Below are 57,671 nucleotides of genomic sequence, written 5' to 3'. Positions count from 1 at the left end.
ACTTCCTGCTTACTACTGGCTGTCTCGCAGCAGACCGATTAGAATAAGCCCCGTTATTGCCAACATTTATCTTTTTTTGGCGATAACATTTTTGAATTTAAAGATATGTGTCGCTCTAGCGTTACATTGAGGGCGAGTGCATCGTAAATCATCGTCATCCGGGCTAAATAGAAAGTCATACTAGTGAATATAAACGTCGCAAATTTGTTAAACGGCAACTACATATTGCTGTTATTCGTAGTTTTAGCGCTGGGATTATGCCTAGGCAAACTGCGGCTGGGTCCTATTCAATTAGGCAACGCTATTGGTGTGTTGGTGGTATCACTGTTGCTTGGGCAACAGCATTTCACTATCAATACAGAAGCGCTCAATCTGGGCTTTATGCTGTTTATTTTTTGTGTCGGTGTCGAAGCTGGCCCAAACTTTTTCTCTATTTTCTTCCGCGATGGCAAAAACTACTTGATGCTCGCCTTGGTCATGGTGGGCAGTGCCATGATTCTGGCCCTCGGTCTTGGTAAGTTATTTGGCTGGGATATTGGTCTAACGGCCGGTATGCTCGCAGGTTCAATGACATCAACTCCCGTGCTGGTGGGTGCCGGCGACACATTGCGCCATACCATCGCCAATAATCCGGCGCTGCAACATGCCCAAGATAACCTGAGCCTCGGTTATGCCCTGACCTACCTGATTGGCTTGGTCAGCCTGATTTTAGGCGCGCGCTACCTCCCTAAATTGCAGCATCAAGACTTACCGACCAGTGCTCAGCAAATTGCGCGCGAGCGTGGCCTTGATACCGATAGCCAACGTAAAGTTTATTTACCCGTGATTCGTGCCTATCGTGTCGGCCCAGAACTGGTGGCGTGGGCTGATGGTAAAAATCTACGCGAACTGGGGATCTACCGCCAAACGGGCTGTTATATCGAGCGAATTCGCCGCAATGGTATTCTGGCAAACCCGGATGGCGATGCAGTGCTGCAAGTGGGTGATGAGATCTCGCTGGTGGGTTATCCCGATGCACATTCGCGGCTTGACCCCAGCTTCCGTAATGGGAAAGAAGTCTTTGACCGTGACCTGCTGGACATGCGCATTGTGACAGAAGAAATTGTGGTCAAAAACAGCAATGCGGTAGGCAAACGTCTAAGTCATTTAAAACTGACCGACCACGGCTGTTTCCTTAACCGGGTGATTCGCAGCCAAATCGAAATGCCGATTGATGACAATGTGGTCTTGAATAAAGGCGATGTATTGCAAGTCAGTGGTGATGCCCGCCGAGTGAAAAGCGTGGCTGAAAAGATTGGCTTTATCTCCATTCACAGCCAAGTTACCGACCTGCTGGCTTTCTGTGCCTTCTTTATTTTGGGATTAATGATTGGCCTGATTACCTTCCAATTTAGTAATTTCAGCTTCGGTATTGGTAATGCTGCCGGGTTATTAATGGCAGGCATCATGCTCGGGTTTTTACGTGCTAACCACCCTACTTTCGGCTATATCCCGCAAGGGGCGCTTAATATGGTGAAAGAGTTCGGGTTGATGGTCTTTATGGCTGGCGTCGGGTTAAGCGCCGGTGGGGGCATTAATAGCAGTCTGGGAGCCATTGGTGGGCAGATGCTAATATCTGGCCTGATAGTCAGTTTGGTGCCGGTCGTTATCTGCTTTATCTTTGGCGCTTATGTATTGCGCATGAACCGAGCTCTACTTTTCGGCGCGATAATGGGGGCTCGGACGTGCGCTCCGGCGATGGATATCATCAGCGACACCGCCCGCAGTAATATCCCAGCCCTAGGTTATGCAGGAACTTATGCCATCGCGAACGTATTATTGACGTTAGCAGGTTCATTAATCGTCATTGTCTGGCCGGGGGTATTAGGTTAGCGCGGAAAAAGTGCATTTAAGATAAAACTAAACATTATTTTATACTTTTTTCATTTGCCCAGAACTTTCTTACCGAGCTGGGGTCTGAATTAATGCCACTGCTTTTCTTTGATGTCCCCATATTGAGGAGCCCGATAGTCCCGCCTTCTTAGGTTCAAGACTAATCGGGTTTTTTCTTGCCTGAAATTTGAGTTCTGCTGTAATCCCCTTCGCTATCAGCCCTTAAGGCTTTCTTAAGACAAAATAAACACAATATCAACATCAAAACCTCTGCTTCAGGCCATTTCGTGAAGACCAACAAACTGCCCGCTCAATCAAACGCAACTATGTCTATATTAAATAATACCTCAACGGTACAGATAATTAGGACAAAGTCCCTTTACTCACTGCCGTTATCCTTTTATTTTTGGCAGGTTTTTGGGTTGTTGATCAGCGGATTGCTGTTTCTGTGGTTGTCCCGCAACGAGCAACTGGATTGGTTTATCAGTAATTACTGGTTTGACCCGGTTGGCCAGAATTTTCCGTGGGAGAATAATTACTGGCTGGATTTACTTAACCACCGGTTACTGAAACTGAGCATTATCAGTGCGGCGATCGTCACATTGTTATGGGGCATTTATCGTCGCAATGGGCGCTTGGTGACCACCATGTTGCTGCTGGGTATCGGCCCATTGGTGATCGGTATTCTAAAAGCCACCAGCGCGCACTCCTGCCCTTGGGATCTGGTGGAGTACGGCGGTAAATCCCTGAGCTACGTATTGATGGGGACGGCCCCAGTCGGTGCAGGCCCCGGCCACTGCTTCCCTGGTGGCCATGCATCCAGCGGCTTTGCAGTAATGGCGCTGTTTTTCTTGTTTTACCCAGAGCGCCCGCGATTGGCCACACTGTGTTGGTTCGTCGGTGCCAGCCTTGGCATGTTGATGGGGTTTGGTCAAATTATGCGTGGGGCACATTTTCTTACTCACAACCTGTGGGCAGGTTGGTGGGTATGGCTCAGCCAGTTGGCTGTGTTTTGGATGATTAGCGGTTTTTACCACCGCGATAAAGGTACAAAATGATGGAACAAATGAATTACTTTTTCTTTTCCATGATAAATGCGACTCCAGCATCACCATCGTGGATAATTTCTTTTGCGACTTTTATCGCACGCGATCTCATTATGATTATCCCTATTTTGCTCATAGGGCTGTGGCTATGGGGGCCGAAAAACACTATGGATATGCAGCGCACCATGGTCACTAAAGCTGCCATTGCCCTTGCATTCTCCATGCTATCAGCCACTTGTATTGGCATGCTTATTCCCCATGATCGACCTTTCGTGGTGGGTTTTGGCTATAACTTTTTACCGCACTCACCGGACAGTTCTTTCCCGAGCGATCACGGCACCGCTATTTTTACCGTGGCCTTAGCCTTTGTTTTCTGGCACAAACTCTGGTCGGCAGTCAGCATGATGATCGTGGCGGTCGCCATTGCATGGTCACGCATTTATCTGGGTGTTCACTGGCCATTAGATATGGTGGGAGCCTTCCTGCTAGGGATTGTCGGCTGCTTGTTCGCACAGCTAGTGTGGAATTTATTCGGGGAAGCTATTTCGAATGGTATGCAGCGTCTTTATCACGTAAGTTTTGCCTTGCCGATCAGTAGAGGATGGGTCAGAAGCTAATCCTCCGCACGTTACTTATCTCACATTGCCGGTAAGCGAAAAGACCGGCAATCTCTCTCGTCAAAAATACCACTCTATTTAAAACCAATAAAATTCAATCAGATACACTTCAATTAAGTGTATCTGTTGTCTATTTAATCGCCATCAATGTAATTAAAATAACAAAATAAAATCTAAAATAGCCATATTTGTGAGAATTATCTTTGTTTTTTCTTTTAAATGTTATTATTATAACAACAGAACTAACTTACAGATGAACAAAAGGATAATAATCATGACGATCAATTACGCTAGCTACATTGACCATACCCTACTGGCAATGGATGCCACTGAAGCACAAATCATTAAGTTGTGTGAAGAAGCTAAACAGCATCATTTCTATACTGTATGTGTTAACTCTGGCTATGTTCCCCTGGCGGCACAGCAACTGGCGGGTAGCCCAGTAAAAGTATGCTCAGTAATTGGGTTCCCTCTGGGGGCCGGTCTGACCGAAGCAAAAGCCTTTGAAGCTCAAGCGGCTATCAAGGCTGGCGCACAAGAGATTGATATGGTTATCAATGTTGGCTGGTTAAAAAGCGGCAAAATTGATGAAGTTAAAGCTGACATCAAGGCTGTGCGTGATAATTGCGGCGCAACACCGTTGAAAGTAATATTAGAGACTTGCCTGCTTAGCGATGCACAAATTGTACAAGTTTGTGATATCTGCCGTGAGCTTGACGTCGCTTTTGTTAAAACTTCAACCGGTTTCAGCACCGGTGGCGCGAAAGAAGAACATGTAAAATTGATGCGTGCCACAGTCGGCCCAGCCATGGGTGTTAAGGCATCCGGTGCAGTTCGAGACCAAGCAACAGCTGAAACCATGATTAAAGCTGGCGCGACACGCATTGGTACCAGTTCAGGAGTGGCCATCGTTTCAGGCCAGTCCGCCTCCGCATCAAGTTACTAAATTATTGTAAGCCCGGCGCTTGTCGGGCTTAATTATTGCTATCGACTGTTTTACGCTGTTTTTTGTTTTGTAATAGCTTGTTTTAGATTGCATTACAAAGAGTTGTGCGCAATATTTGGTTTTGAAAATAACTTGTCAGGAATAGCTTATGGAAACCCGCCGTGCTGAACGAATTAATAAACTTACTCAGGCCCTTAAGCGTTCCGACAAAATCCATCTAAAAGACGCCGCCAATCTGCTGCGCGTGTCTGAAATGACCATTCGCCGAGATCTTAGCGCTGAACCTACTGCCGTCATTTTGTTGGGCGGTTACGTGGTGATGGACCCAAAAAGCAATAACGCCAATAACTATTTTGTTTCGGACCAACAAGCCAAGCAGGTGGAAGAAAAACGCCGCATCGGTCAGTTGGCAGCACGTCTTATTGCCGAGAATGACACTGTTTTTTTTGATTGTGGCACCACAATTCCATCAATCATTGACGAAATAGAGGAAGAACTGTCATTTACCGCCATTTGCTACTCCCTCAACACTTTTCTTTCCTTACAAGATAAACCTAACTGTAAAGTGATCCTGTGTGGTGGCGAGTTCAAGCCTAACAACTACATTTTCACCCCTATCAGCCAGCACAATGAACTAGACAACGCCTGCCCGAATAAAGCTTTTATCTCCGCAGCCGGTGTTTCAATTGAGTACGGCGCAACGTGTTTCAACTTCGACGAGATCCTACTGAAGCACCGGGCGATTGCCAAATCCCAGCATAAAATTCTGGTCGCTGACCACAGTAAGTTCGGCAAAATAAAACCTGCCAGTATTGGCGCTCTGACCCTCTTTGATGCATTGGTGACTGATCGCCAACCTGATGATGAATTCAGCCAATTCTTTTTACAGCATAGTATTAAAACCTACTGTTAAGCCCGCACGCCCTGCCCCACTGATTATTTCCCTTGCTAGTGAGATGCGCGTCATCTCGTTGGCATGGGACTTTTTCCGCTCTAAATACTGATTTAGTCGCTCGCTGACAGATCGCCTTGATTACATAGCAAAAATCTTAATTGTGTAAATACTGGATGAATACGATAGAGGTGTATTATCTAAAAAACGTATTATATTTAAGCAAAATAAGCCAAGGGGTTATAACCCTATTTTATTTGTGCTTAATATGATTTTTAATCTATAAAAAATTTAAAACACAATTTCATTCCATAATTAAGTGCCAGTAATAACTGAGCTTAAGGTAAATTAATTTAACATTTGTCATTCTTTTTAATACATCTATGCCAAGAAATAGCGACAGTTATATTGTCAGACAAATAATCATCACAATATTTCATATGACAAATAAACCATGGAATGCAAATAGTCACTCACTGACTTATTTAATTCAGCAATAAACCTTTCATTTTTGTCTTATTTAACTGTTTATATTACCGCCAGGTATCAGCAGCCATACTGATAACATAAAAAAGATAAAGTCATTTAAAATCAATTAGTTAATGCAATATCATTATTTTACATTAATGATATTCATCAATAAATCAGTGAAAAACTTGATTTTAACTAGATTCATAAGCGTGGTTAAAATATATTTCCCACAAAGATAGAGAGGATGAAAATCTGATTGTTTATTTATTGAACAGTACAAAGAATGCTTATTTATTATCCTTAGTGATAAAAAATAAACATTAACACAACAATCAGATGTAAATTCGTAACAAGTGATCGTCGGCGAGTTTATTGAGCATTTGAGAGCAGGATCACGGTAGTTTTCACTACAAATCGCTATCTTGCCGCCAGCAAAAACTAGAGTTCTTATCAGAACAATAAAAATATCCGATAAAACGAATTCACACTCTTACAATCGGTTAATTTTTGCACTTTAACTTTTAGGTATAACACGCGACTACGGCACCAACGTAATAACCAGGGCACCATTTTAGACGAATCGTTTAGACTGAATTTTTCGCCTGATAATGTCGCTAAATAAAGCATTACAGGAGCCTAACTTTCGGTTCTTAATTTTAAATTAACGTGTTCACTATGGAGATTTTTCATGGACACTACTCAAGTAGGCACTATTGCCTCCACGGGAAAAGTTTCATCAAGCACATGGCGTAAAACCGACACCATGTGGATGTTGGGTCTGTACGGAACAGCAATCGGTGCTGGCGTACTGTTCCTGCCAATCAACGCGGGTATCGGCGGCCTTCTGCCTCTTATCGTTATGGCTATCATCGCTTTCCCGATGACGTTTTATGCTCACCGTGGCCTGTGCCGCTTTGTGCTGTCAGGTAAAAATCCGGGTGAAGACATTACTGAAGTGGTTGAAGAGCATTTTGGTAAAGGCGCGGGTAAGCTGATTACTCTGCTTTACTTCTTTGCTATCTACCCAATCTTGTTGGTCTACAGTGTGGCAATTACCAACACTGTTGATAGCTTCATCACACACCAGATGCATCTGCCATCACCACCACGTGCCATTCTGTCGCTGATTCTGATCATCGGCCTGATGACTATCGTGCGTTTTGGTGAGCATGCCATTGTGAAAGCAATGAGTATTCTGGTCTTCCCATTTGTCGCGGTATTGATGCTGTTGGCGGTCTATCTGATCCCTAACTGGTCAGGTGCGATATTTGAACATGTATCAATGGATGGCAATGGGACTGGCAGTGGCCTGTGGATGACCTTATGGCTGGTGATTCCGGTGATGGTATTCTCGTTCAACCACTCCCCGATCATTTCCGCCTTTGCGGTAGCAAAACGTGAAGAGTACGGTGTTGAGGCTGAGAAAAAATGCTCCCGCATTTTGGCTTTCGCTCACATCATGATGGTTGTTACGGTGATGTTCTTCGTATTCAGCTGCGTACTGAGCCTGTCTCCGGCTGATTTGGCTGAAGCAAAAAGCCAGAATATCTCTATTCTGTCTTACCTGGCTAACCACTTTAATACCCCAATGATTGCCTATATGGCTCCGGTCATTGCCTTTATCGCTATCACCAAATCTTTCCTGGGCCACTACTTAGGCGCACGTGAAGGCTTTAACGGGATGATGATCAAGTCTCTGCGTAGCAAAGGCAAAGCCATCAATCATGACAAACTGAACCGCATTACTGCACTGTTCATGCTGGTGACAACCTGGATCGTAGCAACCATGAACCCAAGCATCTTGGGCATGATTGAAACATTGGGTGGCCCAATCATCGCAATGCTGCTGTTCCTGATGCCAATGTATGCAATCCATAAAGTTCCTGCGATGCGCAAATACAGCGGTCACATCAGCAACGTATTCGTCGTCATCATGGGCCTGATTGCTATCTCTGCAATCTTGTTCAGCCTGTTTGGTAAATGATTTAGAGGCTGGCCAGTGCTCACGGCCAGCTCACAACCATCATCTGACGTTGTAAATTGTTTCAAAAGCCGGTGCGTCCGCGCCGGCTCTCTATTCCACGGTAATGTAAGCATTTTAATAATATTACCCAGCATGGGTATAACGCCTTTAACATGAAGGAGGCGAATATATGGTCAGCGTTTTTGACATTTTCAAGATTGGTATTGGTCCATCCAGCTCCCACACCGTCGGCCCAATGAAAGCCGGCAAGCTGTTTACCGATGATTTAATCACACTAGGACATCTTCCTGCCGTCACCCGAATCACTGTTGATGTTTACGGCTCTCTGTCTCTGACTGGTAAAGGTCACCATACTGATATCGCCATTATCATGGGGCTGGCAGGTAACTTGCCTGATACCGTTGATATTGATGCAATACAAGGGTTTATTCGTGATGTAGAGTCGCGGGAACGTCTGCTACTGGCTAATGGTAGCCATGAAGTTGATTTCCCGGCAGTGGGTGGCATGAACTTCCATGAAACCAATTTGCCACTGCATGAAAATGGCATGTCCATCAGTGCACATGCTGGTGATGACTGTATTTTTAGCAAAACCTATTACTCCATCGGCGGCGGGTTTATTGTCGATGAAACTCAGTTTGGTCAGCAAGATAGCCACGCAGTGACCGTGCCCTATCCCTTCAATTCTGCCCGCGATCTGCAAAAACACTGTAAAGATACCGGTTTATCTTTATCAGGTTTAGTGATGCAAAATGAGCTGGCTTTGCACAGTAAAGCCGAGATAAGCGCACACTTTGCGGCGATCTGGGAGGTGATGCAAGCGGGGATTGAGCGCGGTATTAATACTGAAGGCCTGTTACCCGGCCCGATGAAAGTGCCGCGCCGTGCCGCGGCATTGCGCCGGATGCTGGTCACCACGGATAAGCATAATGCTGACCCAATGATGGTGGTTGATTGGATCAATATGTATGCCTTAGCCGTTAACGAAGAAAATGCCGCGGGCGGGCGTGTGGTCACAGCACCGACTAACGGGGCTTGCGGTATTATTCCTGCGGTTTTGGCTTACTACGATAAATTCATTCGCCCAGTGAATGAAAACTCTTACAGCCGTTATTTCCTGGTTTCAGGGGTTATTGGTGCGCTGTATAAAATGAACGCATCTATTTCTGGCGCAGAAGTGGGCTGTCAGGGGGAAGTCGGGGTTGCCTGTTCAATGGCCGCAGCAGGTTTGGCTGAGTTAATGGGAGGTAGCCCTGCTCAGGTCTGTATCGCCGCTGAAATCGCCATGGAGCATAATCTGGGGCTAACCTGTGACCCTGTGGCCGGGCAAGTTCAGGTGCCTTGCATTGAGCGTAATGCCATTTCCGCCGTGCAAGCGGTTAATGCCGCTCGGATGGCGCTGCGTCGGACTAGTGAGCCAAGTGTCTGTCTGGATAAAGTCATCGAAACGATGTATGAAACCGGCAAAGATATGAACTCAAAATATCGTGAAACGTCTCGCGGTGGGCTGGCAATCAAGATAGTCGCCTGCAACTGATGCACTAAGGCTAAAGTCAGTGATTCGGATGAACTCTCGCCGCTAACCCCCTGTAGCTTCAAGTCCGAAGGGTTACCCAAAGAACGTGGAGTTGCAGGTAGGCAGCAAGAGAGCAAATCCCTATGAGCTGACTCAAGCCAGTGATTCGGATGAGTGAGCGCCGCTAACACCCCTGCGGCTTCAAGTCTGAAGAGGTTACCCAAAGAACGTGGAGTTGCAGGTAGGCAGCAAGAGAGCAAATCCCGATGAGCTAACTCAAGTCAGTGACTCGGGTGAGTGAGCGCTGCTAACACCCCTGCGGCTTCAAGTTCGAAGGGTAATAGGGCGATCGGATAGTCGCCCTATATAATCATCCTAAACTTAACCAAAAACCCCGCCAAACCACTGGTTAAGTTTCATCATGACAAAATCCCAGATACGGCTAAAGAAGCCGCCCTCTTTGACTTCGTTCAATACCACTAGCGGGCGCTGGTCGATAGTTTTGCCATCCAGTTGAAAATCTATCGTCCCCACCACCTGATGCTTCGCCAGTGGTGCTCGTAGCTCTGTTTGATCCAGCTTATAACTGGCTTTCAAGTTCTTCATCTGCCCTTTCGGGATGGTGATGGCGGCATCTTGCGCAACACCAAGTTCAGCTTGCCCGGTGTCACCAAACCATACTTTCTGCGTCACAAAAGGTTTGGTGGCTTTAATCGGCACCACGGTTTCATAGAAGCGGAATCCCCACGTCAGGAGTTTCTCACTTTCACTGAAACGCACTCTATCGCTGGGCGCACCTAGTACCACAGAAATCAGTCGCATTGGCCCGTCGGTCGCCGAAGCCACCAGATTATGCCCCGCCCCGGTGGTATAGCCGGTTTTCATACCATCGACATTGAGATTAGTGCTCCATAACAGGCGGTTACGGTTAATCTGGCGAATTTTATTAAAGGTAAATTCTTTCTCTTTGTGTAGTGCATACTCTTCGGGCACATCACGGATCAGTGCTTGCCCCAATAAGGCCATATCGTGTGCGGTACTATACTGCCCCGGCGCATCAAGGCCATGCACCGTCATAAAGTTGGTATTGTTCAGGCCCAATGCTTTGGCGTAATTATTCATCAAGCCAACAAAACTATCCTGGCTCCCAGCGATATAATCCGCCAATGCGATGCTGGCATCATTACCTGATTGAATAACAATGCCTTTATTCAAATCGGACAATTTCACCTGATCGCCCGGTTTCAAAAACATCAGTGAAGAGCCTCGCAAGGCCGGATTACCAGTGGCCCAAGCATCTTTCCCGACAGTCACCAGATCATCCGGATGAACTTTACCGGCTTTAATCGCCTGCCCAATCACATAGCTGGACATAATTTTCGTCAAACTGGCCGGGTCAAGGCGTTGGTCACTGTTCCCCTCAGCCAGCACTTTCCCACTGTCATAGTCCATCAATACATAGGCTTTAGCATCGATCACCGGAGCCGCTGGAGCATCAGCCGCATGGGCGGCGGGCAGTACCAAGAGCAATAATCCGGCACTGAAAGAGAACTTTTTTGTCTTAAACGGGAGGGTAAATTTCATCATGAGGTCGCCAGAGTATCCTTGCAAATAATCGGAAATAAGTGGTATTCCCAGAACAAACCACAGTCCAATTAGCGAAAAAGTAACGTCTTTTCACTGATACTGAAATATTAGCTTAGTCATACTTCAGCACCTTTTCTAAATTTATCCCATTGCCGAGTCAATTGGGCGTAGTTTTACGTTTTGTTTTGTAAAGATGCGCTTTTTCAATAAATATTGATGGCTACACGGCTAACCATCTTCCTATCTAAACGTCCTTACACCTAAGCAGCTAAACGTCTAAAAAACAATAATCATATTCCAAAAAGGAATATAAATGGGTTATTTGTTCTTTTTAGTGCCTAAGTCGCTAGCGCTATTATCCCGCCATAGGTTGTTAATCGAACTCACTCAGTTAACTCAAATTTTTGCTGGAGCAAATAATGGCAATCCCTCGCTCGGTGCTTGATCTTATCGGCCATACCCCCCTTTTGGAACTGACCCGCTTTGATACCGGCCCGTGCCAATTGTTTGTGAAGTTGGAAAATCAAAACCCCGGCGGTTCGATTAAAGATAGAGTCGCGCTGTCGATGATTGAACAGGCGGAACGAGATGGTCTGCTGTCACCCGGTGGCACTATTATTGAAGCCACTGCGGGCAATACTGGCCTGGGGCTGGCGCTGGTAGCGGCACTAAAAGGCTACAAATTGGTCTTGGTGGTGCCGGATAAAATGAGTCAGGAGAAAATTTTCCATCTACGGGCGTTAGGCGCACAAGTGTTGCTAACCCGTTCTGATGTGGGTAAAGGTCATCCGGCTTATTATCAGGATTATGCCCTGCGTCTGGCCCAGGAAATCCCCGGCGCTTTCTATATTGACCAGTTCAATAACCCTGCGAATCCGGCGGCACACCGGACATCAACCGGCCCAGAACTGTGGCAGCAGATGGACGAACACATCGACGCCATCGTGGTCGGTGTCGGCTCAAGTGGCACCTTGAGTGGGCTGAGCCAATATTTTGCTGAGGTTTCGCCGACCACCGAGTTTGTGCTGGCTGATCCCGCCGGTTCTATTTTGGCGGATTACGTCAACAGCTCACAGATTAATGATGCCGGCAGTTGGTTGGTCGAAGGTATTGGTGAGGATTTCATTCCGCCACTGAGTAATTTCTCTCAGGTAAAAAAATCCTACCAAATTGATGATGCCGAAGCATTCAGCACTGCCCGCACCCTATTACGCGAAGAAGGGATTCTGGCGGGTTCTTCAACCGGTACCTTGCTGGCTGCGGCATTGCGCTATTGCCGCGAGCAGACCACACCGAAACGGGTCGTGACCTTTGTCTGCGACAGTGGGAATAAATACCTGTCAAAAATGTTCAATGACTACTGGCTACTGGAGCAGGGTTTACTCAGCAAACCTCAACATGGCGATTTGCGCGATTACATCACTTATAGCCATCAGGATGGTGCGACTGTCTCGGTCACGCCACAAGACACACTGGCGGTCGCTCATGCCCGGATGCGCCTGTATGACATCTCACAGTTACCGGTGTTAGACGGCGAAAAAGTCGTTGGGCTGATTGATGAGTGGGATCTGCTGAATGCGGTCCAAGCCGATGCCAATCATTTTAAATTACCCGTCAGTACTGCCATGACACGTCAGGTCAACACGCTGCAAAAAGAGGCGGATTACCACGCGCTACTGACCACCTTTAATGATGGTCATGTCGCGGTAGTACTGGATGGCGAACACTTTCTTGGCCTGATTACCCGCACCGATGTTTTGAATACCTGGCGTCAAAAGCTGGCTTAACCTTCTCTTATTAAGGATTTTTATTATGGCAAAGTTCGATACGCTGACCGTCCACGCCGGTTATACCCCTGACAGCACCGGTGCCGTGATGCCCGCCATTTACGCGACATCCACGTTTGCACAACCGGCTCCCGGCGAACATACCGGATATGAATATTCCCGCAGTGGTAACCCCACTCGTACTGCACTGGAAAACGCTATTGCAGAACTGGAGGGTGGCCTTCGTGGTTACGCCTTCGCTTCCGGTTTGGCAGCTTGTTCAACTGTACTTGAACTGCTGGATCAAGGCAGCCATATCATTGCAGTTGATGATTTATATGGCGGAACTTACCGATTGTTGGAGAAAGTGCGCAGTCGCAGCGCCGGTTTGCGCGTGACTTATGTTTCTCCGGCAGATACCGCAGCACTGGAACAGGCCATTTTACCTGACACCAAAATGATCTGGGTGGAGACACCGACTAACCCACTGTTAAAACTGGCCGATCTGGCAGCTATTGCCGCTATTGCCAAGCAACATCGTCTGATCAGTGTGGCTGATAATACCTTTGCCTCGCCTTACATTCAGCGCCCACTGGAGCTGGGCTTTGATATTGTGGTGCATTCAGCCACCAAATATCTTAATGGTCATTCTGATGTGGTAGCCGGGGTGGCAGCGGTAGGGAATAACCCTGAGCTGGCTGAGCAATTGGGCTTTTTGCACAACGCCGTGGGGGGAATTTTAGACCCATTCAGTAGTTTCCTGACATTGCGCGGCTTACGCACGCTGGCTTTGCGGATGGCACGACATAATTACAGTGCTCAGCGCATTGCCGAATGGCTTGAACAGCAGCCACAAGTGGAAAATGTGTATTATCCGGGGCTGAAAAGTCATCCACAGCATGCGCTGGCTGCCCAACAGATGGCCGGTTTTGGTGGCATGATATCTGTCCGCTTGAAAGGGGATGATGCCTTTGCTCGTGCAGTGATTAAGCGCTCACACTTGTTTACGCTGGCCGAAAGTCTTGGCGGAGTCGAGAGCTTAATCAGCCAGCCTTACAGCATGACCCATGCTTCAATCCCCTTGGAAACCCGACTCAAACACGGCATTACGCCACAATTACTGCGTTTGTCCGTCGGTATTGAAGATACTGAAGATTTGATAGCCGATTTGGCGCAAGCGTTAAACGGTTAATTTTTAATAAAAAATACGGTAGGAGTGGAGGCTTTCCTACCGTGATACACACAGCGCTGAAAACTAAACGGCTCTTTGCCATCTATGCCCGCGCTCTTCAAAAATCAATTTTTCTATTGATTGCTGCACTTCAGAATCGGCCAGAATACGTAAAAAATGGCCCACACCACTGGCCTCATCAATAGATTCCACATACAGCGCCCGCAAAGAGACATCTGCTGTTCGTGGCAAGCTGGTTTGCCCTTTTTCCCAACGAGCTACCGTCTGTACATCCACACCGAGTAATGCCGCGAGTGCTTTTTGCGACATGTTCATTTCAATACGTATAAAGCGAATTTCATCGGCGACTAAAGGATTGCTGCGGTTAACTAATATTTTGCCAATGAGGCGATGCAAACCATCAACATCATCAATACTGGTAAACCGCTCACCATCAACAACATCACAGTGATAACCATTAGCCAACCATACCGTGGTTAAACCACTCTCCGTGTAGTGATACATGACTTTTCTCCATTACTTAATCATCACCGTGACAACAAATACCGTTGGGTCGTCCTCATGCCGCTTTAGCACCGTCACTATTTCAATCACATCACCTGCGGCAACACCTTGTAAGTTAAACTTCCAGTCACCGGCGGCAGTTTGGTGCGGTACTTCGATAAATCGGCTGTGCTTGCTGACAAAAACATGCAAAATTTGCCGCAGCGTAACACTCCGTTCAGACATCCTTTGCTTGGCATGCCGGCTGATACGAATACGTCCAGTATGATTCATTGCCAGATCGTTAACTATTTTTCGTGCTGAAACAGCACTGAGCGGAAACTCCCTGACCGTCATTCCCTGATAACGTAAAGGTGTATTAGATTCCATTCAATCACCTCTCAATTTTGTACCTATCATTTTGATAGGTACAAAAGAGAACGTCAAGAATAGACAGAGAAGAAAAGAAATGAAAGAAAATAGGTGTCGGGATGAACAAAAAATAAGCGGCAAAAACTTTTATGCGGTAAAAGTGTTAACGCCGATGAGCCAGTGACCTGACCCACTTGTCACCCAAGCTTTGTACACCCTGAACCAGAATCACCAATATAATTAGAGTCGCGACCATCACTTCATTATTAAATCGTTGATAACCATAACGAATAGCCAAATCACCCAGCCCGCCGCCACCGATAACCCCCGCCATTGATGAGAACCCCACCAGCATGACGACGGTTAAAGTTATCCCCGCCAATAAAGCGGGCAGTGCTTCCGGCAACAACACTTTTTGGATCACATGCCGCGCCGATCCCCCCATGGATAAAATGGCCTCAATTCGCCCTTTATCAACTTCATCTAATGCCGCTTCAACCACTCGAGCAAAAAACGGAATTGCCCCAAGAGTGATGGGCACAATAGCGGCAGTACTGCCCAGTGTCGTCCCGATAATCCACCGGGTAATGGGAATTAATGCAATGAGTAGCACCACAAAGGGCATTGAACGCCCTAAATTCACGATGGCCCCGATCAAGGTATTTAGCCGCGGCGCAGGTAGCACCCCATTAGGGCGTGAAACAAATAATAATACGCCCAAAGGCAAACCAATCAGCACGGTGAAAAAGGTGGCAATCACCACCATATATAGGGTCTCGCCGGTAGCATTAGCGACCAATGCCAGCAGGTCCTGCCAACTCATGCGGTTGTTCATAGCAACTCGGCCCTCACACCACGCTCATTAAGAAATTGTAAGACTTCAGCCAAATTCAACCCGCCATCTGGGTGGCTGAAATCAACCTGCAAACGGCCAACCCGTTGACCGCCAATCGATTCCACTCCGCCGCCGAGCAGAGTGACGCCCACCGCATGTCGGTGCGCCAATTCACTGAGTGCTGGCGAGGCCGCTAACGTATCAAAGAAAGTGAGCTCCGCCACCGGCGTACCGGATAAAGAAGCCGGGCCACGGGCTGGCAGTAATAAACGCCCTAAACGGGAGTGAGGAGAAGCCAGTAAATCCGCAATAGCGCCGGTTTCGGCCACTCGCCCACCTTCGAGTAACGCCGCGTTATCACAGATAGATTTCACCACATCCAACTCATGGGTAATCAGCACGATGGTTAACCCCAACTGGCGGTTAATATCACTGAGCAGTGCCAATATCGAGGCAGTAGTTTCTGGGTCCAGTGCACTGGTGGCCTCGTCAGATAACAGATATGAGGGCTTAGCCGCCAGCGCCCTGGCAATACCGACGCGCTGCTTTTGCCCACCGGATAACTGAGAGGGAAAAGCATGCGCTTTGTCACTCAACCCCACTAAATCTAATAATTCTGCGACACGTTTTTGCCGCTGCGATTTCGGCATACCAATAATTTCCAAACCCACAGCAATGTTGTCCCAGACATTACGTGAATGAAGTAAATGGAAATTCTGGAAAATCATGCCGATATTCTGCCGCTGTAATCGTAACTCACGGTCAGAAAGTGTGGTTAACTCGCGGCCATCGACCTGAATACGGCCCGAAGTGGGCCGCTCCAGTAAGTTAAGACAGCGGATTAAAGTACTTTTACCGGCCCCGCTGCGGCCAATAATCCCGAACACCGAGCCAGTCGGGATCTCAAGCGAGACCTCCTCCAGAGCCACCATCGGCAGCCCTCCTTGCGGATAGGTTTTACTCAGGCGTTCGATGCTGATCATGATTTAATACCTGCCACTGGGATAACCGAACCGGCATATTTTTCAGTGATAAACTTCGCCACTTCTGGCGATTGTAAATCTTGCGCCAGTTGTTTGATGCGCGGGTCGGCTGCCAATGCTGGCGTGGTGACCAAAATATTGGCGTAAGGGTTACCGGCCGCTTTCTCCAGCCCCAATGCATCTTTAGCCGGACTTAACCCAGCCTCCAAGGCATAGTTGCCATTAATCACAGCCAAATCAACATCATCCAATGAACGTGGGATCTGCGGTGATTCAATCTCCAAGATTTTTAGGTGCTTTGGATTGCTGGCAATATCTTTAGGTGTTGCCTGGTTTTTGGCTGGATCAGTAAAGCCCGGCTGCAAGGTAATCAGCCCCTGATCTTGCAATAAATAGAGTGCACGGCTGAGATTAGTGACGTTGTTTGGCACCGCCACCGTGCCATTCTCCGGCACATCTGCAAAGGTTTTGTGTTTATGGGAATAGACGCCGAGTGGCTCAATATGCACCGTGGCGGCAACAGCGAATTTCTGCCCCAGTGCCTGCTCTTGTGAGTGCAAATAAGGAACATGCTGGAAGTAGTTGGCGTCCACATCACCATGAGCTAACAACTCATTGGAGTTCACGCCATTTGGGATCTCAATGATTTTCAGATTTAACGACGGGTCCAGTTTCTGTACAAATTGCAGAATTTCCGCATGGGGAACCGGATCTGCGGCTACCCGCAGGGCTTCAGCGGCCTGCGCTGATAAGGTAAAAGTTGATGTCAGTGCTGTCAGTAATGCCGCACGAATCCAGCCAGAAACAGGTTTCTTAGTCATAATCATCATCCCAAAATAAGTTTTTATCATTAATAACACCCACGCCATTGAGTAAGTTTCAAGAGCCAAAGGTTTCTGGATAGTAACGCTCTGCAACATCCGGATGAGAACGCAAGCGCCCTTTGAGATAATTAAGCCCGACGTCACGAAACAGCGGATTATGCGGATCACTGGCTGGCCCCCGAGCCTCCAGCGCCAAAGATTCAGGCAGTTGATACAATGGCACCACTGCATCCAGGCGCGCGCCGAGGAAAAAGGCGATAGACAGACGGTCAGCCCCTGGCGGTGGGGTTTCCACACGATGTACTGTGGCGCGTAAATATCCATTACTGGCCAGTTCAAGCAATTCACCAATATTGACGACAAAGGTGCCGTCTTGTGGAACCGCATCAATCCAGCGCCCTTCTTCCACTTCTACCTGCAAACCACGTTGTTGATCTTGCAATAAGAAACTGAGGAAACCTGAATCCTTATGCGCCCCGACCCCCTGCCCACTTTGCGTGGTTTCTCGCCCCGGATAGCGAATAAGCTTGATATGCTCGTTAGGCTTATCGCCATATAACTCATCAAAGGCGTTTTCATCCAAGTTCAATGCCAGAGCAAAAGCGCGCAGCAAGCGCAATGCCATTCCCGTCATTTCCCGCTGCCATTGCAACAGTGCTGGTTTTAGCTCAGGTAGCCCCTCAGGCCACTGATTGGGGCCTTGCAGCCGCGCCCAACTTGGCGTGCCGGGGGTTTGAGGTAATGGCGTTCGCTCAGCACCGATATCAAACTGTTCGCGCCAGTCGGGCTGACCGCGAGTAAGCTCAGAAGCAGCACGGTTATAGCCGCGAAAATGCGGGGAGCGCACCATGGCGACCGCCAGTTTTTCTTCATCTGGCAGAGCAAAGAATTCACGTGACAAAGTTTGGATCTGTTTTAGTAGCGCGGGGTCAATTCCATGTCCGGTAAGATAGAAAAAACCGATATCTCGGGCGGCATGGCGTAAAGCGCTCAAGAATGTCTGACGTTCAGTGTCACTGCCATTAAGCAATGAAAGGTCCAATAAAGGTAATGTATTGGCAGATACTGTATTAACGGCAGATTGATTACTAAATGATTGATGGCTTAACTGTTGGTGGCTCATTTTTCACTCCAGAATGTTCAATTGGCTGCTTTTTTTGCTCATAACCAATGAAAACTGGACAACCATACAAACGAATAATCAGCATAATCAGCTCCTGAGCTGTAGAGGATGAAAACATTTTTAAGAGCGTTCTCGACTAGATATTTAACAATCTATATCCAAACGATATAAACAATTAACACCGAAATTTCTCAGCACACCAATATCAATCCGTTCTATGTTATTTCTTTCATTTTTATCAGAGTGGTCTGTAGCCAATAGATTTCGGGTTGGCGCGGCAGCTGAATGGTCAATATAGCGGGGGTTGATTTAAGCTGAGTTCGCACTAGCCCATAAAATAAGTCTTAACGAGTTGAGATAACTCAATGAGTTGACGACGTGATGGCGCGCCGAAAGCCTGTTTCTGGAGAAATGAAAAGGATTTCATTGTTCTGTCTTATTTGCCGACTAATCTGCTTAACTTCCCTATTTGGGTAGAAAGTATTAGGTTAGCTGTTGATAGCCGTTATTCCAGTGGGGAATATTCTGATGCTCAGCACCAGCACTGTTAAGTTTCACTTCATTCGATTTACCAACCAGGAGGTGGCTTAATGGATTTGGCCCTATTTGACCTTGATGAAACGCTAATAAGCGATGACAGTTCTGGCCTATGGCTGCGCTGGTTAGTTGATGAGGGACTGGCTCCCATCGAGCTGGCAGAACAAGAACAATATTTAATGAAGCAGTATTACCAAGGGAACCTGTCGATGTCCTGTTATATGGAGTCGACTTTGTCACCTCTGGTCGGTAAACATCAGTCTGAAGTGGCAGGTTGGGTGGCGCGTTTTATTGAGCGCGATATTTTGCCTCGCGTTTATCCACAAGCCAGAAAGCTACTAACCTGGCACCGAGAACGTGGCGATTATATCGTCATTATTTCAGCCACTGGCGAGCATTTGGTCACCCCGATTGCACAGTATTTCTCTGCCAATGCGGCGTTATCGATTGGCGTCGAGCTGGAAAACAATCGCTATACCGGCAAGACATACGGCACCCTGACTTATCGTGAAGGTAAAGTCGAGCGGTTGAAACAGTGGCTGGCGGAGTCACCCCAGTTAGATTTCCAGCGAACTTATGGTTACAGTGACTCCATCAATGACAAGCCGCTACTGGAATATGTCGACCGTGCCGCAGTCATCAATCCGGGCACCGAATTGGTAGATTTGGCAATTTTACATGACTGGGATATCCATCATTGGCAACGGCGTTAAATAAAGAGGATTTGATATGCTGACGGTCTGGGGTCGAAATAACTCGACCAATGTCAAAAAAGTGCTGTGGTGTCTGGAAGAGTTGAGTCTCCGCTATGAGCGAATTGATGTCGGTGGTCAGTATGGCAAGCTTAATGAGCCGCTTTATCGCACATTGAATCCAAATGGCCTGATCCCTTGCCTACAAGATGACGATTTTATTTTGTGGGAATCGAACACTATTGTGCGCTATTTGGCGGCGCAATATGGCGAAGAGACTCTTTATCTACCTGATGCGCGGCAACGAGCAAGTGCTGAAAAATGGATGGATTGGGCTTCGTCCAGTGTCGTGGAGCCCTTTAAAGCGGTATTTATTGGGCTCGTGCGCACCGCGCCAGAACAGCAAGACAAAGTGAAGATCGCTCAAGGTATTGAGCAACTGAATAAATTGATGACAATTGCGGATACGGCCCTCGACAAGCAAGCCTATCTTTCTGGTGATCAATTCGGTATCGGTGATATTCCCTTAGGCTGTCTGGCTTACGCCTGGTTTAACCTGCAGATTGAGCGCCCGGAATTACCGCACTTACAGCGTTGGTATCAACAGCTGGCGCAGAGACCGGCATTCCAGAAAGTGATAGATATTGGCCTGAGCTGATGAAGCCACAGGGGTCAGCAAATATCGCTAACCCCTGCGACAGCAAATCGCCGCAAATTGGCAGTCAGTGACTCGGGTGAGTGAGTGCCGCTAACACCCCTGCGACGCCAAGGACAAAGGGGAATTAGAAATCGTAGCTCGCCCCAACCATATAACGACGCCCATCCAGAACCTTATCGTTAACTTCAATATCCACACGTTTATCCAGCACGTTGTAGACGCCGCCCATGAGACGGAACTCTTTTGTCAGTTGGTAGTTGGCCCCGACATCAACAAACGTATAAGACGGGGTTTGAGTGCCCATGCTGGTACGGTCAAGATATTCCGAGGTTTTACCACGGTAGTTAGCCCGAATCCAGGTGGCTAATTCTTCACTCGCTTGCCAGTTCAGTGTGCCGTTCAGCATATGTTTTGGCATCTGATTCAGTGGCTGGCCAGAGAACTGCCCGCTCTTCTGCTCAGATTGAGTAAAGGTATAGTTGGACGTCAGTGACCACTCTTTATTGATATCCCAGCCGAAAGTAGCTTCCACACCGCGCGTCATGGCTTTATCCACGTTGGTACGGTCACTAATAAATTTATAGCTGGTGCCATTGATCATGCACTGACCGGACGCATTGCCTGAGGGCTTGCCGCTTGCATCAACGTCAGTACAGCGGCGCACCTCGGTAATTTTATCTTTAAAATCAGTATTAAACAGCGTGACTCCGGCATTCATACCTTCCTGATCATCCCAGAGAATACCAATTTCCTGGCTAAGGCTTCTTTCAGGTTTCAGGTTAGCATTACCAATAATGATCGCCGGATCACCACGGCCACCACCGGTGAGTTGCCCCCAGTTTTCGGTAGCCTGACGCAAATCAGGTGAACGATAACCGCCGGATACCCCGCCCTTTAATGTCCATTGTTCTGCCAGATGCCAGACCCCATATAAACGTGGTGTCCAGTGAGTACCATAGTTTTCATCCTGATCCATGCGGATACCGCCGGTCAGTGCGAAATCATTGGTCATCTGCCATTCATCTTCAGCAAACAGTGCCCAACTCCAGCGCGTCAATTTAGTCAAATCACTGGCTGACACTAATTGGTTGCCTTCATCATATAATTCTTCGTAGCGATATTGGCCGCCAAGAATTAATGTGTGGCTATCGAACAGGAATGAAGTTTGGCTATTAAAGATATTATCGACACTTTTCATTTCCCGCGATGGGTTGCGGGTTTCATCACGCTGAACATAGCTGGTTGAATTACCAAAATCATAATAACCGTGATGGGTAACCGCGTAATTATTGCGGTCATATTGTACATCGCTGCTTTTGCCATTTAATGCCACTGAACGCCCAGCGGTTGAATTTCTGTCTTGCACATAATGGCCAATATCAAAATCAAATTCGTTCTTGTCATCCGGGGTCAGAGTAAATGTCGCTGCACCATTTCTTAGGCGCTGCTCATTATAGCCATCGACAATTTTATCTTCACTACGATGAGAAAGCAGACCGCTGACTTTTAATCCCAGTAAACCGTCAATTAATGGGCCAGAAGCATAAGCGTTGGTTTGATAAATATCGCCAGATTTGGCATCTTCTTGCAAAGTCGCATCAGCACGCACGGTGCCGTGCCACTCTTTGCCCACTTTACGGGTAATGACGTTAATCACCCCGCCCATGGCGTCGGAGCCATAAAGTGAGGACATCGGGCCGCGAACTACTTCAATGCGCTCAATGGCGGCCAGTGGCGGCAGCCAGCCCTGCTCAATACCCGAGCCATCGCTGTTTGGCCGCGTGCCACGGGTATCCACTCGTTTGCCATCGACCAGAATCAGCGTGTATTTCGCGGCCATACCACGAATACTGATATCACTGTGGCTACCGCCGCCAGTCACCACCACGCCCGGGACATCTCTTAGCGCATCGGTAATATCACGATAAGCTTTATTTTCAATTTGCTCGCGGGTAACAACAGAAATAGACGCCGCTGAGTCTTGAATACGTTGTTGGAAGCCTGTTGCCGTTACCACCATAGTATCTGTTGTGGTGGTATTGGTTTCAGCGGCATACGCCTGAGATGAGATAATTGTCGCTATTACCAATGCCGCAGCATTAGATTTCCTAAAACTCTTATTGGCCTTCGCCATTATACGTTCTCCATGAGATATAAATTTACTCAGAGCCTTTCCATCAGGTTCTTTTTGCCTGTAGCGATACCGCCTGACGGGCAGGTGATAAATATTATTTTTATAAACATCGGCAATAGCTCACCAAAGCAGAAATAGCGCTTCCAACGACTCCTGCTTAATAGATAATTTTTATTTTATAAAATCGGTTACTTCTCAAATATATGCCTTACATCACAGTGCTGGTGCACCGCGTGAAATAAGGCATAAAAAAATGACTTATTTATATTGTGGGCTCTGTGACCAACCCATCAATTAATACTTGTGGTGTTCCTTGTGAACAGCGCTCAATACGCCCTTTCACACCATATACTCTGGCCAGACTTTGCGGCGTAATCACATCCTCGGGTAAACCATCAGCAATCAAGGTGCCGTTTTGCAGCATCAGCACATGGTCGCCATGACGTAAGGCAATATTGATGTCATGAACCACAACCACAGTAATAATATTGCGTTTACGGGTTTCTTTACCTACCAGATCCATCACATGGAACTGATAATTAAGATCCAGCGCGCTGAGTGGCTCATCAAGTAATAACAGTGACGGCTGGCGAATAAGAGATTGCGCCAACCCCACCAATTGCTTCTGACCGCCAGAAAGTTGATCCAGATAACTGAGTGCCAGGTGAGCAATACCTAGCTGTTCCAGTAAGGCCATCACTTCTGCTTCACTGCTGGCATTACTGCGCCCGCCAGAGGCACGTTGGGCCACGATAATCGACTCCAACACATGCAGATGCACACCTGCGGGCAGTGATTGCGGCAAATACACCACTTTTTCGGCCCGCTGGGCAAACGGCATCTGCATCAGGTCACTGCCATCCAGCCACAACTGACCTTGGGCGCGGTTTAACCCCGCCAAGGAGCGCAGTAAGGTTGACTTACCGCTGCCATTCGGCCCAAGCAATACAGTAATTTTGCCGCGTGGCAGCAAGGGTACCGTCAGGTCTTGAATCACCGGGCGTTTCGGGTAGCCCGCATTAAAACTCTCAATACGTAAGCCTGAAGTCATACATTCCCCCTATGGCGTAAAATAATGCTGAGGAAGAATGGTACGCCCACCAACGAGGTCACGATGCCAACCGGAATAATGACGCCAGGAATCAGGTTTTTCGAGGCAATGGACGCCATCGACAGGACCAGCGCGCCAATCAGGGCACTGGCGGGCAGATAGAAACGGTGGTCTTCACCAAAAATCATGCGCGCAATATGCGGCGCTACCAGACCGATGAAACCAATCGGGCCGACGAATGCCACTGCCAACGCCGATAATATGCTGATACGCAGCAATGTTCCCAAGCGTAAGCGGCGAACATCAATACCAAAACTGATGGCGCGGTCTTCGCCTAAGCGCAATGCGGTCAGTTTCCATGAACTCATCATCGACAATGGCAGCATCAGGGCAAACACCGCCAGCATGATGCCAAGTTTGCTCCATGAAGCACGCGCCAGACTGCCCATGGTCCAGAAGACTAAGCCTTGCAGGGTGTCTTCACTGGCAATGAACTGCATCATTGAAACCAGCGCATTGAAGGTAAAGACCAAGGCAATACCGAACAACACCACGCCGGAAGTCGCCACCCGCGTCCAGCGTGTAATTCCGTCGAGCATCAAGGCGGCGAACAGAGCAAAAATAAAGGCATTAACTGAGATAAACCACTGGTCAGGCACCCCAGGAATACCAATCCCCGAGACAATCGCCAACGCCGCACCAAATGCCGCCGCTGAGGAAACCCCCAAGGTAAAGGGGCTAGCCAGTGGGTTATTCAGGATGGTTTGCATTTCAGCCCCGGCCAGCCCGAGCGATAAACCAATCACCACCGCCATCAAGGCATAGGGTAAACGAATATCCCAAACAATAACCCGGGTACCCGCATTCGCGCTGGCCGGATCAATGAATGTCTGCCACAGCGACGACAATGTTAGGCCCGATGGCCCCATCGTGAAATCCAACAACAAGCAGCCGACAATCGCCAACACCAAAATACCCATAATTAACAGGCGGTGACGTACAATATTCTTATAACGCCCCATGACGCTGACATCAGTTTGCTGCTGCGTGTTGGTCATGGGTTCTGTAGATACACTCATTTATGTCTGTTACCTGCCACGGGCCATTATTGGTTTTAGGGGATGTCGCCAGAACGGTCTTCAGGCTCACCAACCCCAATGCCCTTTACACTTCCTTATCAGATGGTGCTAACAATAAAACAAACGATAATACTTATCAATAAGATTGCTATAACTGATTTAATCTAATTGTTTGTAAATGCTTATTTTATAATATTATTTAATCAATAGGGTTAATTTTACCCACGTTCTGATAGGGGGAATGAGGTGAAGTTAGCGAAAATATTTGCGGAAGATGGGGCAGATAACCTTCAAATTATGGATGTAAAAAAGGGCGATAATGTTATCGCCCTTCTCTTATTGCATCCTGAGGTTAGTCAGAGATCAGCACCGGTTTTTTCGGTTCCTGCTCATCATGACTATCATCGCGCCATTTAGGGAATTCCATATCTTTGTATTTGATTACCCGAGTACCACGGGTCAGCTTATAGCCAAACCAAATGATCAGGAACAATGGAATACCGATATAGGTGGCGGTGACGCCATACCAATCAATGCGATCTTGCAGGAATGCCTGATAGTTCTGACCCAAAGTAATGGTCAAACACAGCACAAAGGCAAAAATCGGCCCTAATGGGAAGAAGCCTGATTGATAAGGTAAGTCATTCAAATCACGGCCCTGCATCATATAACCGCGACGGAAACGGTAATGACTGATGGCAATCCCCAACCAGGCAATAAAGCCCGTCATCCCTGAGGTATTAAGCAACCACAGATAGACCGTTTGATTACCAAACATCGAGCTCAAGAAGCACAAACCAGCCACTACCGTCGTGGCATAGAGCGCATTACGCGGTACACCGCCGCTAGAAAGCTTGGCGAAAATACGTGGTGCTTTACCTTCTGAAGCCAGCGTAAACAGCATGCGGGTTGAAGCATACATGCCTGAATTACCGGCGGATAATACTGCCGTCAGGATAACTGCATTCATCACCGCAGCTGCCGACAGCAGACCCGCATTCTGGAACACCAAGGTGAACGGGCTGACACTGATATCTTTAACATCATTACGTAACAAACTTGGGTCAGTGTACGGAATGATCAAACTGATAATAAGGATCGCGAAGATATAGAACAGCAAAATACGCCAGAACACCTTGCGCACCGCGCGTGGAATGTTCTTGCCCGGATCTTTTGATTCGCCCGCAGCAATACCGATAAGCTCAGTCCCCTGGAAAGAGAAACCGACAATCATTGCCACACCAATCATCGCGGAGAAACCACCCGCAAAAGGTGCATCACCAATAGTCCAGTTGTGCCAGCCGGCACTTTCGCCGCCCTTCATGATGCCGCTGATCATCATTACGCCCACAATGATGAAGATAATCACTGTGGTCACTTTAATCAGTGAGAACCAGTATTCCGCTTCACCAAAGCCTTTTACTGATATCCAATTCAGTAAAAACATCAAGCCGAGGAACAGCGCACTCCAGATCCAGCCTGGGGTGTCCGGGAACCAGTAATTCATCACTAACTGTGCAGCAACCAAGTCAACGGCGATAGTGACCGCCCAGTTGTACCAGTAGTTCCAGCCGAGGGCGAAGCCGAAGCCTTCCTCAACATATTTTGAGCCGTAAGTCGAGAATGAACCGGATACCGGCATGAATGCCGCCAGTTCACCGAGGCTGGTCATCAAGAAATAAACCATCAGGCCAATCAATGCATAGGAGAGCAATGCTCCACCTGGGCCTGCCTGTGATACCGTCGCCCCTGAGGCCACAAATAGACCGGTACCAATTGAACCACCGATAGCGATCATGGCTAGATGCCGTGATTTAAGCTCTCGGCGTAAGCGCTGTGCACCCTGCTGCGCTGGGATTTTAGTATGTTGCTGAGTCATTCTTACCCTAATCCGCCCTTAAAAATGAGGCGGGATTGTAACAAATCCCACCGGCTCTGTTAGTAACAATGCGCTGATATAAGATACCTTCATGATCCCAGCCCAATTATTAGCAAAAGCTTAATTGTCAGAAGAAGCTCATGCCAACAGGGTATTCAAGCCAAAATCGCCCTTTTAGCTGGTGTAAAACACTTAAAACCCGCCGCACCATGCTGCTAATACACTGACATGAAAACCACCGCGTTCAAGTCTCTTCCTGACAGTAACTAAGAAAACGTTGTAAAGCATTGGAGATGTGTTTTTGCCGATGATGAATCAGGTATAGCGTGCGGAAAAGTGGCGGCAAAGGGATATTAAGCACGATCAATTCACCACTGGCGAGTTGATCGGCAATAACCTGACGCGATAAGCAACTGATTCCCATGCCGTAACGCACTGCCCGCTTAATGGCCTCTGAGTTGCCCAGTTCCATAACTAACTTAAAATGGGGCAATTTTGCCAACAATAAATGGTCGAGCACTTCGCGGGTACCTGAACCTCGCTCTCTGAGGATCCAAGCGGCGTCAGCTAGCTCATCCAGAGTCAGCATTTTATGACATAGTGGATTATCAGGGGCCGCAAACACCACCAGCTCATCGCGTTGCCAGGCCTGAGTCATTAGCTCCGGCATATGGCATGGCCCTTCAATCAACCCCAGGTCTCCGCGAAAATCAGCTACCGCCTCAATGACATCCTGGGTATTACCAATATTCAGTTCCAGCGGCGTGCCAGGAAAATCACGCCGATACTTGGCAATCATGCCCGGCAACATATAGTTGCCAATAGTGCTACTGGCCGCGATGCGTAATGCACCTAAATCCTGTAAGAAAAGTTGTTCTATTTCAATCGACTGATCGAGTAGCGCACGCGCTTTGGGGTAAAGCAGACGCCCATGCTCATTGGTCACTAAACGCTTACCGACCCTATCAAAAAGTTGCACCCCTAATTGCCCTTCCAAATCCGCCAAGGCAGCACTGACTGCCGATTGTGAAAGCGCCAGCACAACCGATGCCTGGGTGGTGGAGCCGCTCTTTAGCACCTCAGTAAAGACTTCAAGTTGACGTAAGGTTATGTGCATAACGGTCTCTGTAGTAAAAAATGGAGGACGCTATCATCACTCTGTTCGTCAGTTGCCAGATGAGAGGAGCTAATGTCTACCCAAAGTAATTGCTGACGAAAGGATTATATAGCCTCAATTACCGTATAAGACTAACACCTTTGAGTAAAATCGGGAGGTTATCAGGGATCAAATTAAGCAGCGAAAATACTATTTATTATCCTCTGGACGAAAGAATAACCGATAAACTATTGCCACAATAGTGCTGACAACTACGTTTAAAATCAACCACATAATCAGCAGATAGCTAAAAGTATGTGATAATGGGATGCCGCGCTCGGTCTTAAATGGATTAAAATGCGGCAGCGACGCTATATGGAAAGGATTCAAGTTATATAATTTGAAAAAATAAGCGACTAAATAAGGTGGAATCAATAAATAAATAAGTGGTGCAATCACCAATATCGCCCAAAGCGACTTTTCTGGTTTTATCTTCTTCATATTAAAACCTTATATCGCTGATTAAATATTGCAACTGTAACGTCGTTGCTTGCTCTCCCCACTACACCCGCCAGTCATCTGCAGGTTGTTCCGATGCTTTAGTCCTATTAATACGAGTATTAGTTCATTGAACTGCTCGCACTATCAGCATATTGTTTTCGTGGTGTGGTAACTCATTGTATATATTCAGTATAAATATTATTTATTAGCTTGGAAATTAGAATATCGTCAATGACCCCTCACATATTAAATAGATGGATTCATTTAACTTATTGAGGCGTACTTATGAATAATCCTATTAAATATCTACTGCTTTCCTTAACTATTTCAGCTATTTCTTGGTCGGCGAATGCTTGCTTACTTGCTGGATTAAGTGAAGACGAATGCATAACGGCCTGTCTGCAACCAGAAATAGAGGACTATAACGCTTGTATGCTAGGAACACCTAATCCACATGATCAGTCCTCCCCTACTGCCACAGGGCAAACTGACCAACCCACTTCGCCATAAATAAATTATCAGGCATGCTCTCCTGTGTATGCCTGCATTATCAATAACTGAAACCACTCATTTTGTGATGCCTCCAAGCACCTTTACCACTTATATCGATTGATTATAAATATATAATGAATTTATCTATTATGCTAAAAATCAGTAAACTGTGCGCAATCTTTACAGGACACAGGAGATAACATGGCGACTTCTCATACTAAAGGACTCTCCCAACCACAGCAGTTTACTCTGACCCGCTATATCCCGGGTTTAGTATTAACCGGTGTGCTTACTGGGGTAGCACTTAAAGTGGGTGATATGCCGTGGTTTATCGATATGGGGCTAGGGGCTCTGACTCTGGCTATTCTATTCGGCATTGTGGTGGGCAATACCTTGTACCCATGGGTGCAGCCAGTCTGTGCTGACGGGGTGGTGCTTGCTAAGCAACATTTGTTGCGATTAGGGATTATTTTATATGGTTTCCGGCTGACTTTTCAGCAAGTGGCTGATGTCGGGGCCACCGGGATGATTATCGACCTGTTAACCTTAAGTTCGACCTTCATACTGGCGTGCTGGCTGGGTAAACGGGTATTTGGTCTGGACCAGCAAACCGTGATGCTGATTGGTGCCGGTAGCAGTATTTGTGGCGCTGCGGCAATCATGGCGACAGAGCCGGTGCTGAAAGCCGATGCCAGCAAAGTTGCGGTAGCGGTGGCAACCGTGGTGATTTTTGGGACGTTAGCCATTTTTGTTTATCCATGGCTGTACCAGTTGAATCTGCATTATCAATGGCTGCCATTTAGTCAGGAAACCTTTGGTATTTTTGCCGGTTCAACCATTCATGAAGTGGCGCAGGTCGTGGCGGCGGGCCATGCGATGGGGCCTGATGCTGAAAATGCAGCGGTTATCACCAAAATGATCCGCGTCATGATGCTAGCCCCGTTCTTGCTGTTACTTTCCGCTTATTTGGGCCGTAGCAGCATGAAGACCCATGGGGAAAAACGTGAGAAAAGTGCCATCACCATTCCGTGGTTTGCGGTGATATTTATTCTGATGGCCGGTTTCAACTCACTCAACCTGCTGCCCGCAGCTTGGGTTAACCATCTGATTGTATTGGATACTATTTTACTAGCGATGGCGATGGCAGCTCTGGGGTTAACTACCCACGTTGGCTCTATTCGCCAGGCGGGGATAAAACCGCTGTTACTGGCTTTAATGCTGTTTGCCTGGTTGCTGATCGGGGGGACCGGCATCAACTTACTGGTTCAGCATATTGCCGCGTAAATCGATATAGGAAGAATTTATTCGCTATTTAATTAGTGCAGAAGAAGGGGCATATCAGCTGTCTCTTGAGCAGTTCTCAGTTCAAGAGACAGCATCAGCATGACCCCTAATGGCATCCACAAATTTGGAGCGGATCATAACCAAGGGGCTTAGGTATAAGAAACCGCAATACCAACCCTGAAAATAACCGAAAAGTATGCTTTCAGTTGAATTCTGTGGCTATATCAATAAATCAGAATCTATAGCCAACACCCAACATCCATGTGCCAACTTTAATATCACTCAATTTGGTATGTTCATATGAGGCATCAATGGCAATATTTGGGAGCGGATTGAATTGTACCCCAACGCCATAGGCCATAGCGGTCTTACTCTCGCTGACAGATTCATCAAATACAGATAGGCTGACCTTACCTCGCGCGGCCCCTATTAATCCATATGTACTAACATATTCATTAAAACGATAAGATGGGCCCGCAGTGAATGAGTAATAATCAAAATCACCAGAGCCAACATCGCCATAGCCATCAGATAAATTATATCCTTGATGGGTATGAGTAAATGAACCTATTAGCCCGAGAGCATTATTAATTTCATAACGATATTTAAAGTTAAAACCTTTAGGATCTTTATTTAAGCTATTACCCGCTGCACTTATATTATTTTGAGCATAACCAATAGAAACGGTATTTTCATTAGCAGCATATACATTGACTGACATGATTGATAAACAAGCTATCAAAGACGTAGCTAATAAAGTCTTTTTCATAAAAATCGTCCAATCCGTTATAACAAAAAAAGAATGATAAAAACCAATCATTTATCATGGTCATAAATATTATATCAAAAGCTTTTCCCTCAGAGAAAGTGCAAAATATCTCTGGTAAACAATAGACACAAAAAGAATTACCCAAACGTGACCCGCATTTTATTTATGTTTTTCACCATTCAATCGATCCCCTATTAATGCCATAATGCAGAGGAAAATAAAGGAGAATGGAATGAAATTTGTCGGTGCACATGTTAGCGCAGCGGGTGGTGTCGATCAGGCGGTGATTCGGGCGCACCAACTTGAGGCCACGGCCTTTGCCCTGTTTACCAAAAATCAACGTCAATGGCGCGCCGCGCCACTGGCAGAAGATGTTATTGAGAAATTTAAACAGGCTTGCGAGCAGTATGGCTACACTTCTGCTCAAATCCTGCCTCACGACAGCTATCTGATTAATCTCGGCCATCCAGTCACCGAGGCGCTGGAAAAATCCCGTGAAGCTTTTATCGATGAGATGGTTCGTTGCCAGCAACTGGGGCTGTCGTTACTGAATTTCCATCCCGGCAGTCATTTATTGCAAATCGATGAAGACCAATGTCTGGCCCGCATCGCCGAATCCATCAATATTGCACTGAATGCCACTGAAGGGGTAACCGCAGTCATTGAAAATACCGCCGGTCAGGGCAGTAATCTCGGCTTTAAGTTTGAACATCTGGCCGCCATTATTGACGGCGTAGAAGATAAAAGTCGCGTGGGTGTTTGTATTGATACCTGCCATGCCTTTGCTGCCGGTTATGATTTACGTACCGAGGAGGATTGTCAGCGTACTTTCGCCGCACTGGGTGATATCGTGGGCTTCCAATATCTGCGCGGTATGCATCTTAATGATGCCAAAAGTGAATTTAACAGCCGTGTTGACCGCCACCACAGCTTGGGTGAGGGGAATATCGGCAAAACGGTGTTTAGCTATATTATGCGCGATCCGCGCTTTGATAATATTCCGCTGATTCTGGAAACAGTGAACCCGGATATCTGGGCCGAAGAGATAGCTTGGTTGAAATCACAGGCGGAAATTTAAGCAAAAAAAAATGCCCGCAAGCTAACCTGACGGGCATTTTGCTATGGTTTATCCCTCTTAATGACACACTCCACTGAGCATATACAGCCCGACGTCGCCTTTTTTCGCGTTCGCAAGCTGGTAATCCACCTTGCACTGTTGGCTGGCATCCTTGCCCCACTGCACCAACAACTGCCCAGTTTCCGGCAAGCCAGCCAGATAGGCTTTCCCGCCTTCGTCGACAATCGCCGCATTGGCCGGTTGATTGACCAAACTGGCCATCGCACCAAACGGAATAATCTCGCCATTAGCCCGTTTGATGGTCATCAGCGCCCGCGCCCCGATTTGTGGGCTAAAGCTGGCGCGAACAATCGCCCCTTCGGTCGGCAGCACCTTGGCATCGGTTTTTGTCACCTCCGCGTCCGGCGGTAAATCGGTAGTTTCCAGCAAAATATCATGCTCTTCATAAGGGAAAATACCCGACACAATGCTGTAACCGCGAAAATCCGTTTTCAGCCGGTGATCTTCACTGGTGGACACTCCGCTCACCCCCGGCACTTCAACCAGTGCGGCGGTGCCATTGATTTGCGGCCCCAATGTCAGCCCGTGCCGATGGAGAATCGCCCCACCAGACACATTGGCACTGATCTGGCGCATCGTCGGGGTATAGTAATAATCCCCGCCAATATCGCCGTAGTTACCCTGCCAATCCAGGCCCAATGAACCGCTGTTTCCACCGGAGTGAAATTGAGCATAACGTTCTGTTTGGCGTACGTTCCAGCTCAGCCGATTATCAAAAGCACGACCATACAGACTCAATTCATGGTCTTTACTCTCACCAGATGACGTCATGCGGTAAGCCGCATAAGTGTCGCGCGCGCGCCCCAGCGGCATACTGACCGACAAACTCAACAGGCGCTCCTGATTACCGCGATACTGATTTTGCGTCCAATCCAGTGAGCAATATAAATTGCCGATATTGAAGCTGTACTGAACGCCCCACGAACTGCTCACCGGAGCATCACGGTAATTCTGTCGTGACCAATTGAGGTTCAGATAACCAAACTGACCTAAGGGTTGCCCAACCACCACACTAGTTTGGTTGCGCAGCGGGTTTGAGTGCGACCCGCTATCACCATGGCGCCGATAACTCTGCAACACATCAGATAAGCTATGGAAATCTGCGGTGCTGTATTGGCTATTGACCAATGAAAATGAAGTACCCGATGCTTGCAACGTCTTGTTATAGCGCACTTCCCATGCTTGCCCTTTCACCGGCTGCTGTTGACGATATTCACTGCAGGCTTGGGTAATACTGGATGACAACGCACCATAATCCCCCAGCATCACCCCCATCCCAGCCGTGGTGGCCTGATAGTGCGGCGACCATTGCCCACCAACAAAGGCGGTCAGATTCCACGGCAAACCATAGGCCAGGGTGGCCTGCGCAATGGGCGTGGTTTCCACATCCACATTAGCGGGGCGATAGCGCCCTGCCATCAGGTTGTAGCGCAAACGCCCCTTGCGCAGCGCGATAGCCGGTACAGTATAAGGCACGGTAAACTGCTGCGTTGCGCCGTTACTTTCCAACACCGTCACATGCAAATCACCATCTGAGTGATTTGGTAGCATGTCAGTTAACTCAAATGGCCCCGGTGACACCACGGTGCTGTAAATCAGATAGCCATTTTGCCGCACTTCCACTCGTGCCTGAGAGCGAGCAATGCCGCGCACTACGGGCATAAAATCGCGCTGGCTACTTGGTAACATATTGGCGTCATCACCCAGCATCACTCCACTGAATGGTACACTGCCAAAAAAATCACCGGGGGTATAACTTTCCCCCAAAGTGATCCGGCTTTTTAAGCGGTATAACCCGCGTGTGGCATAGATATAGCTGCTTTGCCACTTGCCGCCAGTATCACCGGATTGGCTCCAACTGGTGGCATTACGAATACGCCATGCCCCAATATTCAAACCGGGATACAGCTGAATATAGTGTGAGCGCTGCTGCTGGCCATGTTGGCGATAAGTTGTTTCACTGCTATTGGCCATATAATTGAGCAGAAAAGCCGTAATACCGTCATCCCAGCGCTCGATTGGGATTTCATCCTTGGGCCGCAATGCTACCTGCGGAATATTCAGCACCAGTTGCATATGATAAAATTCAAACTCTTCACTGGCCTGTGGAATAGCCGCCAAATTAACACACTGGCCAGCTTGTTCACCCTGCTGGGTATTTTTTGCTGGCGGCAATAATTCCGGGTAATTATCCACATCCACACCATAGCGGGATAATTGCTCTTTAGTTAAACAAGATTGTAGTGCATATTCTCCGCTGGATAGCTTTACTGAATGGAACGCCACCTCGGTGGAATCCACCTTTTCGCCGCCCAGGATAATATCCACCAGATAAGTACCCGGTAACTGCCCACCTTGTTCAAATAAAGAAAGCTCCGTTTTATCTTTAGCATTATTATCAGCCAATAATGTCGGGTCAAAAGTATAATGGTTGGCCCAAGCTGGGGACACCAAACCTATTGCCAGCAAAACGATAAGTTTAATCACCAAATTATTTAAAGAACAAAACATCGCCATACCCCATAAATAAGCAGGGGAAATATCAGGAAGCAGCCATCAACCTAATACCCTGGCTTTAAATATCTTACTCACTCCCCCCAAGTCATCAATGATCTGCCAATTAACTTCAGATGGCGTCCCTGCCATGTCAACCGGCAGTGCATAACTTCTTTCGCCAAAGGGAGCAACATAGATATTTTCGCCAGCAGAAGATAAATTGATATTTTTGTCACCCAAATGAATAAATTCGAAACTAATATAAAAAGGTGTCGGGTTATTAACCTGCAATTGTTTTCCTTTACGATGCCATATTAATTCTCCGGCAACTTCCTCCGGTTTTTGTTTGAGTTGGTCGGGTCTAACCAATAATTTCATACAGGTACTGACAGACAATCGAATATCCAGATTAACATCTTGGGCCGTTTTATTTTTGTCGTGTTGACGATTATCCCACACATCCCCTTCTTTCGGTGGTACCCCGGTCAGACATAACCATTGTAAGCTCTCGCGATCCTGCGGGAAGTTACCACCGGTACGAATAACGCGTACCCTGCCCTGCATCCCACTATCAAGACGGAATAGCGGTGGCGTCACCACAAACGGGGCTGGCGAGTGTTTATCTTCGCCCTTAACCTGTGTTTGCACCAATATAGGATAATCTTGTGGATTCATCACCGACAATGAAATCCCTTTAACCGAAGATAACGGGTAGATAGTTCGTGTTTGCCCCACTTTTACTGAAAATTTATGTTGAATGGTATTAAAATTAGTCTCCTTAGCATAAACACAAGGCAGATATATTAATGATGAAAGCATTATAAAAATAACTTTTTTAATATTTATTTTCATTTATTTCCTCATTGAAAATACCCCCCCCAAGGAGGGAGTTTAAAGCTGAAAACAACATAGAGAATATGACGATAATAAACCGCCATATTCTCTGCTTAATTAATAGCTAATTACAGATATTCTTCAACTCGACCTGTAAAATGATATACTCCTGCTTTAAGCACTTGGCCTTGCTTTAAGTAAAGGTAATCCTCTACTTCTTCGCTACTACTGTTATCGATATGCCAGCCGTTTTGGTATGCTTCCCAATCCCAATCACTACTATGTAGTCCGACCTTATCACCACTGTCGTTATACATATAACCGCCTGCTGAGTCGCCAGTTGTTACTAGACTCCAACCGGAATGTTCTGCTGAATCTGATACTTTTAACACAAATGCATTTACGTCTTGTAGCTGTTTGCCTGCGACTATTGTATCCTCAGAGGCCACAAATTCAACTTTTGCTGATCCGCCTTGTTTTACCTCCTTGTCAGCTGACACGTCTTTGGCGTAGATCAGATTTGCATGTGCCATATTCGCCATGCCCCCCAAAGCCATCATGAATGCAGCAATTGCTAAATGTTTTTTCGCGAATTTTTTCATTTCTTTCCTAGATCTCCAATGTGGTGTTTAATATGAAGAAGATAAATATCTACGACAAAGATAAATATCTACAACAATGTTTACAGTAATGATTTTAAAAACGAAGCTATTCAGCGCGTCAGCGCGTTCCGTTTTCGTTCCGTCAGTTAAGTTAATAAGTTAACACCCGTTCTTTGCAAGCGTCGCCATCACTGACGGGGCATATACTGGCAAAGTTTTTTTGATGATTTAAATTATTAATGGTTTATTAATGATTAATAAAAACTGACCAATAAAAAAAGCAGGCTATCGTATTGAGATAGCCTGCTTTTTTACTTTATGAGCCATAGTTAATTAAACGAATATTTTCATTGTAACGTTATTATTCACTCACACTGAGATAAGAAGCATGGGTATGTTTACCTTGTAAACCCAATAATAGCGAGGACAGATGAATAGTTTCACCGTTTATTTCAATAAACCCACGATCGCCATTAAAGAAACTGACAATATTCTTTTTCTGATTATCAACTTCATAAATACAAACCGATAACACTGAACCTAATGACTTGAGTGATCCTTTGGGCTGACCATTAGCTGCTGATTGATATGAGTGCAGCGGGAAGAAAATATATCCCCCACCCGGTTTCCGTAGGCTAATACCGGACATCTCTTCTGACAGGATTAAATGCGAATCCTTATCAGTGATATAGTGCAAAATGTCAAATTTTAGTCCGCTCACCTTAATATCAATATGCTCGGTATTGCTGCCATACTTCATTTCGGAGTAATAACATAAGTGTTTGTAACTATAGATTAATAATAAAGTAATAATGGAGAAAATAGATATGATAGCCACAGATTTGATTTTCATTGCCACTGACACTCCACTTGGTCGCAAACGATAACTGAACCAAAGTTATCTTTAAATATCACCCCATTCTTGACCTTGGGTAATGCTGCAGCGCTATTATCCAGCGCCGGTGGCACATTGGTGATAATAGTGCTGTGAGTATCGCTATCAGTAAAAGAGATAACATCCTCTTCACCGCTGATAAAAAGCACCATAACCACAATAATGGCAATAGCCATAAAATAGTAAGTGTAGTTATGGGAGAATCTTTGCCCGCCATGCACTTTAGTCGATTGCAAGGGTTGTTCCTGCTCTGCACTATTCTCTACTGGGGTCTCTTGACGTATTTCTGCTGTATTGATTTGTTGCTCATACACCGCACTGTTAATTGCCAATTCAAGACTATCTTGCTGGAAACTGTAACCCACACTTTTATGGGTTTTAATCACCTCGTTTTGGGTGGCCTTGCGTAATACATCGCGAATATGCTTTATCGCCACCGGTAATGAAACTGGGGATACCACCCGATCAGGCCAGCAGGTACTGAGCAAATCATCGCGGGGAATCACTTCACCACCATGTAAATAGAGATGTTCCAACAGCAGCACTTCATTTTTTGATAAAGCATGTGTTTCATTATTAATGACAAGCACATTTTTTAATTTATCTAAAATAATAGGGCTACTCACCCTTGCCTCCTTTTAATTTAAAAGTCGTTGAGTGATTAAAGACATAAGGGAAAATAGTAACGGACCGGTATTTTATAGAGGCAACTTAACCCTGGCAAGCACAAATTTAACTACATTATTATCCGTTAATAATGGCATTAGGTATGTATAACAATATGATTTACCAATAAAAATGCCAGTCAGTTAATTCTGACTGGCATTACTCAATAATAGTTATCTTAATCGTATTTAATAATATTTATGCAACTTTCGCGACCACTGCATCTGGGCGTTTTAGCATTGCGTACAGGCCACCGGCCAAAACAGTACCGGCAATGATAGCCACCAGATACAGCAGTACCGGATGAATTGCGCCCGGGATCAGCAGCACGAACAGACCACCGTGTGGAGCCATCAGTTGCGCGCCGAAGGCCATAGACAGAGCACCCGTTAATGCGCCACCCGCGATACAGCACGGTAAAACACGCATTGGATCTCGCGCGGCAAAGGGAATCGCCCCTTCAGAGATAAAGCACAGCCCCAGTACCAGCGCCGCTTTGCCCCCTTCTTGCTCGCCTTTGTCAAACTTATGACGTGCCAGCAGAGTTGCCAGACCCATTGCCAGCGGAGGCACCATCCCCGCCGCCATGATAGCTGCCATCGGGGCATAGACTGACGAACTCAGCAGCGCCACACCAAAGGCATAAGCCGCTTTGTTCACCGGCCCGCCCATATCGGTACACATCATCGCACCGAGGATAGCGCCCAGCAGCACCGCATTGGCGGTACCCATGGATTGCAGCCAGTCAGTCAGGCCAGTCATGATTTTTGCCACCGGCGTACCGACCACATAAATCATCACCAAACCGACAATCAAGCTGGCTACTAGCGGAATAATCAGTATCGGCTTCAGCGCTTCCATACTTTGTGGCAAACGCAGCTTGGTACTGATGGCTTTTGCTACATAACCGGCCAGGAAACCGGCAATAATACCCCCCAGGAAGCCAGCACCAGTGCTGACGGCTAACATACCGCCAATCAAACCCGGAGTCAGACCCGGACGGTCAGCAATGGAGAAGGCGATGAAACCAGCTAACACCGGCACCATCAAGGCGAAGGCAGAACCGCCACCGATTTGCATCAAGGCCGCGGCTAAAGTGCCTTTGACTTCAAATGCTTTAATACCAAACACGAAGGAGAGTGCAATACACAAGCCACCGGCAACTACCATTGGCAACATGTAAGAGACACCGGTCAGCAGATGGCGATAAGGGCCGCCAGTTTCTGCTTTTTTCACCCCAGTGCTGCTGCCGGTTTTTGGCTGATAAACTTCAGCTTCAACCAAGGCTTTATCCAGCTCCTGCACGGTTTTCTTCAGGGCCAGACCGGTGGTGGTGCGGTACATCGGTTTACCGGCAAACTTATCCAGATCCACTTCGATGTCGGCCGCCACAATCACTAAATCGGCGGCTGCGACTTCTTCTGGTGTAATCGCGTTACCAGCACCAACGGAGCCACGGGTTTCAACTTTTACCCACCAGCCACGTTTTTTCGCTTCACTTTCAATGGCTTCAGCGGCCATAAAGGTGTGAGCCACACCGGTCGGGCAAGCAGTGATTGCCACAATGCGCTTAGGCGCAGTTGCTGACGATGTTGCTGGAGTAGCAGTCACTGCGGCTTGATAAGGTTTAGCCTGCGCAATAGCCTGGGCCAAAAAACCTTCCGGGTCGCGTACCGCTTTTTCTACATCACCGAGATAGACTTTTTTGCCGTTCAGCGCAGCATCAGCCGGGATGGATTGCCCTGCGACAATCACCAACTCAGCATCTGCGGCCTTATCAACCCAGCTCAGTCCTGCTTTTGCCGCCGCAGCACCCAACATCAGTGTCGCAAGGTGGCCTCTGGCCTGCCCGAGCGAACTGTCTATTATTAGTAGCGTTTTCATTTCGCCTCCGGAGATCAATTAAAGGGTTTCAGGTCAACTTTCGCCATCATGGCTGCCAACTGCGGGCGATCCGTAATACCCACATTGCTCTGACTGACGGCCAAAGCAGCAACAGCTGTTGCCAAGCGCAGCGTGTGTTCGCTGGATTCGCGCATCAGCAGCCCATAGATCAAGCCTCCGACCATGGAGTCGCCAGCACCCACGGTGCTAACCACTTCACAGGCCGGCGGTTTTGCCAACCAAGCACCAGAGGCATTAACCCACAGCGCCCCTTCTGCCCCGAGCGAGATAACCACATGGGCAATCCCCTGATCACGCAGGGCGTGTGCGGCTTCGACCACATCACCCAGCTCAGGTAATGGGCGACCGGCCCAGATTTCCAGTTCGCGGCGGTTGGGTTTGACCAACCATGGCGAGGCTTTCAGACCTGCCACCAGTGCTTCACGGCTGCTGTCGAAAATGATGCACGGGCATTGGCTGCGCAGGCGCTTCATCCAGTCGGTAAAGTCATCAGGATTAACACCGGCGGGCAGACTGCCGCTGACGGCAACCATGTCGAATTGCCCCAACCAGCTCAATGAGTCGGTCACGAAGCGATCCCAATCCGGTTTAGTGACTTCAAAGCCGGAGAAGTTAAAGTCGGTGACTTCGCCATCTTTTTCGGTCAGTTTGACGTTAATGCGGGTACGGCCCGGCACCACCTGAAAACGGTTAGCGATGCCCAGCTCGCTGAATAGCAGTTGGAAGCCGTCTTGGTTATCTTTACCCAAGAAACCACCGACCGTGACATCAATACCCAAGTCTTTCAGTACCTTGGCAACATTGATGCCTTTACCAGCAGCATGCAGACCGGCGGTTTTTACCAAGTTAACTTCGCCACGTTCAATTTCCGGGCAAAAACCGACCAGATCGTAAGCTGGATTCAGTGTGATAGTTGCAACTCTTCTGCTCATGCTGCCCCCTCGCCCAAACCGGCGGAGATAGCTTCACCAATGGCATCCAGTGCTGCTTGTGCATCTTCACCGCTGGCGGTAAAGCGCAGGCGATTCCCTTTCTTAACCCCTAAAGCCACAACTTTCATCAGACTACGTCCATTAGCGGGTTTACCGGTGCCGTCCAAATTGGTCACGGTGATTTCACTGGTAAACTGTTTGATTGTATTGACTAAAATCGTCCCTGGGCGCGCATGTAACCCATGTTCATTACGGATAACAAACTCAGCGCTTAATACTGCGTTCTGCTCGACATACTCGCTGGTCAGCAGCGCCAGCAATGCCGCCGCATCCGCGTTCAGCAACGCGTCAGCTTTTTTCGCCAATAACAGGTCGCTTAAATAGTTCAGCACCGAGAGCGGCTGGTCATCAGCAACCGACAGTGTCAGCAGCAGGGCCACTTTCTCTCCGTTATGCTCAAATGCAGTTGCCGGGCGGCTTACCGTAGCGGCGCTGACCAAATTGCCTTCAGTGCTATCACTCAGCCAAATGCCCTGCCCCAGATTCAGTGGCTCACGGGTGATCACATCACTGACAAAACGAGCATCAACCGCGCCGATTTGCTGTAGGCGGCCCGCATTCAGCGCTTGCAGCGTGATCAAATTATCAGCCGCAACATCGAGTGCTATCAGTGAGGTGTCAAAGTGGAATTCAGCGGTTTTTTGCTCACCCATCAGCAAACTGCGTAGCTCTTCAGCTGACGTGGTTTTGGCCAACTTTGCCGCAACCGCATCATCACTTAATACGTGGGTTAGCTGACGCAGTAAGGCCAGATGTTCGTCAGAGCGTGCGGCAATCCCGATAACGATATAGGCGGTTTGATCTTCGCCCCACGCGATACCCTGCGGGAATTGGAAAACCTGTACGCCAGTGTTCAGCACCAGGTCACGGGTATCAGTGGTACCATGGGGGATAGCGATGCCATTGCCCAAGTAAGTCGAGGTTTGTTGCTCACGGGCTAACATGCCATCGACATAGGCGGCGGCTACACAGCCAGCCTGAGTCAACGCGGCGGCTACCTGGGTGATAGCCTCGTTTTTACTGCCTGCTTGTGCAGCCAGATGGATATCTTTGGTTGATAACTGGAACATTATGTCTCCTCTCTACTGAAATTGAATCGTTTCAGCTTTGGTGAGAAAAAGGAGCGTTACCCTTTATCATCTGGTGACGAGATAACGCTGAAACGTTTCAAGGAGTGTGTTTCCGACTCAGAATATATGCAAGTTTTCTGCTTTTATTCTTGATGAATTTTTGACACTCCGCACATTTTCATGGTGAATAGGCCGGTGTCGGCAGCAAAATAGCATGAATAGCTGATGCTTGCTGACACGCATTGCAAAGGAGTCAATACGATGTCTGTCGTGGTAGGTGTTGGCGTCATTATCGTCAATCAACAAGGTGAAGTGTTACTGGGCAAACGCTGTAGTCAGCACGCGCCTTACTGGTCAATTCCCGGCGGTCACATGGAGGCTGGCGAGTCATTTGAACAAGCCGCTCAGCGGGAGATGCTGGAAGAAACTGGTTTAAATATCAATGAGATGAAAGTTATCGCATTGTGCAATAATCTGGCGACCTGGCGGGCAGAAGCTAAACACACCGTTTCAGTTTGTTTGCTGGCATCACACCCCGGTGGGCAGCCAGAGCTGAAAGAGCCAGATAAGTGTCAGCAATGGATATGGTGCAACCCGCGAGAATTGCCCGAGCCACATTTTGAAGCCAGCCGCCATGCTATCGATTTATGGCTAAATCAGCGGTTTTACGCCACCTTCGACTAAAAAATATCGCTATATAAAATATTATATAACCAGCAAATTCAGCTGGTTATTTGCGCTATCACGCAAAAATTTATCCATTCATCACATTTTTATTCAGCAAATCTGAACTATTATTGCTAAATACCTCCATTGAGTTAGTCATCAGCAAAAAATCCCCCTACAATACTCGTACTTATTTTGTGGGAAATATTTATCACTAACTGATAAGAATCTATTGGCAGATTATCTGGCATTTTATCCTTTCGTGCATTTGATCCGTCCGTTTTACCAATAATCATTAGAGATACCCAAAAGTTTCGAGTTACAGCAACGGCATGACTCTGCGGCAGCTTAGTTCAGCTAACTGACTGAGATGAATTGCTGCGGCTTGAAATATCACGGGTAGATAACAGTGGGTGCAATTATGAGCAATAAACAGACTGGCTTCGTCAAGCGACGCCGGTGGGGATGGTTATGGATCTTGCTGATCGGCATCATTATTGGTGCGGCGCTATTGGCAGGGACAGCAACCGTCTTCCATAAAACCAGCGATACTGCGTTCTGCGTTTCCTGCCACACCATGCAACAACCACTGGCTGAATACCAAGGTAGCGTCCATTTCCAAAATACTAAAGGTATCCGCGCTGAATGTGCTGACTGCCATGTGCCTCATGAACCACTGGACTATCTCTGGACCAAAATCCGGGCCGTGAAAGATATCTACGGTGAAATGGCTGGCACAATCAATACGCCAGAGAAATACGAAGCCCACAAACTCGCGATGGCTCAGTCAGTATGGAAAACACTGAAAGAGAATGACTCCGCGACCTGCCGTTCATGTCATAGCTTTGATGCCATGGACATCACCGGGCAAAGTGCTGAAGCTCGCATTCAGCATCCGGTTGCCATTAAGAATGGCGAAACCTGCATTGATTGCCATAAAGGTGTCGCCCATATCCTGCCAGACATGAGTGAAGTGACTCAAGCTGGCGCTGCTGAACTGGCCACTGCGGCGGCACAAACCCCGGCCTCGGCAACCAAACTCTATACCATCGCCACTGAGCCCTTCTTTATGAATGCCGGTGACAGCCATAACGCCGGTAATCTGATGCCATCGACCGAGGTCGACGTGGTGAAACAGCAAGGTGATCAGGTGCTGGTTGATGTTAAGGGCTGGCAACAAGATGGCGTCGCCGAGGTGTTCTATGCCGCACAAGGAAAACGCATTCTGAGTGTGCTACTGGGCGAAGATGCGCAAAAAGCGCTGAAAACACTGAATACCCAAACTGACCCGGAAACCAATTTGGTCTGGCATCAAGTGGCACTTCAGGTGTGGTTGCCGAAGAAACAACTGGTTGATGATCAACAGAAAATCTGGCGCTATGCCGCCGATATGATGTCCGCTAACTGTACCGGTTGCCACGGCTTAACGGCACTGGACCGCTTCAATGCGAACCAATGGATTGGGGTAATCAAAGGCATGGCACCACGCACCTCCCTGACTCAGGAGCAGTTACGCGTGATGACACAATATGTACAAAAACATGCCAGTGATATGCCGGCCAAGCTGTAAATAAGAGGCGAAAATGACTAAATACCAACAACAACCTTTAACTATGAGCCGCCGCCGCTTCTTACTGGGAACCAGTGCGCTGGCCGTCTTGCCGATGGTCGGTGGTCTGTGGCCCAAATCAGCATTAGCAGAAGCCATCAGTCAGGCATTACCTCAATTTCTGGCACTGCGTCAGGCACAAAAAGGCATTCTGACTGGCGCCCACTGGGGTGCATTTGAAGCTATTGTCGAGAATGGACGCATGGTGGGTGTTCAGCCGGTCAAAGATGATCCGTGGCCCAATGACCTTATCACCATGGCCCCTTATCAGGTGCACGCCGATAACCGCATCAAATACCCAATGGTGCGGAAAAGCTGGCTGGAAGGCGGCCCCGGCAGCCATACCGAGTTGCGAGGCCGTGATGAGTGGGTGCGTGTCAGTTGGGATAAAGCCACCGAACTGGTGTGCAACGAAATCGTACGAGTGCAGAAAGATCATGGCCCGCAAGCACTGTATGCCGGTTCTTATGGTTGGAAAAGTGTCGGAATGCTACACAACAGCCGCACTTTACTGCAACGTTTGATGAACCTGAGTGGCGGCTTCCTCGGTTATGCCGGTGACTATTCAACCGGTGCCGCACAGGTCATTATGACCCACGTTATGGGGTCAATGGAGGTTTATGAGCAGCAAACCGCCTGGCCCAATGTGGTTGAAAACAGCGAGCTGGTGATTCTATGGGGTTGTAACCCGATGATCACCTTGAAAAATAGCTGGAATATTCCGGATCATGTTGGTCAAACCGGTTTTGAAGCCTTGAAGAAGAAAGGCACCAAAGTCATCAGTATTGACCCAGTACATAATGACAGCGCTAAATTCACTAATGCTCAATGGATTGCCCCGCGCCCATACACTGATAGCGCCATGCTTATCGGGATTGCCCACACCTTACTAACTGAAAAGCTTCACAATCCAGACTTTATCAAGACCTATACCATCGGTTTTGATAAGTTCCAGGCTTATCTATTAGGGGAAACTGACGGCCAGCCGAAGAGTGCTGAATGGGCGGCTGATATCAGTGGCGTGGATGCTGAGGTACTGCGCCAACTGGCGCGGGATATGGCAAAACAGCGCACGATGATCATGGGTGGTTGGGGAATTCAACGCCAGCACCACGGTGAGCAACAACACTGGTTGCTGGTAACTGTGGCTGCAATGCTCGGTCAAATTGGCTTACCGGGGGGCGGTTTTGGTTTCAGCTATCACTACTCTTCGGGTGGCAGCCCGACAGCTAAAGGCGGTATTTTACCGGGAATTTCTGCCGGTAATGCGCCGAAGAACTCGCCAACGCCAATTCCGGTGGCGCGTATTGCCGAGTGTCTGGCTAATCCGGGGAAAACCATTGATTTCAATGGCACCAAAGTGACCTATCCCGATGTCAAAATGGTCTATGTTGCTGGCGGCAATACCTTCCACCAGCATCAGGATACCAATAATCTGGTCAAGGCCTGGCAGCACCCAGAAACTATCGTGGTGAATGAACCTTACTGGACTGCCACCGCCAAGCATGCCGATATCGTATTGCCCGCAACCACCAGCTATGAACGCAACGATTTGGAAATGGGCGGCGACTATTCGCAGCTGTATGTTTTCCCAATGCATCAGTGTGTTCCGCCACAGCATGAATCACGCAATGATTTTGATATCTTCGCCGCGATGGCCACTCGGCTGGGTGTCATTGATGCCTTTACCGAGGGCAAAGATGAAACACAGTGGCTGAAATCAATGTATGACGATATGAAATCACAGGCGCGTACTGCCCGTGTTGCCCTGCCCCCTTTCGATATGTTTTGGGCCTCGAATAACTATATTCGCTTCCCGATTCCTGAAGCGAACAAGCAGTGGGTGCGTTTTGCTGATTATCGTGAGAATCCGCTGCTCAATCCTCTCGGCACGCCATCCGGTAAGATTGAAATCTACTCTGATACTATCGCCAAAATGGAATATGCCGATTGTCAGGGGATCCCAACCTGGATGCCGCCTTATGAATGGTATCGTGGCGTGGAGGCCAAGAAGTATCCGCTGTCACTGAATACCGCGCACCCTATCAATCGCCTGCATTCGCAATTGGATAACACCCCGCTACGTGAAAAGTATGCCGTTGCCGACCGCGAAGCGATCCTCATCAGCCCGCAAGATGCCAGCGCGCGGGAAATTGTCAACGGGGATTTGGTACGCGCGTTTAATGATCGCGGGCAGATCTTAGTGGGTGCCGTGGTATCGGACGATGTTCGCCCGGGAGTGGTGCGGATCAGTGAAGGTGCCTGGTTTGACCCAGCGGACCCATCAGTACCGGGTTCTCTGTGCAAAAACGGCAATATCAACTGCCTGACTTTCGATATTGGCTCATCCAGTCTGGCACAGGGAAACTGTGGACAGATGGCGCAGCTTGAAATTGAAAAGTATCGCGGGCCAATACTGAAAAATACCGCCCACGCGGTTCCTGCCGGAGCTTAATAGCACTAAGTCATCAGCGAAGGGCGGTAATCAGAGCGCCCTTCGCGACTATTAAGGCGCAGTATCCGCTTCCAGCTTAATCAAATACACCAGCGCCTGTTCGCGGGTATCAAAACACATCTCACGCAATGCTTGTAGGCTGGCACAGACCGCCGGGCGGAATGGCGAGTGGAAAATACCACAGCGCATATTGTCATCCAAATGCAGACAACGGGTATTGGCAGGCTTGCCCAAAGGCATGCCGGGGATCGGGCTGGAAATCGAAGGAGCAATACAGCAGGCACCGCAATCTGAGCGACAGTCCATCAGCAGGCTCCTGTAGGCTGGTGGCATAACTGCGGACAATAGCAACCGCCCTCATGAACTGCCAGCATTATCCTTGATCAATAGCTTCGTCACCGACTCATCCCACAGGCTTCAGCCGTTAGATTCGCATTTTCAGTTTGTTTTTTAACCTGAATCATCCCTTTTGGTGCAATATTCGCTCAGTATTTAATCTAGGCAACCAGACTAATCACTGACCAAATGATCCACGCAAGCATATTCATCTGTTTACAGCTTCATCGCCAACATGTACCATTAAGCTAGTACAAAAGAACTATTAACCTATTATTAATATCCACTGTCATTGGCGCTACAGCCTTAAAGACGAAGAATATTTGGAGTGACAAATGTCGATGGACTTAACCCAACCCTTATCACGACCTTCTGTGCTGGGCGGCGCAATGATAGTTGCTGGCACCGCTGTGGGCGCAGGGATGTTCTCAATCCCCATCGTGACAGCCGGTGTGTGGTTCAGCGGCTCAGTGGCTCTGTTGATTTATACGTGGGCCTGTATGTTGATTTCCGGTCTGATGATTCTGGAAGCCAACTTAAACTACCCAAGTGGTGCCAGTTTCCACACCATGGTGCAAGACCTGCTGGGTAAGGTATGGAGCTCAATCAATGGGCTTTCAATCACTTTTGTCCTCTATATTTTAACCTACGCCTATATCTCTGCTGGTGGTTCAATCATTACCCATACACTGCAAAATACAGTGGGGATTGGTCAGGCTGGTGCCGGCTTTATTTTTGCACTGTTGGTGGCGTTTATTGTTTGGTTATCAACCCGAGCCGTCGATCGCTTAAGTACAATATTGATTGGCGGCATGGTCATCACATTCGTCATGTCTGTCGGTGATATGTTTAGCCACGTGGAAAGTGCAGTTCTGTTCAATCAGACCGACAGTAACGCCAGCTACCTGCCTTATGCTTTGGCAGCACTGCCCTACTTACTGACCTCATTTGGCTACCACGGTAATGTGCCGGGGCTGGTGAAGTACTATCACAAAGATGGCAAAGCCGTGGTGAAAAGCCTGCTGTACGGCACCTTGATCGCATTGGTCATTTATATCCTGTGGCAGTATACCATTCAGGGCAATATTGCTCGGGATGCATTCAAACAAGTCATTGCTGATGGCGGTAATATTGGTAGCTTGCTGAAACAGATGGATACGGTCTCGGCGAGTCAGGCCACCAGCCAGCTCCTTAATGCTTTCTCTTATATGGCATTGGCTAGCTCATTCCTTGGCGTGTCCCTTGGGTTATTCGACTATATTGCCGACTTCTTTAAGTTTGCCGATGACCGTGGTGGGCGCACCAAATCTGCATTAATCACTTTTGTGCCGCCAACCATCGGTGCCTTACTTTTCCCAAATGGCTTTCTCTATGCCATCGGTTTTGCGGGTTTAGCTGCGACTATTTGGGCCGTCATTGTTCCTGCATTGATGGCGCGTGCCAGCCGCAAGCGCTTCCCGCAAGCGACTTATCGGGCTCCCGGTGGGCGCATGATGATTGGCTTTATTATCATGTTTGGCCTGATCAATGGCGTCACCCATATCGCCGCTTTATTTGGCCTGTTACCGGTCTATCAATAGGGCCGATTTTATGGCGAAAATATCACTCTTTTTTGCGCTATCTGCTTGCCTGAAACACGCGGCACGAGTAACTTGTCGCAACTTATCTTCAATTCTGATTGGCGGTTAATAAATGGCAAGAGCTAACGAAATAAAACGCGGTATGGCGGTCAACCTCAACGGCAAATTACTGCTGGTGAAGGATATTGACGTGCAAAGCCCAAGTGCCCGTGGTGCAAGTACACTGTATAAAATGCGTTTTTCTGATGTACGTACCGGTTTGAAAGTTGAAGAGCGTTTTAAAGGCGATGAGATCCTCGACACCATCACTTTAACCCGTCGTTCAGTCAACTTTTCCTACATTGATGGCGACGAATACGTCTTTATGGATGATGAAGATTTCACCCCATACAACTTCAAGAAAGAGCAGATTGAAGAAGAACTGCTGTTTATTCCTGAAGGCGGTATGCCGGGGATGCAGGTTCTGACGATGGACGGCCAATTGTTAGCGCTGGAATTGCCGCAGACTGTTGATATGGAAATTGTCGAGACCGCACCTAGCATCAAAGGCGCATCCGCCAGTGCCCGTAACAAACCGGCTGTGATGAGCACCGGTCTGTCCATTCAGGTACCAGAATATATCAGCCCGGGCGAGAAGATTCGTATTCATATTGCGGAGCGTCGCTATATGGGACGCGCCGAATAATATCCCCATCATCTTTCACGTTACAGGTGTGTTGACTGCTCTTACTCACCCGAATCACTTACTCATGTAAGCTCATCGGGATGAGTTCGTTTGCCGCCTTCCTGCATCGCGAAATCTATTGGGTATACCTACAATAAAGGGCCGATTTCTCGGCCCTTTTTGCTTTTTCATCCTAAAACACCGCTGTAGCATGAAAGATGACGGGTATGGATGGCTATTTTAGCTCAGGGAAAAACGCCCGCTTCAGTGCCAACTCCACACCACGAACTTCTGCCAACCCTTTCAGGCGACCAATGGCGGAATAACCCGGATTGGTCTTCTTATGCAAATCATCCAACATCTGATGACCATGGTCTGGTCGCATTGGAATTGGGCGCATGTCTCCGGCAGCCTGACGACGTTGTTCTTCGGTTAAAATTGCTTTAACGACCGAGTACATGTCGACATCACCTTGCAAATGACCACCTTCATGGAAGGTTTTTGGGTTCCCTTCACGGCAGGTTGAGCGCAGATGAGTAAAGTGAATGCGATCACCAAAGGTTTCGATCATCTGCACCAAATCATTGTCAGCGCGTACGCCATAAGAACCGGTGCACATCGTAAAGCCGTTATGAATGCTATCAACGGTTTCTTTCAGCCACTGCATGTCTTCAATCGTTGAAACAATACGCGGCAAGCCAAGAATTGGACGCGGTGGATCATCTGGATGTACCGCCATACGCAAGCCTACCTGTTCAGCGACGGGTATAATCTCGCGCAGGAAATAGGCCATATTTTCACGCAGTTGCGCTTTATCGATACCGTCATACTCAGCTAAACGCGCGCGGAACTGGTCCAGCGTATAGCCCTCTTCCGCCCCTGGCAGACCGGCAATAATATTGCCTGTCAGCTTGGCAATATCCGCTTCAGACATAGCATCGAAATAGTCAGCCGCCTGTGCCTGCTCTTCAGCAGTGTAATCATTCACAGCACCAGGACGTTTCAGAATATGCAATTCGAAGGTCGCAAAAGCTATCTGGTCGAAACGCAATGCTTTGGAACCATCAGGCAATTGATATTCCAAATCAGTACGCGTCCAGTCCAGTACCGGCATAAAGTTGTAGCATACGGTATCAATGCCGCAATCTGCCAGATTACGTAGCGTTTGCTTATAATTTTCAATGTGTTGCTGATAATTACCGCTGTGAGTTTTGATCTCTTCATGAATCGGTACGCTTTCTACTACCGACCAGACCAAACCTTTTGCCGCCAATTCAGCCTGACGCTGTTTGATCTCACTCACCGGCCAAACTTCGCCATTCGGAATATGGTGTAACGCGGTCACTACTCCAGTTGCGCCAGCCTGACGGATATCATCTAAGGACACCGGATCATTCGGGCCATACCAACGCCATGTTTGTTCCATTTATTTTTTTACCTTCTATGTAAACTATTCAGGTGTGCTAAAAATGCTGTTATACAGATTTCCAAGAGGTATCACTCAGCTTATCCTTACTCTTTCAGCGCTAAGTGTCAAAAAGCAAAACCTCATTGGTTGATCCACTTCACGAATATAACCAATATTGGACTTACCAATTTTATTTTCTGTCATATGGCTTTACACTGCAAGCCGATATTCATGGCAACCAGCAAAAGAAAATGATCGGCACGGTGTGGCCTTTTTCCTACAAGCAGCCCATCGAAACTGGTCTAACAACTTTTTATTTGCCACCTTTTATGTCAACTCCCCATGTACCCATCCTGGGGTGAATGATTTTGGAGCCACGTATGAACACCATAGCCAACAGCACCCTGCCCTCAACTGTACAGTTGCCTACTTATGATAGAACAGCGCTGAAAAGCCGCATTGTTCACATTGGTTTTGGCGCATTTCACCGCGCTCATCAGGCACTGCTCACTGATCGAGTATTAAATCAACAAGGGGGAGACTGGGGTATTTGCGAAGTCAGCTTATTAGGTGGCGACGTATTGATTCAAAATTTACGCCAGCAAGACCATCTTTTCTCCGTTCTGGAAAAAGGCGCGCAGAGCAATCAGGCGATTATCGTCGGTTCTGTTTGTGAGTCGGTACATGCCCGGTTAGACGGCATCATGCAAGTATTGGAGAAATTGGCCGAACCACAAGTGGCCATTGTCTCACTGACCATTACTGAAAAAGGCTATTGCATCGAACCGGGTAGCGGCCAACTGGATCTGCAAAATGAGTTTGTTCGTGCCGACCTGGCAATACCTGACGCCCCAACATCCGCACCGGGTGTGCTGGTTGAAGCTCTTCGCCTGCGTCGCTTGCGTGGCTTACCGCCTTTTACCGTGCTTTCCTGCGATAACATTCCTGAAAATGGTCATGTCGTGAAAAATGCGGTTCTGGGTCTGGCGACGGCACGTGATCCTGAACTGGCCAACTGGATTAGCCAGAACGTCACCTTCCCGAACACCATGGTTGACCGCATTGTGCCAGCAGCTACTGCAGAAACTCTGCAAGAGATTGCCGATGAACTTGGCGTAGTCGACTCGTGCGGGATTGCCTGTGAGCCATTCATTCAGTGGGTTGTTGAAGACAAATTTGTGGCCGGCCGCCCTGACTGGGAGATCGCCGGGGCGCAGTTGGTGGATGACGTATTGCCCTTTGAAGAAATGAAACTGCGCATGCTGAACGGCAGCCATTCCTACCTCGCATACTTGGGTTATCTGGCGGGTTATCAGCATATTAATGATTGTATGGCCGATGATAATTACCGTGTTACAGCTCGCCGCTTGATGCTCGATGAGCAAGCGCCTACTCTGCGCGTCACCGGTGTTGACCTTAACGCCTATGCCGACCAGTTGATCGAGCGTTATACCAATCCATCGTTAAAACACCGCACTTGGCAGATTGCTATGGACGGGAGTCAGAAATTACCACAGCGGATGTTAGATTCCGTGCGCTGGCATTTGCAACATGGCGGAAACTACCGCTGTCTGGCATTAGGTATTGCCGGTTGGATGCGTTATGTCAGTGGTGTGGATGATAACGGCCAGCCTATTGATATCCGTGACCCTATGGCTGACAACTTTAAGAAATGTGTCGCCAACAGCGAAGAGGGGGTTGCCAGAGTACAGAGTCTGCTCTCGCTGAAAGCACTATTTGGCGAGACCCTGCCACAACAGCAAGCTTTCGTCGAGGCTGTCACCGAGGCCTATCTCAGCCTGCAACAATTTGGCGCGAAAGAGAGTGTGAAACGTTTAGCCGAACACGCTTAATTTCATGACTTAATATTGGCTGGATGACATTTATGCTGGTTATCCAGCCAATACTTTAATGACTCAATGAGATTCTATTCTTCCAACTGATACGGCGCAGACTCAAATAAATAACCATCGAAATCAGGATGGTCAGCATCAGAAAGTTCCAGTAACTTCAGTTTTACATTCTCCAAATGCTGCCACATAGCTTGCTTGGCGGCCTTGCTGTCACGGCGCAGCACGGCTTGCAAGATTTTCTGATGATCTTCCAGCCACTGCCAGCGGTAGCTGAAATCAACTGTATGGCCGTGAGCACCTAACCACATTGCGCTAGTTTTCCGCGCCTGCCAAGCTTCTGCAACCATATTGGCCAGCACGCTATTTTGTGTCGATTGAGCCAGTAGGCAATGAAATAGTTCATCCGCACTTTCATCCACCGCCCCCGCTTCTAGCGCACTTTTTTCTTGCTCAATAGCATGGCGCATTTTGATGATATCAGCTTTAGTGGCCTGCATCGCGGCAAAAGCAGCAACTTCGCTTTCGAGTAATTGGCGGGCTTGCAAGAGCTCAAACGGACCATAACCACTGTCGGTTGCCGCGGCGGACTCGCCCCCAACTGACATCTCAGGCACATTGACCACATAAACGCCGGAGCCTTTACGCACCTCTACCAATTTTTCCAGCTCTAACATAATCAGTGCTTCACGTACCACACTGCGGCTGACACTGAAATTTTCGGCGATATCGCGCTCGGGCGGCAAACGATCGCCTACGTTATATTGACCACTGACAATCGCTGCGCGCAGTTGACTGCCCACTTCCTGATATAACCGCATAGCCTTATTTCCTGCATCGGGCATTGGCGTTGATGTTAATAATACCAAATTGGCCGGACCAAAGAGTGTCTGAATAGCAGTGAGTATATCATGTGGTCACACAATTTCATTGTGGTCAAATAACTTCTGACAGCAAAAACATCTGACGAGCTAACACGACTTATCAACAGGATAAGCCGTGTTTATAGGGATAGGTTTCTACAGAGATAAGTATTCAAAGATATAAACAATACAGACTGAAATATTAGAGATAAGTGACGGTTAAAATGCCCAGACTACGCTGTGGATTCAGCCATTCCAGAGTGGAAGAGGCTAAATTACCGGGTAACCGGGAGGTCAGAGGCATATTACGTGAGAGTGCTTGTCGTTGAGTCAGTGTTTCGCCATTACGATAACAACGAGTTGTTATTGTTTGGCCCACTAATGCGGTATCACATGGACTGTCTACAATGGCTCCGGAAAAGGTAATTGTTCCTGAAACAGACAGGGTAGATTGCGCACTACTTGCAGAAAAAGATATTATCCATGAAAACATTATCGCTAAGATAATTAGTACTCGATAATTGCTCATAAACACCTCGACTCTCATATCTGTCATTTTAAAGATAGAGGATTTCAGCGCGAGCAATAGCAATGGCAGAGCTTTTTTTATTGCTCTACTCCGTCTATAACCCACTAAAATCCCCCGAATAAGCTAATTATATTGCTTAACTCAGGGCCGCCATTAGGCGCTGTTCTGAAATTTCCTAGGAAATACTCTTAATTTGGGCTTTTTTCGTTTAATAATTAGCCTACGCGTAGTTCTGTCCTGTTCTAATAACAACGGCTAAAATGCCATTAACTTAATAGCTAATTAAAAAAAAATTTTACTGCGGAGAATCCATATGACAAAAACCAACTTGATTACCGGATTTTTGGGGTGTGGAAAAACCACCACTATTCGTCATTTGTTGGCCCAAAAGCCGGAACATGAGAAATGGGCCGTTTTGGTGAATGAATTTGGTGAAATAGGGATTGATGGCGCGCTATTAGCTGAGAGCGGCGCGGTATTAAAAGAAATACCTGGCGGGTGTATGTGTTGTGTTAATGGCTTGCCGATGCAAGTCGGTTTGAATATGTTGCTACAGCAGGCAAAACCGGACCGTTTGCTGATTGAGCCAACCGGATTAGGCCACCCCAAACAGATCCTCTCCTTATTGACCTCAGATATTTACCAACCATGGATTGATCTACGCGCGACCTTAAGCTTGCTGGATGCTCGCCAACTGAGTGAGCCTCGCTATACCGAGAATGAAAATTTCCGCGACCAATTGGCAGCCGCAGATATTTTGGTGGCGAATAAACAGGATACTTATAGCGCAACAGATTATGCCGCGTTACAACAGTGGCATGAGCAACAACCAACATCACGCCCCCTCTATTATGCGGAACAAGGGAAAATTGATGTGGCCCTGCTCGATACACCACACAGTAATAATGATGAATTACCTGACGGTGCGCATCACCACGGCTCCACACGACAACATGGGTTGGCAGCATTACGTTTGAAAGGGACGGAACCTTGGCGTCGGGCACTGAATAAAGGTCAAGGTTATCTGAGCTGTGGTTGGGCATTTAATGCCGACACCGTATTTGATACAGTTCCACTATTGGAATGGGTACGATTAAATCCAGCCGAGCGGGTAAAGGGAGTGATGCGTATTGCAGAGGGAACACTAGTAATTAACAAGCAAGGGAATGATCTAAAAATAGAAACACGTCAGATCCCCCCGCTAGATAGCCGGATTGAACTGATTAGCGCGAATGAAGCTGATTGGAATGCACTACAGCATGAATTACTGAATATTCGGTTAAATAAAGGGGTATGATATGCCCCGATTTTTATTCGTTGCACAATTTATAGTATAGGCCGCCGCATGACCCGTCGTAATTTACCGACAATTTTACTGCTCAATTTGCTTGGGATTGCTCTGTTCTTCTCTTGGTACATCCCGGCAAACCACGGTTTTTGGTTCAAAATAGATTCGGCAATATTCTTCTATTTTAACCAACATCTGCTGTCCAGCCCTGCCTTTCTGCATTTGGTGGCACTCACCAACAATCGGGCTTTTGATGTCATTTCCCTAATGTGTATGGGCCTGCTGTATTTATACTTCTACATAAAGGAAACACCCGTAGGTCGTCGCCGACTGATAGTCACCGGGTTTGTCATGTTGCTGACCGCGGTTATCCTCAACCAGTTAGGCCACATGTTGCCAGTTTCGCATCCCAGCCCAACACTGGTGTTTGAGAATATTAATCGCGTCAGTGAGTTAACCGGTATTCCAACCAAAGACGCTTCTGGTGATAGTTTCCCTGGCGACCATGGCATGATGTTAATGATCTTTGCCTGCTTTATGCTGCGCTATTTTTCTCGCGGTGCTTTTGCCATCGCCTTATTGATTGTGATTGTCTTCTCGATGCCACGAGTGATGATCGGCGCGCATTGGTTTACTGATATTGCTGTTGGTTCTCTTTCCGTTGTTCTGGTTGGGATAAGCTGGGTACTGCTAACACCACTCAGTGACAAGGCCATTGATGTCATTAACCGGAACTTGCCTGGGTTTACAACGAAATAATCTGTAACCTGCTTATGTTGGGGCAAAAGTCTATTTTTTGCTCCAACTGCCATTAACATTTCCCTTCATTTATTATCCCCGAGTGGCTACAAAATCAGCAATCTCGCTTTTAATAGCACACATTAAGTTTCATTAACATTTAGTAAAATAATGGTTATAAAAGCTCTCGCCTTTTATTAACTATTACGGTAACCTCAAAAACGTTTGTATTCGGATACCGGCATTTCACCACTGTCCTGATTAATATTGTGCGTTCCTGCACATTTATTTGGTTAAGTGATTGTCTCATCAGACCACAATCAATAATCTCGATTCGTTTGGCATTTTTGGGTAGCGACATCCGTCGTAAGGACAGCAAGGGAAAACAACAACAATGGTCAAGTCTCAACCTATTATGAGATATATTCTGCGGGTCATTCCTGCGGTTGCAGTAGCGGTAATGTTATCCGCGTGTAGTTCATCACAGACTTCGAACTTACATAATACGCAAACTGAGATGCGTGCAGTTAATGACAAAGATGGGCTTTTACTGCAAGCCTCTCAGGATGAATTCGAAGCGATGGTGCGCAACGTTGACGTCAAGTCAAAAATTCTAGAACAGTATGCAGGGTGGAAAGGTGTTCGTTATCGTTTAGGCGGTAGCACCAAACGCGGTATTGATTGCTCCGCATTTGTACAAGCCACTTTCCGTGAACAATTTGGTATGAATTTGCCACGCTCAACATCTGAGCAGCAGGATCTTGGCAAGAAAATTCAACGTACCAAGTTGCGTCCTGGTGATTTAGTACTGTTCCGAGCGGGTTCGACTGGACGCCATGTTGGTATCTACTTAGGTAACGATAAATTTGTTCATGCATCGACCAGTGTCGGCGTGACAATATCGAGCCTAAATGAAGATTATTGGAATAAGCGTTATCGCGATGGGCGCCGAGTGCTAAGTAGCGGTTCGCGCAGCTAGCTGATTTTATTCCTGTTGTCCGAGAGATGCCAAACGAAACTATGAAACGCCGCATTAGCGGCGTTTTTTATTATCCGCTATTTATGACTGCCCATTCTGCAACTACCCACTCTTCCTGCTGGCTTGTAGGAAATGTCCTTTTTTTTTAGCAACCGCGAAATTCAAGAAATTTCTGTGTAAAATCCGCCCCACTTAACCAAGAGTTTTCTGGCACTAAGACATATCAACCGACGATTCTCCTTTCTAGAATTAAGTAGATTGTGTCAATAATCTGAAAATTTGTTTTACTGATATATATTCCTGAATATACCTATCAGTACAAATTAAGAATGCAGATCCGCTTATTTGATGCATTTTATGAGCACATTTCTTTATATTGGATGTTATTCATATCGATACGCTTATTAATGCCAATAATGCTCACTAGCAAACCGGTAGCGCTGTGCTGCCAACTTACTTATACTCATAACACTTTATCAATCATGCTGAGGAGCGGCGTAACATGGGTTCAAACAGTGCGTTCTCCCGCAATATTTTATCCAGACGCCACCTTGTAAAAAAAAGTGTCATCCTCGCACTCTGTTTCTTTATTTGTTTTGTTGTTATTACGTTGTCATTACTTTATCGCAGCAGTGAACGTAAATTAACAACACAAAGCGATCATATTATATCCTATTCGTCTCAGTTCCTTAATGGGCTGACGACAACCATGTCTCAGCTTATCCCGCAAAGCACCAAGACATGTGAACAGGCCAGTTCAGCACTGCACTATCGAGCTGCATTTACCAATGGCGTTAGAGCTTTTTTATTGGTTCACGATGACATTGTTTATTGTTCTTCAGCAACAGGTGAAATGCATGTACCGGTCAGTGCGCTATATCCTAAAATTAACGTATCCCAGTCTTTAGATTTTAAAATTCAGCAAGGTACGCCCATGATGCCAAGTAAACCGGCAATTGGGGTTTGGTTGCGTGAGGCTGGTCGAGGTAACTCTGGGGTATTAGCAACACTAGAATTAACGCTACATCCTTATTTCTTGCTGAACTCGGCGGAAAACCAAGTCAATAACTTAGCTATCGTTATTGATGATTTAGCGATAACCACTTTTAGCGCCAGAGTCATTCCGGTCAACCAATTACCAGCCCAATCCTCACATGAGGTCCAATTACCCGGCTATCCCATTAAAATATTGATTTATCACACCAGCCTGACTGCGGATGATATTCGCATGACGTTACTCGGCGGTCTGTTACTTTCAGGTTTAGTCGGTATCCTGGCATATTATATTTTGATTACCAGTCAAAGTGCTGAAGCCGAAATTCTACGCGGTATACGGCGTGGTGAATTCTTCATTGAGTATCAGCCAGTATTCCGTTCACATGAACGTACAATGTCAGGCTTTGAGGCACTCATTCGTTGGAAACATC

At 47.4% G+C, this 57,671-nt stretch carries 50 protein-coding genes (1 of these 50 only partly in view); 24 read left to right on the top strand and 26 right to left on the bottom strand.

The features are described 5' to 3' along the window. The first annotated feature begins 183 nt into the window (after positions 1-183). From N0H69_RS10960 to N0H69_RS10930, 7 genes are all read left to right on the top strand, one after another. Positions 184-1,872, top strand: coding sequence for an aspartate:alanine antiporter (locus tag N0H69_RS10960; RefSeq protein ID WP_050106257.1), 1,689 nt, complete (start codon positions 184-186; stop codon positions 1,870-1,872). Between the two features lie 386 nt (positions 1,873-2,258). Next, complete coding sequence (locus tag N0H69_RS10955) at positions 2,259-2,930, top strand: phosphatase PAP2 family protein (protein WP_050106359.1); 672 nt, start codon at positions 2,259-2,261, stop codon at positions 2,928-2,930. Next, complete coding sequence (gene ybjG, locus N0H69_RS10950; protein ID WP_050120918.1) at positions 2,930-3,535, top strand: undecaprenyl-diphosphate phosphatase; 606 nt, start codon at positions 2,930-2,932, stop codon at positions 3,533-3,535. Before N0H69_RS10955 ends, ybjG begins: the two co-directional genes overlap by 1 nt. A 274-nt stretch (positions 3,536-3,809) precedes the next feature. After that, complete coding sequence (gene deoC / locus N0H69_RS10945) at positions 3,810-4,481, top strand: deoxyribose-phosphate aldolase (protein ID WP_050145398.1); 672 nt, start codon at positions 3,810-3,812, stop codon at positions 4,479-4,481. 148 nt (positions 4,482-4,629) lie between these two features. After that, positions 4,630-5,394, top strand: a complete 765-nt coding sequence (deoR, locus tag N0H69_RS10940; RefSeq protein WP_050120917.1) for a DNA-binding transcriptional repressor DeoR — start codon at positions 4,630-4,632, stop codon at positions 5,392-5,394. A gap of 1,138 nt (positions 5,395-6,532) precedes the next feature. Continuing rightward, entirely contained in the window at positions 6,533-7,828 is a 1,296-nt protein-coding gene (locus tag N0H69_RS10935; RefSeq protein WP_050106251.1) for an HAAAP family serine/threonine permease, read from the top strand. Positions 7,829-7,997: 169 nt separating this feature from the next. Continuing rightward, positions 7,998-9,365, top strand: a complete 1,368-nt coding sequence (locus tag N0H69_RS10930; RefSeq protein ID WP_050106249.1) for an L-serine ammonia-lyase — start codon at positions 7,998-8,000, stop codon at positions 9,363-9,365. Positions 9,366-9,725: 360 nt separating this feature from the next. On the opposite strand, the gene N0H69_RS10925 is transcribed toward N0H69_RS10930, so the two are convergent. Beyond that, on the bottom strand, positions 9,726-10,931 hold the full coding sequence (locus N0H69_RS10925) for a serine hydrolase (RefSeq protein ID WP_050106248.1): 1,206 nt from the start codon (positions 10,929-10,931) through the stop codon (positions 9,726-9,728). Between the two features lie 419 nt (positions 10,932-11,350). Between N0H69_RS10925 and N0H69_RS10920 the strand changes: the two genes are divergently transcribed. Continuing rightward, complete coding sequence (locus N0H69_RS10920) at positions 11,351-12,718, top strand: pyridoxal-phosphate dependent enzyme (protein WP_050120915.1); 1,368 nt, start codon at positions 11,351-11,353, stop codon at positions 12,716-12,718. Between the two features lie 25 nt (positions 12,719-12,743). Continuing rightward, the gene (locus N0H69_RS10915) at positions 12,744-13,889 is read left to right on the top strand and encodes a trans-sulfuration enzyme family protein (protein WP_050151044.1); all 1,146 of its coding nucleotides are present in this window, start codon (positions 12,744-12,746) and stop codon (positions 13,887-13,889) included. Positions 13,890-13,952: 63 nt separating this feature from the next. On the opposite strand, the gene N0H69_RS10910 is transcribed toward N0H69_RS10915, so the two are convergent. The 6 genes from N0H69_RS10910 to N0H69_RS10885 all read right to left on the bottom strand — a co-directional run bounded on the left by N0H69_RS10910 (position 13,953) and on the right by N0H69_RS10885 (position 18,509). Further along, positions 13,953-14,393: a helix-turn-helix domain-containing protein gene (locus N0H69_RS10910; protein ID WP_050106242.1), complete on the bottom strand. Its 441-nt coding sequence runs from the start codon at positions 14,391-14,393 to the stop codon at positions 13,953-13,955. 12 nt (positions 14,394-14,405) lie between these two features. After that, positions 14,406-14,762: a DUF4258 domain-containing protein gene (locus N0H69_RS10905; protein WP_050106240.1), complete on the bottom strand. Its 357-nt coding sequence runs from the start codon at positions 14,760-14,762 to the stop codon at positions 14,406-14,408. A 145-nt stretch (positions 14,763-14,907) separates the two neighbouring features. Further along, complete coding sequence (locus N0H69_RS10900) at positions 14,908-15,579, bottom strand: methionine ABC transporter permease (protein ID WP_050106238.1); 672 nt, start codon at positions 15,577-15,579, stop codon at positions 14,908-14,910. Continuing rightward, positions 15,576-16,562, bottom strand: coding sequence for a methionine ABC transporter ATP-binding protein (locus tag N0H69_RS10895; protein ID WP_050106237.1), 987 nt, complete (start codon positions 16,560-16,562; stop codon positions 15,576-15,578). Before N0H69_RS10895 ends, N0H69_RS10900 begins: the two co-directional genes overlap by 4 nt. Continuing rightward, a complete protein-coding gene (locus N0H69_RS10890) occupies positions 16,559-17,383 on the bottom strand; it encodes a MetQ/NlpA family ABC transporter substrate-binding protein (protein WP_050121391.1) in 825 nt (274 codons plus the stop codon). The genes N0H69_RS10895 and N0H69_RS10890 overlap by 4 nt, the downstream gene beginning before the upstream one ends. Positions 17,384-17,441: 58 nt before the next feature. Beyond that, the gene (locus tag N0H69_RS10885) at positions 17,442-18,509 is read right to left on the bottom strand and encodes an isopenicillin N synthase family dioxygenase (protein ID WP_050145400.1); all 1,068 of its coding nucleotides are present in this window, start codon (positions 18,507-18,509) and stop codon (positions 17,442-17,444) included. Between the two features lie 590 nt (positions 18,510-19,099). Here N0H69_RS10885 and N0H69_RS10880 point away from each other — a divergent pair. Together N0H69_RS10880 and N0H69_RS10875 are read left to right on the top strand one after the other, a co-directional pair. Next, a complete protein-coding gene (locus N0H69_RS10880; protein WP_050133023.1) occupies positions 19,100-19,759 on the top strand; it encodes an HAD family hydrolase in 660 nt (219 codons plus the stop codon). A 16-nt stretch (positions 19,760-19,775) separates the two neighbouring features. Beyond that, a complete protein-coding gene (locus N0H69_RS10875; protein WP_050151043.1) occupies positions 19,776-20,396 on the top strand; it encodes a glutathione S-transferase in 621 nt (206 codons plus the stop codon). 124 nt (positions 20,397-20,520) lie between these two features. Here N0H69_RS10875 and N0H69_RS10870 read toward each other — a convergent pair whose 3' ends face one another. The 6 genes from N0H69_RS10870 to N0H69_RS10845 all read right to left on the bottom strand — a co-directional run bounded on the left by N0H69_RS10870 (position 20,521) and on the right by N0H69_RS10845 (position 28,136). Beyond that, complete coding sequence (locus N0H69_RS10870) at positions 20,521-22,530, bottom strand: ligand-gated channel protein (protein ID WP_050151042.1); 2,010 nt, start codon at positions 22,528-22,530, stop codon at positions 20,521-20,523. Positions 22,531-22,792: 262 nt separating this feature from the next. Further along, on the bottom strand, positions 22,793-23,581 hold the full coding sequence (locus tag N0H69_RS10865) for an ABC transporter ATP-binding protein (protein ID WP_050120910.1): 789 nt from the start codon (positions 23,579-23,581) through the stop codon (positions 22,793-22,795). After that, positions 23,578-24,660: a FecCD family ABC transporter permease gene (locus N0H69_RS10860; protein WP_050106227.1), complete on the bottom strand. Its 1,083-nt coding sequence runs from the start codon at positions 24,658-24,660 to the stop codon at positions 23,578-23,580. Before N0H69_RS10860 ends, N0H69_RS10865 begins: the two co-directional genes overlap by 4 nt. A gap of 352 nt (positions 24,661-25,012) precedes the next feature. Next, positions 25,013-26,539, bottom strand: coding sequence for an amino acid permease (locus N0H69_RS10855; protein WP_050106226.1), 1,527 nt, complete (start codon positions 26,537-26,539; stop codon positions 25,013-25,015). 244 nt (positions 26,540-26,783) lie between these two features. Then, on the bottom strand, positions 26,784-27,656 hold the full coding sequence (gene yieE, locus N0H69_RS10850; protein WP_050151041.1) for a DNA-binding transcriptional regulator YeiE: 873 nt from the start codon (positions 27,654-27,656) through the stop codon (positions 26,784-26,786). 189 nt (positions 27,657-27,845) lie between these two features. Beyond that, on the bottom strand, positions 27,846-28,136 hold the full coding sequence (locus tag N0H69_RS10845; RefSeq protein WP_050106222.1) for a hypothetical protein: 291 nt from the start codon (positions 28,134-28,136) through the stop codon (positions 27,846-27,848). A gap of 285 nt (positions 28,137-28,421) precedes the next feature. On the opposite strand from N0H69_RS10845, the gene N0H69_RS10840 reads away from it, so the two are divergent. Continuing rightward, complete coding sequence (locus N0H69_RS10840) at positions 28,422-28,646, top strand: hypothetical protein (protein ID WP_145533219.1); 225 nt, start codon at positions 28,422-28,424, stop codon at positions 28,644-28,646. A 183-nt stretch (positions 28,647-28,829) separates the two neighbouring features. Beyond that, positions 28,830-29,912 (top strand): YeiH family protein, encoded by a 1,083-nt coding sequence (locus N0H69_RS10835; RefSeq protein ID WP_050120908.1) that lies wholly within the window; start codon positions 28,830-28,832, stop codon positions 29,910-29,912. Between the two features lie 232 nt (positions 29,913-30,144). Here the strand turns inward: N0H69_RS10835 and N0H69_RS10830 are convergent, their stop codons facing one another. Further along, positions 30,145-30,681, bottom strand: a complete 537-nt coding sequence (locus N0H69_RS10830; RefSeq protein ID WP_050151098.1) for an Ail/Lom family outer membrane beta-barrel protein — start codon at positions 30,679-30,681, stop codon at positions 30,145-30,147. 232 nt (positions 30,682-30,913) lie between these two features. On the opposite strand from N0H69_RS10830, the gene nfo reads away from it, so the two are divergent. Next, positions 30,914-31,759 carry a deoxyribonuclease IV gene (gene nfo / locus N0H69_RS10825; RefSeq protein WP_050151040.1) on the top strand — a complete coding sequence of 282 codons (846 nt, stop codon included), beginning with the start codon at positions 30,914-30,916 and terminating at the stop codon, positions 31,757-31,759. A 57-nt stretch (positions 31,760-31,816) separates the two neighbouring features. On the opposite strand, the gene myfC is transcribed toward nfo, so the two are convergent. The 8 genes from myfC to fruB all read right to left on the bottom strand — a co-directional run bounded on the left by myfC (position 31,817) and on the right by fruB (position 41,279). Beyond that, positions 31,817-34,330 carry a fimbrial polyadhesin usher MyfC gene (myfC, locus tag N0H69_RS10820; protein ID WP_050151039.1) on the bottom strand — a complete coding sequence of 838 codons (2,514 nt, stop codon included), beginning with the start codon at positions 34,328-34,330 and terminating at the stop codon, positions 31,817-31,819. Positions 34,331-34,375: 45 nt separating this feature from the next. Next, on the bottom strand, positions 34,376-35,167 hold the full coding sequence (locus N0H69_RS10815) for a fimbria/pilus periplasmic chaperone (RefSeq protein WP_050151038.1): 792 nt from the start codon (positions 35,165-35,167) through the stop codon (positions 34,376-34,378). Positions 35,168-35,277: 110 nt separating this feature from the next. Further along, a complete protein-coding gene (locus N0H69_RS10810) occupies positions 35,278-35,751 on the bottom strand; it encodes a MyfA/PsaA family fimbrial adhesin (protein WP_050151037.1) in 474 nt (157 codons plus the stop codon). 361 nt (positions 35,752-36,112) lie between these two features. Beyond that, complete coding sequence (myfF, locus tag N0H69_RS10805; protein ID WP_050151036.1) at positions 36,113-36,604, bottom strand: fimbrial polyadhesin regulatory protein MyfF; 492 nt, start codon at positions 36,602-36,604, stop codon at positions 36,113-36,115. Then, complete coding sequence (locus tag N0H69_RS10800; RefSeq protein ID WP_050151035.1) at positions 36,601-37,272, bottom strand: winged helix-turn-helix domain-containing protein; 672 nt, start codon at positions 37,270-37,272, stop codon at positions 36,601-36,603. Before N0H69_RS10800 ends, myfF begins: the two co-directional genes overlap by 4 nt. Positions 37,273-37,510: 238 nt before the next feature. Next, positions 37,511-39,196, bottom strand: coding sequence for a PTS fructose transporter subunit IIBC (fruA, locus tag N0H69_RS10795; protein WP_050120900.1), 1,686 nt, complete (start codon positions 39,194-39,196; stop codon positions 37,511-37,513). Between the two features lie 14 nt (positions 39,197-39,210). Then, entirely contained in the window at positions 39,211-40,149 is a 939-nt protein-coding gene (gene fruK / locus N0H69_RS10790; RefSeq protein ID WP_005171387.1) for a 1-phosphofructokinase, read from the bottom strand. Then, positions 40,146-41,279, bottom strand: a complete 1,134-nt coding sequence (fruB, locus tag N0H69_RS10785) for a fused PTS fructose transporter subunit IIA/HPr protein (protein ID WP_050145406.1) — start codon at positions 41,277-41,279, stop codon at positions 40,146-40,148. Before fruB ends, fruK begins: the two co-directional genes overlap by 4 nt. A gap of 261 nt (positions 41,280-41,540) precedes the next feature. Between fruB and N0H69_RS10780 the strand changes: the two genes are divergently transcribed. The 3 genes from N0H69_RS10780 (at position 41,541) to torA (ending at position 46,009) form a co-directional block, all read left to right on the top strand. Beyond that, positions 41,541-41,963: a nucleotide triphosphate diphosphatase NUDT15 gene (locus N0H69_RS10780; protein ID WP_050151034.1), complete on the top strand. Its 423-nt coding sequence runs from the start codon at positions 41,541-41,543 to the stop codon at positions 41,961-41,963. A 403-nt stretch (positions 41,964-42,366) separates the two neighbouring features. Beyond that, entirely contained in the window at positions 42,367-43,515 is a 1,149-nt protein-coding gene (locus N0H69_RS10775; protein WP_050106204.1) for a NapC/NirT family cytochrome c, read from the top strand. A 13-nt stretch (positions 43,516-43,528) separates the two neighbouring features. Beyond that, positions 43,529-46,009: a trimethylamine-N-oxide reductase TorA gene (gene torA / locus N0H69_RS10770; RefSeq protein WP_050151033.1), complete on the top strand. Its 2,481-nt coding sequence runs from the start codon at positions 43,529-43,531 to the stop codon at positions 46,007-46,009. 51 nt (positions 46,010-46,060) lie between these two features. Here torA and N0H69_RS10765 read toward each other — a convergent pair whose 3' ends face one another. Further along, entirely contained in the window at positions 46,061-46,315 is a 255-nt protein-coding gene (locus N0H69_RS10765; protein ID WP_050151032.1) for a YkgJ family cysteine cluster protein, read from the bottom strand. 365 nt (positions 46,316-46,680) lie between these two features. On the opposite strand from N0H69_RS10765, the gene mtr reads away from it, so the two are divergent. Beyond that, positions 46,681-47,925, top strand: a complete 1,245-nt coding sequence (mtr, locus tag N0H69_RS10760; RefSeq protein WP_050151031.1) for a tryptophan permease — start codon at positions 46,681-46,683, stop codon at positions 47,923-47,925. 112 nt (positions 47,926-48,037) lie between these two features. Continuing rightward, entirely contained in the window at positions 48,038-48,610 is a 573-nt protein-coding gene (gene yeiP, locus N0H69_RS10755; RefSeq protein WP_025378855.1) for an elongation factor P-like protein YeiP, read from the top strand. A 214-nt stretch (positions 48,611-48,824) separates the two neighbouring features. Here the strand turns inward: yeiP and uxuA are convergent, their stop codons facing one another. After that, on the bottom strand, positions 48,825-50,015 hold the full coding sequence (gene uxuA, locus N0H69_RS10750) for a mannonate dehydratase (RefSeq protein ID WP_050106199.1): 1,191 nt from the start codon (positions 50,013-50,015) through the stop codon (positions 48,825-48,827). Positions 50,016-50,377: 362 nt separating this feature from the next. Between uxuA and N0H69_RS10745 the strand changes: the two genes are divergently transcribed. Then, positions 50,378-51,850, top strand: a complete 1,473-nt coding sequence (locus N0H69_RS10745) for a mannitol dehydrogenase family protein (protein ID WP_050151097.1) — start codon at positions 50,378-50,380, stop codon at positions 51,848-51,850. A gap of 74 nt (positions 51,851-51,924) precedes the next feature. Here the strand turns inward: N0H69_RS10745 and N0H69_RS10740 are convergent, their stop codons facing one another. Together N0H69_RS10740 and N0H69_RS22345 are read right to left on the bottom strand one after the other, a co-directional pair. After that, positions 51,925-52,668: a GntR family transcriptional regulator gene (locus N0H69_RS10740; protein WP_050106196.1), complete on the bottom strand. Its 744-nt coding sequence runs from the start codon at positions 52,666-52,668 to the stop codon at positions 51,925-51,927. A gap of 244 nt (positions 52,669-52,912) precedes the next feature. After that, positions 52,913-53,089, bottom strand: coding sequence for a YmdA family protein (locus N0H69_RS22345; protein ID WP_511262235.1), 177 nt, complete (start codon positions 53,087-53,089; stop codon positions 52,913-52,915). Between the two features lie 463 nt (positions 53,090-53,552). Between N0H69_RS22345 and N0H69_RS10730 the strand changes: the two genes are divergently transcribed. The 4 genes from N0H69_RS10730 to N0H69_RS10715 form a co-directional block, all read left to right on the top strand. Further along, complete coding sequence (locus N0H69_RS10730; protein WP_050106193.1) at positions 53,553-54,536, top strand: CobW family GTP-binding protein; 984 nt, start codon at positions 53,553-53,555, stop codon at positions 54,534-54,536. 48 nt (positions 54,537-54,584) lie between these two features. Beyond that, a complete protein-coding gene (locus N0H69_RS10725; RefSeq protein WP_050106191.1) occupies positions 54,585-55,286 on the top strand; it encodes a phosphatase PAP2 family protein in 702 nt (233 codons plus the stop codon). Positions 55,287-55,659: 373 nt separating this feature from the next. Beyond that, entirely contained in the window at positions 55,660-56,244 is a 585-nt protein-coding gene (gene mepS / locus N0H69_RS10720) for a bifunctional murein DD-endopeptidase/murein LD-carboxypeptidase (RefSeq protein WP_050106186.1), read from the top strand. A 502-nt stretch (positions 56,245-56,746) separates the two neighbouring features. Next, positions 56,747-57,671, top strand: partial view of a cyclic di-GMP phosphodiesterase gene (locus tag N0H69_RS10715; protein ID WP_050151029.1) — the 5' portion only. 638 nt of this gene lie beyond the right edge of the window; the window shows 925 of its 1,563 coding nt (coding positions 1-925); its start codon is at positions 56,747-56,749; its stop codon lies beyond the right edge, outside the window.

Source organism: Yersinia alsatica, from assembly GCF_025133195.1.
Classification (GTDB): domain Bacteria; phylum Pseudomonadota; class Gammaproteobacteria; order Enterobacterales; family Enterobacteriaceae; genus Yersinia; species Yersinia alsatica.
The sequence above is the reverse complement of the archived record's forward strand: the minus strand, read 5'-3'. Positions and strand labels throughout refer to the sequence as shown.

Bases quoted from the DNA above. Each gene is read 5' to 3' on its own strand.
- ybjG (WP_050120918.1), top strand. From the start codon at position 2,930: ATGGAACAAATGAATTACTTTTTCTTTTCCATGATAAATGCGACTCCA.
- deoC (WP_050145398.1), top strand. From the start codon at position 3,810: ATGACGATCAATTACGCTAGCTACATTGACCATACCCTACTGGCAATG.
- deoR (WP_050120917.1), top strand. From the start codon at position 4,630: ATGGAAACCCGCCGTGCTGAACGAATTAATAAACTTACTCAGGCCCTT.
- N0H69_RS10935 (WP_050106251.1), top strand. From the start codon at position 6,533: ATGGACACTACTCAAGTAGGCACTATTGCCTCCACGGGAAAAGTTTCA.
- N0H69_RS10930 (WP_050106249.1), top strand. From the start codon at position 7,998: ATGGTCAGCGTTTTTGACATTTTCAAGATTGGTATTGGTCCATCCAGC.
- N0H69_RS10925 (WP_050106248.1), bottom strand. From the start codon at position 10,931: ATGATGAAATTTACCCTCCCGTTTAAGACAAAAAAGTTCTCTTTCAGT.
- N0H69_RS10920 (WP_050120915.1), top strand. From the start codon at position 11,351: ATGGCAATCCCTCGCTCGGTGCTTGATCTTATCGGCCATACCCCCCTT.
- N0H69_RS10915 (WP_050151044.1), top strand. From the start codon at position 12,744: ATGGCAAAGTTCGATACGCTGACCGTCCACGCCGGTTATACCCCTGAC.
- N0H69_RS10910 (WP_050106242.1), bottom strand. From the start codon at position 14,393: ATGTATCACTACACGGAGAGTGGTTTAACCACGGTATGGTTGGCTAAT.
- N0H69_RS10905 (WP_050106240.1), bottom strand. From the start codon at position 14,762: ATGGAATCTAATACACCTTTACGTTATCAGGGAATGACGGTCAGGGAG.
- N0H69_RS10900 (WP_050106238.1), bottom strand. From the start codon at position 15,579: ATGAACAACCGCATGAGTTGGCAGGACCTGCTGGCATTGGTCGCTAAT.
- N0H69_RS10895 (WP_050106237.1), bottom strand. From the start codon at position 16,562: ATGATCAGCATCGAACGCCTGAGTAAAACCTATCCGCAAGGAGGGCTG.
- N0H69_RS10890 (WP_050121391.1), bottom strand. From the start codon at position 17,383: ATGACTAAGAAACCTGTTTCTGGCTGGATTCGTGCGGCATTACTGACA.
- N0H69_RS10885 (WP_050145400.1), bottom strand. From the start codon at position 18,509: ATGAGCCACCAACAGTTAAGCCATCAATCATTTAGTAATCAATCTGCC.
- N0H69_RS10880 (WP_050133023.1), top strand. From the start codon at position 19,100: ATGGATTTGGCCCTATTTGACCTTGATGAAACGCTAATAAGCGATGAC.
- N0H69_RS10875 (WP_050151043.1), top strand. From the start codon at position 19,776: ATGCTGACGGTCTGGGGTCGAAATAACTCGACCAATGTCAAAAAAGTG.
- N0H69_RS10870 (WP_050151042.1), bottom strand. From the start codon at position 22,530: ATGGCGAAGGCCAATAAGAGTTTTAGGAAATCTAATGCTGCGGCATTG.
- N0H69_RS10865 (WP_050120910.1), bottom strand. From the start codon at position 23,581: ATGACTTCAGGCTTACGTATTGAGAGTTTTAATGCGGGCTACCCGAAA.
- N0H69_RS10860 (WP_050106227.1), bottom strand. From the start codon at position 24,660: ATGAGTGTATCTACAGAACCCATGACCAACACGCAGCAGCAAACTGAT.
- N0H69_RS10855 (WP_050106226.1), bottom strand. From the start codon at position 26,539: ATGACTCAGCAACATACTAAAATCCCAGCGCAGCAGGGTGCACAGCGC.
- yieE (WP_050151041.1), bottom strand. From the start codon at position 27,656: ATGCACATAACCTTACGTCAACTTGAAGTCTTTACTGAGGTGCTAAAG.
- N0H69_RS10845 (WP_050106222.1), bottom strand. From the start codon at position 28,136: ATGAAGAAGATAAAACCAGAAAAGTCGCTTTGGGCGATATTGGTGATT.
- N0H69_RS10840 (WP_145533219.1), top strand. From the start codon at position 28,422: ATGAATAATCCTATTAAATATCTACTGCTTTCCTTAACTATTTCAGCT.
- N0H69_RS10835 (WP_050120908.1), top strand. From the start codon at position 28,830: ATGGCGACTTCTCATACTAAAGGACTCTCCCAACCACAGCAGTTTACT.
- N0H69_RS10830 (WP_050151098.1), bottom strand. From the start codon at position 30,681: ATGAAAAAGACTTTATTAGCTACGTCTTTGATAGCTTGTTTATCAATC.
- nfo (WP_050151040.1), top strand. From the start codon at position 30,914: ATGAAATTTGTCGGTGCACATGTTAGCGCAGCGGGTGGTGTCGATCAG.
- myfC (WP_050151039.1), bottom strand. From the start codon at position 34,330: ATGTTTTGTTCTTTAAATAATTTGGTGATTAAACTTATCGTTTTGCTG.
- N0H69_RS10815 (WP_050151038.1), bottom strand. From the start codon at position 35,167: ATGAAAATAAATATTAAAAAAGTTATTTTTATAATGCTTTCATCATTA.
- N0H69_RS10810 (WP_050151037.1), bottom strand. From the start codon at position 35,751: ATGAAAAAATTCGCGAAAAAACATTTAGCAATTGCTGCATTCATGATG.
- myfF (WP_050151036.1), bottom strand. From the start codon at position 36,604: ATGAAAATCAAATCTGTGGCTATCATATCTATTTTCTCCATTATTACT.
- fruA (WP_050120900.1), bottom strand. From the start codon at position 39,196: ATGAAAACGCTACTAATAATAGACAGTTCGCTCGGGCAGGCCAGAGGC.
- fruK (WP_005171387.1), bottom strand. From the start codon at position 40,149: ATGAGCAGAAGAGTTGCAACTATCACACTGAATCCAGCTTACGATCTG.
- fruB (WP_050145406.1), bottom strand. From the start codon at position 41,279: ATGTTCCAGTTATCAACCAAAGATATCCATCTGGCTGCACAAGCAGGC.
- N0H69_RS10780 (WP_050151034.1), top strand. From the start codon at position 41,541: ATGTCTGTCGTGGTAGGTGTTGGCGTCATTATCGTCAATCAACAAGGT.
- N0H69_RS10775 (WP_050106204.1), top strand. From the start codon at position 42,367: ATGAGCAATAAACAGACTGGCTTCGTCAAGCGACGCCGGTGGGGATGG.
- torA (WP_050151033.1), top strand. From the start codon at position 43,529: ATGACTAAATACCAACAACAACCTTTAACTATGAGCCGCCGCCGCTTC.
- N0H69_RS10765 (WP_050151032.1), bottom strand. From the start codon at position 46,315: ATGGACTGTCGCTCAGATTGCGGTGCCTGCTGTATTGCTCCTTCGATT.
- mtr (WP_050151031.1), top strand. From the start codon at position 46,681: ATGTCGATGGACTTAACCCAACCCTTATCACGACCTTCTGTGCTGGGC.
- yeiP (WP_025378855.1), top strand. From the start codon at position 48,038: ATGGCAAGAGCTAACGAAATAAAACGCGGTATGGCGGTCAACCTCAAC.
- uxuA (WP_050106199.1), bottom strand. From the start codon at position 50,015: ATGGAACAAACATGGCGTTGGTATGGCCCGAATGATCCGGTGTCCTTA.
- N0H69_RS10745 (WP_050151097.1), top strand. From the start codon at position 50,378: ATGAACACCATAGCCAACAGCACCCTGCCCTCAACTGTACAGTTGCCT.
- N0H69_RS10740 (WP_050106196.1), bottom strand. From the start codon at position 52,668: ATGCGGTTATATCAGGAAGTGGGCAGTCAACTGCGCGCAGCGATTGTC.
- N0H69_RS10730 (WP_050106193.1), top strand. From the start codon at position 53,553: ATGACAAAAACCAACTTGATTACCGGATTTTTGGGGTGTGGAAAAACC.
- N0H69_RS10725 (WP_050106191.1), top strand. From the start codon at position 54,585: ATGACCCGTCGTAATTTACCGACAATTTTACTGCTCAATTTGCTTGGG.
- mepS (WP_050106186.1), top strand. From the start codon at position 55,660: ATGGTCAAGTCTCAACCTATTATGAGATATATTCTGCGGGTCATTCCT.